Annotated in this window: 52 protein-coding genes and 1 pseudogene (1 of these 53 running past the window's edge); 37 read left to right on the top strand and 16 right to left on the bottom strand. The window is 56.3% G+C overall.

From position 1 onward, the window contains the following. From AC1Q6I_RS19480 to AC1Q6I_RS19450, 7 genes are all read right to left on the bottom strand, one after another. Positions 1-389 carry the 5' end (the start) of a hydroxymethylglutaryl-CoA synthase family protein gene (locus AC1Q6I_RS19480; protein WP_102624031.1) on the bottom strand. Its footprint begins 1,090 nt before the window's first position, so 389 of the gene's 1,479 nt are visible here — the first part of the coding sequence; it begins with the start codon at positions 387-389; its stop codon lies off the left edge, out of view. Positions 390-399: 10 nt separating this feature from the next. Then, positions 400-1,311, bottom strand: coding sequence for an alpha/beta hydrolase (locus AC1Q6I_RS19475; protein WP_102624032.1), 912 nt, complete (start codon positions 1,309-1,311; stop codon positions 400-402). Continuing rightward, positions 1,311-2,039 (bottom strand): SDR family NAD(P)-dependent oxidoreductase, encoded by a 729-nt coding sequence (locus tag AC1Q6I_RS19470; RefSeq protein WP_102624033.1) that lies wholly within the window; start codon positions 2,037-2,039, stop codon positions 1,311-1,313. Before AC1Q6I_RS19470 ends, AC1Q6I_RS19475 begins: the two co-directional genes overlap by 1 nt. Before the next feature lie 3 nt (positions 2,040-2,042). Next, positions 2,043-2,855 (bottom strand): enoyl-CoA hydratase/isomerase family protein, encoded by an 813-nt coding sequence (locus AC1Q6I_RS19465; RefSeq protein WP_102624034.1) that lies wholly within the window; start codon positions 2,853-2,855, stop codon positions 2,043-2,045. 11 nt (positions 2,856-2,866) lie between these two features. Beyond that, complete coding sequence (locus AC1Q6I_RS19460; protein ID WP_102624035.1) at positions 2,867-3,367, bottom strand: aromatic-ring-hydroxylating dioxygenase subunit beta; 501 nt, start codon at positions 3,365-3,367, stop codon at positions 2,867-2,869. Then, positions 3,364-4,623 carry an aromatic ring-hydroxylating oxygenase subunit alpha gene (locus AC1Q6I_RS19455; RefSeq protein ID WP_102624036.1) on the bottom strand — a complete coding sequence of 420 codons (1,260 nt, stop codon included), beginning with the start codon at positions 4,621-4,623 and terminating at the stop codon, positions 3,364-3,366. The genes AC1Q6I_RS19460 and AC1Q6I_RS19455 overlap by 4 nt, the downstream gene beginning before the upstream one ends. A 132-nt stretch (positions 4,624-4,755) precedes the next feature. Continuing rightward, positions 4,756-5,088, bottom strand: coding sequence for a DMT family transporter (locus AC1Q6I_RS19450; RefSeq protein ID WP_102624037.1), 333 nt, complete (start codon positions 5,086-5,088; stop codon positions 4,756-4,758). Between the two features lie 302 nt (positions 5,089-5,390). Between AC1Q6I_RS19450 and AC1Q6I_RS19445 the strand changes: the two genes are divergently transcribed. The 9 genes from AC1Q6I_RS19445 to AC1Q6I_RS19405 all read left to right on the top strand — a co-directional run bounded on the left by AC1Q6I_RS19445 (position 5,391) and on the right by AC1Q6I_RS19405 (position 16,480). Further along, entirely contained in the window at positions 5,391-6,083 is a 693-nt protein-coding gene (locus AC1Q6I_RS19445; protein ID WP_102624038.1) for a TetR/AcrR family transcriptional regulator, read from the top strand. Further along, positions 6,070-6,966 (top strand): fatty acid desaturase, encoded by an 897-nt coding sequence (locus AC1Q6I_RS19440; RefSeq protein ID WP_102624039.1) that lies wholly within the window; start codon positions 6,070-6,072, stop codon positions 6,964-6,966. Before AC1Q6I_RS19445 ends, AC1Q6I_RS19440 begins: the two co-directional genes overlap by 14 nt. A gap of 15 nt (positions 6,967-6,981) precedes the next feature. Beyond that, on the top strand, positions 6,982-7,146 hold the full coding sequence (locus AC1Q6I_RS19435) for a rubredoxin (RefSeq protein ID WP_102624040.1): 165 nt from the start codon (positions 6,982-6,984) through the stop codon (positions 7,144-7,146). 203 nt (positions 7,147-7,349) lie between these two features. Beyond that, on the top strand, positions 7,350-9,047 hold the full coding sequence (locus tag AC1Q6I_RS19430; protein WP_102624041.1) for a methyl-accepting chemotaxis protein: 1,698 nt from the start codon (positions 7,350-7,352) through the stop codon (positions 9,045-9,047). A 146-nt stretch (positions 9,048-9,193) separates the two neighbouring features. After that, the gene (locus AC1Q6I_RS19425; RefSeq protein ID WP_102624042.1) at positions 9,194-9,955 is read left to right on the top strand and encodes an SDR family NAD(P)-dependent oxidoreductase; all 762 of its coding nucleotides are present in this window, start codon (positions 9,194-9,196) and stop codon (positions 9,953-9,955) included. A 166-nt stretch (positions 9,956-10,121) separates the two neighbouring features. Next, positions 10,122-10,607 (top strand): MaoC family dehydratase, encoded by a 486-nt coding sequence (locus tag AC1Q6I_RS19420; protein ID WP_102624043.1) that lies wholly within the window; start codon positions 10,122-10,124, stop codon positions 10,605-10,607. Between the two features lie 686 nt (positions 10,608-11,293). Further along, on the top strand, positions 11,294-12,388 hold the full coding sequence (locus AC1Q6I_RS19415) for a YCF48-related protein (RefSeq protein ID WP_102624044.1): 1,095 nt from the start codon (positions 11,294-11,296) through the stop codon (positions 12,386-12,388). Between the two features lie 45 nt (positions 12,389-12,433). Beyond that, positions 12,434-14,944, top strand: a complete 2,511-nt coding sequence (locus tag AC1Q6I_RS19410) for an efflux RND transporter permease subunit (RefSeq protein WP_256581222.1) — start codon at positions 12,434-12,436, stop codon at positions 14,942-14,944. A 183-nt stretch (positions 14,945-15,127) separates the two neighbouring features. Then, positions 15,128-16,480: a DUF1329 domain-containing protein gene (locus AC1Q6I_RS19405; protein ID WP_102624045.1), complete on the top strand. Its 1,353-nt coding sequence runs from the start codon at positions 15,128-15,130 to the stop codon at positions 16,478-16,480. Positions 16,481-17,422: 942 nt separating this feature from the next. Here the strand turns inward: AC1Q6I_RS19405 and AC1Q6I_RS19400 are convergent. Continuing rightward, a complete protein-coding gene (locus AC1Q6I_RS19400) occupies positions 17,423-18,214 on the bottom strand; it encodes a tyrosine-protein phosphatase (RefSeq protein ID WP_158244429.1) in 792 nt (263 codons plus the stop codon). A 238-nt stretch (positions 18,215-18,452) separates the two neighbouring features. Here AC1Q6I_RS19400 and AC1Q6I_RS19395 point away from each other — a divergent pair, with 238 nt between their 5' ends. Further along, complete coding sequence (locus AC1Q6I_RS19395) at positions 18,453-19,490, top strand: AraC family transcriptional regulator (protein ID WP_102624047.1); 1,038 nt, start codon at positions 18,453-18,455, stop codon at positions 19,488-19,490. A gap of 244 nt (positions 19,491-19,734) precedes the next feature. Here the strand turns inward: AC1Q6I_RS19395 and AC1Q6I_RS19390 are convergent, their stop codons facing one another. Further along, positions 19,735-21,882 (bottom strand): 3-hydroxyacyl-CoA dehydrogenase NAD-binding domain-containing protein, encoded by a 2,148-nt coding sequence (locus tag AC1Q6I_RS19390; RefSeq protein WP_102624048.1) that lies wholly within the window; start codon positions 21,880-21,882, stop codon positions 19,735-19,737. 63 nt (positions 21,883-21,945) lie between these two features. Beyond that, entirely contained in the window at positions 21,946-23,154 is a 1,209-nt protein-coding gene (locus tag AC1Q6I_RS19385; protein ID WP_102624049.1) for an acetyl-CoA C-acetyltransferase, read from the bottom strand. 297 nt (positions 23,155-23,451) lie between these two features. Between AC1Q6I_RS19385 and AC1Q6I_RS19380 the strand changes: the two genes are divergently transcribed. Further along, entirely contained in the window at positions 23,452-26,124 is a 2,673-nt protein-coding gene (locus AC1Q6I_RS19380) for a winged helix-turn-helix domain-containing protein (RefSeq protein ID WP_102624050.1), read from the top strand. Positions 26,125-26,309: 185 nt separating this feature from the next. On the opposite strand, the gene AC1Q6I_RS19375 is transcribed toward AC1Q6I_RS19380, so the two are convergent. Both AC1Q6I_RS19375 and AC1Q6I_RS19370 read right to left on the bottom strand, forming a co-directional pair. Further along, positions 26,310-27,857 carry an acyl-CoA synthetase gene (locus AC1Q6I_RS19375; protein WP_173903812.1) on the bottom strand — a complete coding sequence of 516 codons (1,548 nt, stop codon included), beginning with the start codon at positions 27,855-27,857 and terminating at the stop codon, positions 26,310-26,312. Between the two features lie 71 nt (positions 27,858-27,928). Beyond that, positions 27,929-29,377, bottom strand: a complete 1,449-nt coding sequence (locus tag AC1Q6I_RS19370) for an aldehyde dehydrogenase family protein (RefSeq protein WP_102624051.1) — start codon at positions 29,375-29,377, stop codon at positions 27,929-27,931. A 136-nt stretch (positions 29,378-29,513) separates the two neighbouring features. Here AC1Q6I_RS19370 and AC1Q6I_RS19365 point away from each other — a divergent pair, with 136 nt between their 5' ends. Further along, positions 29,514-30,677, top strand: a complete 1,164-nt coding sequence (locus tag AC1Q6I_RS19365) for an acyl-CoA dehydrogenase family protein (RefSeq protein WP_256581221.1) — start codon at positions 29,514-29,516, stop codon at positions 30,675-30,677. 257 nt (positions 30,678-30,934) lie between these two features. Here AC1Q6I_RS19365 and AC1Q6I_RS19360 read toward each other — a convergent pair whose 3' ends face one another. Continuing rightward, positions 30,935-32,188: a cytochrome P450 gene (locus tag AC1Q6I_RS19360; protein WP_102624052.1), complete on the bottom strand. Its 1,254-nt coding sequence runs from the start codon at positions 32,186-32,188 to the stop codon at positions 30,935-30,937. A 325-nt stretch (positions 32,189-32,513) separates the two neighbouring features. Further along, positions 32,514-32,732: a hypothetical protein gene (locus tag AC1Q6I_RS19355; RefSeq protein ID WP_256581223.1), complete on the bottom strand. Its 219-nt coding sequence runs from the start codon at positions 32,730-32,732 to the stop codon at positions 32,514-32,516. A 1,184-nt stretch (positions 32,733-33,916) separates the two neighbouring features. On the opposite strand from AC1Q6I_RS19355, the gene AC1Q6I_RS19350 reads away from it, so the two are divergent. The 11 genes from AC1Q6I_RS19350 (at position 33,917) to AC1Q6I_RS19300 (ending at position 42,575) form a co-directional block, all read left to right on the top strand. After that, positions 33,917-34,480 (top strand): TetR/AcrR family transcriptional regulator, encoded by a 564-nt coding sequence (locus AC1Q6I_RS19350; RefSeq protein WP_102624053.1) that lies wholly within the window; start codon positions 33,917-33,919, stop codon positions 34,478-34,480. Between the two features lie 649 nt (positions 34,481-35,129). Further along, entirely contained in the window at positions 35,130-35,879 is a 750-nt protein-coding gene (locus AC1Q6I_RS19345; protein ID WP_102624080.1) for a hypothetical protein, read from the top strand. Between the two features lie 112 nt (positions 35,880-35,991). Then, complete coding sequence (locus tag AC1Q6I_RS19340) at positions 35,992-36,222, top strand: AlpA family transcriptional regulator (RefSeq protein ID WP_102624054.1); 231 nt, start codon at positions 35,992-35,994, stop codon at positions 36,220-36,222. A gap of 4 nt (positions 36,223-36,226) precedes the next feature. Beyond that, the gene (locus AC1Q6I_RS19335; protein ID WP_102624055.1) at positions 36,227-37,069 is read left to right on the top strand and encodes a ParA family protein; all 843 of its coding nucleotides are present in this window, start codon (positions 36,227-36,229) and stop codon (positions 37,067-37,069) included. An 82-nt stretch (positions 37,070-37,151) separates the two neighbouring features. Then, the gene (locus tag AC1Q6I_RS19330) at positions 37,152-37,361 is read left to right on the top strand and encodes a hypothetical protein (protein ID WP_102624056.1); all 210 of its coding nucleotides are present in this window, start codon (positions 37,152-37,154) and stop codon (positions 37,359-37,361) included. 14 nt (positions 37,362-37,375) lie between these two features. After that, positions 37,376-38,962: a ParB family protein gene (locus tag AC1Q6I_RS19325; protein WP_102624057.1), complete on the top strand. Its 1,587-nt coding sequence runs from the start codon at positions 37,376-37,378 to the stop codon at positions 38,960-38,962. Then, positions 38,959-39,507: a DUF2857 domain-containing protein gene (locus AC1Q6I_RS19320; protein WP_102624058.1), complete on the top strand. Its 549-nt coding sequence runs from the start codon at positions 38,959-38,961 to the stop codon at positions 39,505-39,507. Before AC1Q6I_RS19325 ends, AC1Q6I_RS19320 begins: the two co-directional genes overlap by 4 nt. Continuing rightward, positions 39,504-40,694, top strand: coding sequence for an STY4528 family pathogenicity island replication protein (locus tag AC1Q6I_RS19315; RefSeq protein ID WP_102624059.1), 1,191 nt, complete (start codon positions 39,504-39,506; stop codon positions 40,692-40,694). Before AC1Q6I_RS19320 ends, AC1Q6I_RS19315 begins: the two co-directional genes overlap by 4 nt. Before the next feature lie 146 nt (positions 40,695-40,840). Next, positions 40,841-41,596, top strand: coding sequence for a PFL_4669 family integrating conjugative element protein (locus AC1Q6I_RS19310; protein ID WP_102624060.1), 756 nt, complete (start codon positions 40,841-40,843; stop codon positions 41,594-41,596). Then, positions 41,593-42,111: a DUF3158 family protein gene (locus AC1Q6I_RS19305; RefSeq protein WP_102624061.1), complete on the top strand. Its 519-nt coding sequence runs from the start codon at positions 41,593-41,595 to the stop codon at positions 42,109-42,111. The genes AC1Q6I_RS19310 and AC1Q6I_RS19305 overlap by 4 nt, the downstream gene beginning before the upstream one ends. Next, positions 42,108-42,575 carry a single-stranded DNA-binding protein gene (locus AC1Q6I_RS19300; RefSeq protein WP_102624062.1) on the top strand — a complete coding sequence of 156 codons (468 nt, stop codon included), beginning with the start codon at positions 42,108-42,110 and terminating at the stop codon, positions 42,573-42,575. Before AC1Q6I_RS19305 ends, AC1Q6I_RS19300 begins: the two co-directional genes overlap by 4 nt. 420 nt (positions 42,576-42,995) lie before the next feature. Here the strand turns inward: AC1Q6I_RS19300 and AC1Q6I_RS19295 are convergent, their stop codons facing one another. Next, positions 42,996-43,160 carry a TonB-dependent receptor gene (locus AC1Q6I_RS19295; RefSeq protein WP_146015793.1) on the bottom strand — a complete coding sequence of 55 codons (165 nt, stop codon included), beginning with the start codon at positions 43,158-43,160 and terminating at the stop codon, positions 42,996-42,998. A 721-nt stretch (positions 43,161-43,881) separates the two neighbouring features. On the opposite strand from AC1Q6I_RS19295, the pseudogene AC1Q6I_RS19290 reads away from it, so the two are divergent. The 11 genes and pseudogenes from AC1Q6I_RS19290 to AC1Q6I_RS19240 all read left to right on the top strand — a co-directional run. Then, positions 43,882-44,074: pseudogene (locus AC1Q6I_RS19290) on the top strand (hypothetical protein); the annotation flags it as partial. A gap of 434 nt (positions 44,075-44,508) precedes the next feature. After that, positions 44,509-45,549, top strand: a complete 1,041-nt coding sequence (locus tag AC1Q6I_RS19285; protein ID WP_102624064.1) for a tetratricopeptide repeat protein — start codon at positions 44,509-44,511, stop codon at positions 45,547-45,549. After that, positions 45,539-47,818: a TonB-dependent receptor gene (locus tag AC1Q6I_RS19280; RefSeq protein WP_102624065.1), complete on the top strand. Its 2,280-nt coding sequence runs from the start codon at positions 45,539-45,541 to the stop codon at positions 47,816-47,818. Before AC1Q6I_RS19285 ends, AC1Q6I_RS19280 begins: the two co-directional genes overlap by 11 nt. Before the next feature lie 7 nt (positions 47,819-47,825). After that, positions 47,826-48,509 carry a Fe2+-dependent dioxygenase gene (locus tag AC1Q6I_RS19275; protein WP_102624066.1) on the top strand — a complete coding sequence of 228 codons (684 nt, stop codon included), beginning with the start codon at positions 47,826-47,828 and terminating at the stop codon, positions 48,507-48,509. A 70-nt stretch (positions 48,510-48,579) separates the two neighbouring features. After that, complete coding sequence (locus tag AC1Q6I_RS19270) at positions 48,580-48,891, top strand: hypothetical protein (protein ID WP_102624067.1); 312 nt, start codon at positions 48,580-48,582, stop codon at positions 48,889-48,891. After that, positions 48,888-50,501, top strand: coding sequence for a PepSY-associated TM helix domain-containing protein (locus AC1Q6I_RS19265; RefSeq protein ID WP_158244430.1), 1,614 nt, complete (start codon positions 48,888-48,890; stop codon positions 50,499-50,501). Before AC1Q6I_RS19270 ends, AC1Q6I_RS19265 begins: the two co-directional genes overlap by 4 nt. Then, positions 50,501-50,869, top strand: coding sequence for a DUF3325 domain-containing protein (locus AC1Q6I_RS19260; protein ID WP_102624069.1), 369 nt, complete (start codon positions 50,501-50,503; stop codon positions 50,867-50,869). The genes AC1Q6I_RS19265 and AC1Q6I_RS19260 overlap by 1 nt, the downstream gene beginning before the upstream one ends. A 298-nt stretch (positions 50,870-51,167) precedes the next feature. Next, positions 51,168-51,719, top strand: a complete 552-nt coding sequence (locus AC1Q6I_RS19255) for an RNA polymerase sigma factor (RefSeq protein ID WP_207238167.1) — start codon at positions 51,168-51,170, stop codon at positions 51,717-51,719. 16 nt (positions 51,720-51,735) lie between these two features. Further along, positions 51,736-52,155, top strand: coding sequence for a hypothetical protein (locus AC1Q6I_RS19250; RefSeq protein ID WP_207238166.1), 420 nt, complete (start codon positions 51,736-51,738; stop codon positions 52,153-52,155). A 146-nt stretch (positions 52,156-52,301) separates the two neighbouring features. Next, positions 52,302-53,498 carry an FAD-dependent monooxygenase gene (locus AC1Q6I_RS19245; RefSeq protein WP_102624071.1) on the top strand — a complete coding sequence of 399 codons (1,197 nt, stop codon included), beginning with the start codon at positions 52,302-52,304 and terminating at the stop codon, positions 53,496-53,498. Next, positions 53,495-54,238, top strand: coding sequence for a siderophore-interacting protein (locus tag AC1Q6I_RS19240; RefSeq protein WP_102624072.1), 744 nt, complete (start codon positions 53,495-53,497; stop codon positions 54,236-54,238). The genes AC1Q6I_RS19245 and AC1Q6I_RS19240 overlap by 4 nt, the downstream gene beginning before the upstream one ends. Before the next feature lie 43 nt (positions 54,239-54,281). Here the strand turns inward: AC1Q6I_RS19240 and AC1Q6I_RS19235 are convergent, their stop codons facing one another. Beyond that, complete coding sequence (locus AC1Q6I_RS19235) at positions 54,282-55,127, bottom strand: AraC family transcriptional regulator (RefSeq protein WP_102624073.1); 846 nt, start codon at positions 55,125-55,127, stop codon at positions 54,282-54,284. Positions 55,128-55,331: 204 nt separating this feature from the next. Here AC1Q6I_RS19235 and AC1Q6I_RS19230 point away from each other — a divergent pair, with 204 nt between their 5' ends. The 3 genes from AC1Q6I_RS19230 to AC1Q6I_RS19220 all read left to right on the top strand — a co-directional run bounded on the left by AC1Q6I_RS19230 (position 55,332) and on the right by AC1Q6I_RS19220 (position 57,615). Continuing rightward, entirely contained in the window at positions 55,332-55,742 is a 411-nt protein-coding gene (locus AC1Q6I_RS19230; protein ID WP_102624074.1) for a hypothetical protein, read from the top strand. Between the two features lie 332 nt (positions 55,743-56,074). After that, positions 56,075-56,704: a hypothetical protein gene (locus AC1Q6I_RS19225; protein ID WP_102642592.1), complete on the top strand. Its 630-nt coding sequence runs from the start codon at positions 56,075-56,077 to the stop codon at positions 56,702-56,704. A 161-nt stretch (positions 56,705-56,865) separates the two neighbouring features. Further along, on the top strand, positions 56,866-57,615 hold the full coding sequence (locus AC1Q6I_RS19220) for a 2,3-bisphosphoglycerate-dependent phosphoglycerate mutase (protein ID WP_218274069.1): 750 nt from the start codon (positions 56,866-56,868) through the stop codon (positions 57,613-57,615). Positions 57,616-57,671: the final 56 nt, after the last annotated feature.

Genomic DNA, 57,671 nt, shown 5'->3' with positions numbered 1-57,671 from the left:
CCCTTGTGTGCCCCGGCACTGGCCAAAGCCTGAGATAACCCGGCTAGAGCAGCGCACTGGGAGCCGGTGATATCGAGTGCCGAAACACTTTCGTCGAGATTTAACGCCTCTGCGACAACGCCCGCGTTTAAACGCTCGGCGAAGGGCAAAGTAGAAGAAACCAGAAAAACCTCGCGAACGATACCTTGAGTGTCCTGACCGCCCAGTGCGTCCCGCGCAGCCGCGACGGCCATGGTGATGCTGTCTTCGTCCCAGTTCGCCATTGAGCGATGCCCTTTAGCCTTACCCTTGAACTCCGGTGCGTACCAGGCATTGGCAGCGACAACAGCTTGCCGACTCAAACGTAAGCGCGGGATATAAGCGCCGAATCCGGTGATGCCAATACTCATGTCAGCTTCCTCATGTTGCACCCCATCTCCGATTAAGAAAGTCGCCTATGCGCGCGATGGCTTCACGCGCCTCCGGCAGCTCCTCAGCAAATTGCTGGAATACGTGAATCATCCCGTTCCAGACCTCAAGATCGACTTCGACACCCGCACTGCGTGCCTTTTCAGCGAACAGCGTCGAATCATCGAGACCCGTCTCCCGATCCCCTACCTGTAACAGCAGCGGCGGTAACCCCGCGAGATCTCCATACAACGCAGAAGCGAGCGGGTCGCGAAGGTTGCCATCGACGCCAAGATACTGACTGGCAAGTGCCTGGATCATCGGCCGTTGATGGATAGGGTCTGTGCTTGCGCGTGTTTCATAACTGGGTCCCTCGGCAGCGAGATCGGTCCAGGCAGAAAGCATTACCGCCGCAGCCGGAAGGCGCTGTCCTTTGTCTCGTATCGCAAGCAGCGTCGAGGCTGCCAGGCCCCCTCCCGCCGAATCGCCAGCGATAGCAAGGCGCTCGGGGGTATAGCCCAGGTCGAGTATCCGGTTATAGACCGTCAGCACATCTTCTACGGGCGCCGGAAATTGGTGTTCCGGCAACAGGCGGTAGCCAACGCCAAGTACCCGGCAGTCCGCAGCAACCGATAGACGCGCCATCAAATCGTGGTGCGATATGAGAGAGCCCATTTTGTAACCGCCACCATGGAGGTAGATCAGGACAAGATCGTTGCGGACATCGGGGGCCGTGATCCAGCGCACCGGCACCCCATCGACAACCTCATCCTCAATCTTGCATGGCACTCGATCCGACCAGAACAAGTTGTCCCAATCGCGGCGCATCTCCTCCACGGGGGTGTGCCGCCGCCACCGTCCATAGACCGACTGGATACGTGCAATAACGACCTCAAGGGCCTCATTATTGGCTCGATCGCTCATCAACAGCCCATCCCGCCGGATACGCCAAGCGTTTCGCCAGTGATGAATGCAGCCTCTTCGCTTGCCAAAAACGCAACAGCAGCGGCCACCTCATCTGGAGTTCCCAAGCGACCCAGCAGGGTGGCAGCCTTCATTGCCTCGAGTAACTTTTCACCGCCAGTCACTACCGCTTTACGCAGCAATGGTGTGTCAATCGGTCCTGGGGCGACGACGTTGGCAGTGATACCGAAGCGACCGTTTTCCCGAGCAATGGATTTCGTGAAGGCAATTACGCCACCTTTGGCTGCCGCATACACCGCACCGCCCTTTGACCCTTGGCGCCCGGCCTCCGATCCAATGTTAATGATGCGGCCATAACCCCGTTCTTGCATGAAAGGTAGTGCGGCATGGGTGGTAGCGAAAACAGCCTCAAGATTGACCGCAAGCAGATGACGCCACTGCAATTCAGTGCTATTGGTGAAAAATGAGTGCTGATCAACCCCTGCATTGTTCACAAGAATGTCGAAGGGCCCATTGTTCGTGACAACTTTCTGTACTTCCCGTAAATCCGTCACATCCAGGCGCACAGCACGGCCGCCGACCTCGTCCGCCAGGAGCTCGGCCATGATCATCTCCTGAGCGGCAATGATCACTCTTGCACCATCGGCAGCCAATCGACGTACGATTGCTGCACCAATCCCCTTGGAACCGCCAGTGACAAAAGCCGTCCGTCCTACGAGTGGTCGCATCGGTCAACTCCCAGTGAAGTGCGCTACGCGCTTTTCGATGACCGCAGCCAGACCTTCCTGAACATCGGCGGTTCGACAGAGTGCGGCGACAGTGCGACTCTCTTCCGGCATTGCGGCATCAACGCCAATACCTATGCCTGCCCATAGCAGCCGCTTGGTGGCAGCCAATGCACGCGGCGCCCCTTGCGCCATATGCTGGGCATAGGCCAGCGCTGCTGACTGCAATTCGGCGTCAGGTACGACCTGATTAATCAGCCCGAGCTCCAGCGCTTCTGCTGCACTGACTGTTGGGTTCATCAGCAGCATCTCCGCGGCCTTGCGTGGCCCGACGAGGCGCGGCAGCGTGACTGAAAGCCCGGCGTCCGGAGCCATGGCGACGCGCGTGGCGCCGGCAAGAAACTTCGCAGACTCTCCAGCGAGAACGATATCAGCCGCGCAAATCAGCCCCATCCCGCCACCGCCGGCGGCGAAGCCCTGAACTGCCGCAATTACCGGCGCGTCCAGGTGAATCATTGCGCTAATTGCCGCTTGCAAATAAACAGTGGCTTGGCGGATGTACTCGGGAAGTGCATCACCTTTGCCAGAGAAAGTGCGTACATCTCCCCCCGCACAAAAGTTAAGTCCTCTTCCGGTCAATAGCACGACTTTGACCTGCCGCTCGCCGTGACACATCATCAACGCGGTATGAAGATCCTTGAGCGTCGGAATATCGAGTCCGTTAGCCGCATCAGGCCGGTTCAACTGCACGTGCGCGACGCCATCCACCAAGTCGAGCAGCACGGCGCCCTCTTTTATCAATGCTTCTGCTTTGCTCATTTCGGCAGGTCTCAAATCAGGAAGGACAGCGTGTACAAGGCCTTGTCGTTATTGACGAGCACCACTTTCTTGCGCGCCATGCGCAGCCCATCGTCTTCCTGTCGCAGCACGTACTCATTGCGGGTACACCAGACGGTGTCGCCGCGCAGATTGGACTCAAAGACCATCGCGTTCGCCGCAACGCGGACTTCACGCTCCGTCTGACCGAGAATCTCGACGTTCGACAGAACCCGGCCCAGACGAGAACGCGGCGATTGGGTGTGGCGTTTGCCGGTATGGAACTGCTTGATGCGCAGGGCAATACGAGAGCGATTGTCGAAAATGATCGACATCTGGGTTTCCGGGTCGATGTCATCGCCATTAGCAGGAACCCAGTAAACGCCATCATCGGTCCACAGCGCCTCCCAGTCGTCGTAGGCGTGCGTGTCTTGCAGCCGGGCTTCTCGGCTTAGGAACTGGGTAATTTCGGCGAGCAGCGCGACATTGGCTACTGGATTAATATTGGTGCTCATACCGCCTCCATCAACTTACGGTAATGGCTCCATATGCCACGAGTAGTGACCTCGTCGGTGGCGTCGCCAATCAGAAAACCTTCAGCATCACGACGCTCACGATGCATACCGCGCCCCACATAGTTCCATTCCGGATCACGGGCTTGAACACCGCGCTGGGTGCGCTCATACATCTCGGAGTCGTCGGCGAGCAGGAAGCCGGCCGGCCCGACGGACCCCATGGTCTGCTGGCGCAGACGACGGTTCAAATCGGGTGCGCCCTTGAACTGCAGCGCGGTGACATGCTGTACGGTTTCGTCAACCGCGAGCGCCTGGATCACGAATATTTGAATCTCCGCAATGAACAGGTTGGGGAAAATCATGATATGTGGCGTGCCGTCGATCATGATCTCGTTGGCGCGCTGATCCCCGTAGGCGGCGCGCATCTTGGTCACATACTCGGGCAGACGCTCTTCAGTGGTACCGAACCAGCCCATCGGTTTGCCGATACGACGGAATTCCGGCCGCAGGTCAATCTCCGTATGCCCGTCGCCCAGATCGCGCGCCACCGCTGTCGAGTCGGCACTGTACAAAGCACCGATACCACTTGAAGCCACATCGAAAATCGACGCATGCACGAACTGCGGGTGGTAACCATCGGTTTCGTTTTCGACCAGAAACTTCCAGTTTGCTTTCGCCTTGTGCTGCAGAAAGCCGGCGGTAATCTCGACTTCGCCTTCTGGCGAGGTCATCACCAAGGCATCAAGCGCGGCACACGCACTGCCGAGATGCTCCTCCAGCGACGGACCTTCAGCGGCAAAGCTACCAAACACAAAGCCATTGTAAATGCCAAGACGAGGCACCTTACCCAAGCCTAACTGACTCCGATCAACCCCCTCGTAGCCAGATGCAAACGGAAAGCCACGTAGTGCGCCATTGTTCGAAAAGGTCCAGCCATGATATGGGCAGGTGAAGGAACTGCGATTGCCATGGGCCTCGAGACAAACCTGATTACCACGGTGCGCACAACGATTGAGCAGCAAGTGAATCTGCCCATCGCGATCACGGCTCATGATCACCGGCTGCGGGCCGATCGACTTCATGATGAAGTCGTTCGGGTTAGGCACCTCGCTAACATGACCGACATAGACCCAGGTGCGGTACCAGATTTTTTTAAGCTCTTCCTGAAATATCGCCTCGTCTGTATAAAGCGAGCCGTGTACTTGGTCGTGGCGAACCAGGTGACTCCAGTCGTATGTAGAGAATGGTGCCGTCATCGCAAACCTCGAGAGAGAATAGACTCAACGGTCACAACTCTATCGAGACATCCCAAGTACAAGATCGTCGTTTTGGACGAATTGCCCTCTCTCGCAAGGCATGAGCGTTCTCCCCCTACAGGGATCGCATTTTCAATGCCCGACGGTTTTCGAGAACAGTTGAATCACCACCACGCCGATGAGGATTAGCCCCATGCCCAGCATGGCCGGCACATCAAGTTTCTGCCCATAAAGGAACATCGCCGCAATGCTCACCATGACAATGCCCATTCCCGACCAGATCGCATAGGCGACACCCACCGGAATACTGCGCACTACTAAGGTCAGCATTCCGAACGCAATGCCGTAACCGACGACCATCAGTAACAGCGGCAACGGCGTGCTCAGGCCTTTGACGGCTTTCATCGAAACGGTCGCCATCACTTCGGCGCAAATGGCAATAGCTAGGAAGTAGTAGGCAGTCATTACGGGGACTTCCTTTTATCAGCTGCGCATTCCAGGGATTGAGCAGAAAGAGGCAAGCCACATGCCCGCCGACGCGATCAAGGATCACCCAGAGCAATTGCCGCCTAATCGTCGGATTCGACGGTTTTGAGCTTTCATCCACGTGGTAAAAAATGCCGAAATCACCAATGAATTCATTGAGATAGGACCATGACCCGATATGCGCTGATTGGATCTCTTTAAAAAAGTTAGTTTTCCACTGTTAACAAAACAAATTCTGGCTGATATCTTGGAGTCAAGTCCTACTTTTCTGGTGACCCTGCATGGCCCGTCCCGTTTACTCCGCTGATGAAACCGAGAACATCAAGCAAACCCTCATCCAGGGCGCGCTGAGCCTGTATCTCGAAGTAGGAATGGATAGCGTCACGCTGCGCCAGATCGCGAAGCGTGTAGGCCTCAGCCATACCGCCGGCTATCGCTATTTCGAGAATAAAGAAGCACTGGTCGCGGAAATGCGCAGGGTCTGCATTCTGGAGTTCAAAGCAGCGATACCGTCGATGGACGAACAGGACAGCGATCCGATTCAGCGCATACGCGCCGCGCTCATGGGTCTACTCGACTTTGGTTGCGCGCACCCGGCCAAGTACCGGCTGATTTTTTCCGACAGCCAGCCCGACCTCACCGACTACCCCTCGCTGCTCGCGCAACGCTGGGAGGTATTCGCCTCCTGCGTCGACCTGGTGCAAGCAGCGATAGATACAAAGAGGCTTGATGTCGATCCTCTGATGTTTTCCCACGGACTCTGGAGCCTGCTGCACGGAATGCTCTCCCTACACGTGGCAAACCAACTCGTCCACGGCCTTTCCCTGCGTGAAATGGCGGCACCCCTCATCGACATATTCCTTCGGGCCGGCTGCACCCCGCAGGAAACCAAGGAGCCAAAAATAACCATAGTCAGCGAAACAGGGCGTCCGACGCCCACCCGTACTAAGGAGATGAACCATGACCAACAATAACAATCCCCTGGCTCGATTCACTGTCCCTCTTGAAAAGCGTGCGGCGATAGCGGCACTCAACAAGGTACCGACGATATCCCCAACAGTGCTACTCCTGTTAATTGTCTCCACTGGTGGCGTGATCTTCACCGATGTGCTGGCTGTGCTCGGCCACCTGAGCCTCGGGTGGGCCTGCGCGGTCAACAGCCTGCTGATGTACTGGCAGTTCACCGTAGTGCACGATTCAGTGCACCGCTCCGCAGCCAGGAATCAGAAGCTCAACGACTGGATCGGCCATATCGGCGTGGCGACCTTCGCCCCCCACATCAACCTGGGCATCTTCCGCTGGGCACACATCCAGCACCATCGTTTCACCAACGGTCCCGCCGACCCGGACGCCTGGATGCACGGTAAATGGTGGACTCTACCGTTTCGCTGGGCGTTGCTGGATGTCGGCTATGCGCTGTTCATTCTACGCGGCACGGACAAGGCCGCCTGGCGCCACCTGCGCTCGGTACTTCCCAACGCAACAGTGACCCTGGCCTTAGTGGCAGCGTTGATCTACATGGGATATGGGTTGCACGTGTTGTTCCTGTGGTTCATTCCTTGCCGAGTGACATTCATGCTGGTGGGCTTTACGTTCTTTTGGTTGCCGCACGTCAAGGACGACGTCACCGCCGAAGAAGACCTGACCCTATCCACCTCGGTGCGCTTTGGTCATGAATGGTTGCTGACCCCAATCATGCAGTACCACAACTACCATCTGATCCATCACATCTTTCCGACCATGCCCTCCTATCAGCAAGTGAAGGCATGGAAGGTACTAGAGCCGGAGCTGATGCAGCGTAATCTGCAGATCCAGCATGGCTTCGCAATCCAACCTGTGGTCCATCTTGGACAGTGAGCAAGGGAGTAACCAATGAAGCGGTGGCAATGCAGTTTCTGTTCACACATCTACGACGAAAGCTTTGGTGATTCGGATAACGGGATTCCACCAGGCACCCGTTTCGAAGACCTGCCTGACGACTGGGCATGTCCCGATTGCGGAGCTGGCAAGGCCGACTACTTCGAATTAGAAGACTGATCGTCAGCAATGCCTGCGCCCCCCCCTGCGCGCAGGCAGCTACCCCCCTCTCTCAAGCAGACCCTTTCGGGTTGATCACCAGCTGATAATTCGTCGATTGGGACGAGTCCCCCCACTCATTCAACTGCATAGACTCCATTATCCGGCGACGGCGCAAGCCTCGCGCCTACACCACTGGCATTTTCTTGCGGAAGGACCTTCCGATGCGCAACTTCACCGTTCGTATGAAGCTGTACTTCCTGATGTTCTGCTTCATCTCCAGCCTGGCCTTTGTCGGATCCTCGGGCTGGCTCGGCATCCACCATGCCGCTGACGCCATGGAAGACATCAGTGCCTCTTTGATATCAGTCGACGCACTCGCCTCCCTGCGTAATGCGCGATTGACCTCCGTTGCCACAATGCAGGAAGGGACGGGCTGGCGCCCCGAAGCTTTCGATGACCTTGCGGATAAAGATGAAGCCCTGGCGGAAGCCCACGACCTTTTCAGCCACGTCCTCACTCAGCACCGCTTAGCGCTAAAGCAGGCCGAACAGGCCTTTCACACGTATGACGCCCAGCCAAAGACGGCGGAAGAACATGCACTCTGGGAAGAGTTCAGCGCCCTGTGGCTGGACTTCCAGAAGGTCGACCAAGAGCAGACCATGACATGTGAAAGGCTCGTCGAGGCCATTAGCTGGGATGAGATTCGTTTCCGCTCACGGGAACTCATCACCTATACCCCGCATTGGGCCGCTGCGATTCATGCCATGGGCGAACCTCTGGAGAAACTGTTGAAAATCGGTGTCGCTGCCGCGGAAACTGCCCAGCACGACAGCGAGAATGCCATTGCCAGAGCGAGAACGATCATGCTCGCCACGTTCTCCGCCACCATTGGCATACTTTGCATAATGTCGGTGCTAATCGTCCGTAGCGTGGTCATCCCCCTGCAGCTACTACGCACAACGATGGAGTGGGTAGGTACGACAAACGATTTCTCACTCCGTGCGCAAGTCCATGGGCGGGATGAGGTCGCCGAAGCCGCCTCCGCGTTCAATCTATTGCTCGAACGCATTCAGAGCGCCTTGCTCGAAGTTATGGAGAGTGCCGGCAAAATCGACGTCGCAGCCTCTCAGGCCGGCACCATGGCGCAGCGTGTGGCGACCAGCGCTACCCAGCAGAACGATGCTGCAGCGACAATCGCCACCGACATCGAGTACATGAGCGCAGCCATCGGCCAGATCAGTTCGAGCGCACAGGACGTTCGCGCCCGCGCCCAGAACGCCGCTGCCGCCGCAGTATCCGGCGCAGACGCAATCAGCAGGGCTTGCGAGGAAAGTGACCAGGTCGTCCGCCAAGTAAGCAAGGCTAGCGACAGCATTAGCACACTGGGGGCCGAGTCCGAGCGGATAACAACGATCATGACCGTCATTACAGAAGTAGCCGAACAGACCAACCTGCTCGCTCTCAATGCGGCCATCGAAGCGGCACGGGCGGGCGAGCAGGGACGCGGCTTTGCAGTAGTGGCGGATGAAGTACGGCGACTGGCCGAACGCACTCGCAGTTCGGCCGAAGAAAGCCGGGGCATGGTGGCAGCGATGCAGGCTTGCGCTCGACAGTCCGTTAGCGATATGGCGGGAGTCGCCGAACGCACCCGGGAAAGCCGTGCGCTGTCAGAAAACGCCGCAGCGAGCATGGCCGAGATCCTGAACAGCGCCAGTCGAGTATCCGACGCAATCGGCGAGGTATCAGCGGCGTTGGCTGAGCAGGATCGCATGGCCCAGGCGATCAACCGTCAGGTCGAAACCGTTGCCAGAATGAGCATGGAGAACTGCGATACCGGCACTCGTACCGCTGAGGTATCCCAGGAACTGGACAGCGCCGCCGGCACTCTGCGCTTGGCAGTCGACCGCTTCAAGGTATAAATAAGCTGAACGGTGCGCATCTTGCAGCTGACAGGGACGCACCAACTCGTCCAAAGCGACGACGAGGCGCCTTCTGCGACGACAGACAATACAGAAAGTGACAGACCCGGCCCTCTGGTCGGGATCATCGACGAGCGGAGCACCCCATGACTCAAAAGGTACTGTTCATCACTGGCGCGGGTAGCGGCCTAGGCCTACTGAGCGCTAAACGCGCACTGGAAAACGGTTGGGCGGTTGCCGCCATGGACATCAATGTCAATGGTCTGGACCAGTTGGGAAACTCACCACGCTTGCTCAAGCTGGTCGTGGACATTACCGATCCTATCGCGGTGGAGGCGGCTGTCGAGCGCTGCGAAACGGAGCTGGGCCCCATCACCCGTCTGACCAACGCGGCTGCGATCATGCCGCTAGGTTTGTTGATGGAACAACCTCGGGACATTATCCAGAAGATCATGTCCATCAACTTCGGCGGCATGGTCAATCTATCGAAAGCCGCGCTACCGAGGATGATCGCTCGTGGCAACGGCGAGTTTGTCAGCTACGCCTCCATGGCAGGCCACTGGCCGATCCTCTACATGGGAGCCTACAACGCCGCCAAGCATGCCGTTACGGCCTACACCGAAGTGCTGTTCCACGAAACCCGTGGCAGCGGTGTGCGCATTGTCTGCGTCTGCCCCCCGATTGTCGCAACGCCTTTACTGGACCAGGCCAAATCGACCGTATGGCCGAAGATTTTCGATATCTTTCCCCCCATCACTCCGGAATGCGTGCTCGACAAGATCGAGAGCGTCCTCAAGGGCAAAAAACTCTGGGTCTTCCCCGGCCCCATGACCGCCATGTCCTGGCGTCTGCGACGCTGGCTGCCCAATACCTTGTGGTGGACAGTGCACCGAGTGGAAAACATCTGAGGCTTCCCATCAGCATGGTGGTTTTTTCGGCATACAGCCTCTCCTACTGCAATGGCCGTGATCCAGAGCCAGCCAAAGTGACAGAACCGTCGCATCCGACGATTCTGGCCCGCACTGACAATCCGACAATCGCACCTCCCCCAATGAATACCAAGGAGTAAAGGACATGTCCGAAGCAACCACGTCAGAATTTCCGGCGCATGAATTCAAGACTCACTGCCGAACCATTACTGAGACCGACATCGTCAATTTCGTCAACCTTACCGCCTTCCACGAGCCTTACTTCATCGACATGGAGTTCCTCAAGAAGAACATGTCAGGCGCACACCGCAATCGTTTCGCTCCGGGGCCGATGATCATCTCCTACTCCATGGGGCTGGTATCGCCGATCCTGATGAAGGTAGTGGATGAGGTTCTCGAGGGACACGAGGTTGGCCCGTTCGCCGGCATGACCGGATTGCAGGCCAGGATCCACGCCGCAGTGTTCCCTGGCGATACGCTGCATGTGGAAGGGCAAGCCAAGATCAAAGCGAAGAGCAGTAGCGGATTCACCATCGTGGATCTTTATCACGCCACCAAGAATCAGCGAGATGAGACGGTGGTTGAATTCACTGAAACCGTATTGTTCCATAAATCCCCCATGGCTCAATGACGCTCTGCCACGCAAGCACCCATCAATAACCCGCATGTCTTCCATTTGTGGGTGGTTGCGCTTCGGCAAAAGACTCGCAGATAAATCACTGGAAGGCCCTCCGATCGTTTTTCGCTCAAGAATTCTCGCAGATAAATGCACGCTAACAAGAACATACCAAGGTAGTTTTTTTGCTACTACCATGCTCCTTTTCCTCTCGCGATACCTGCTCCCCATGCTTCGTTTGCCAATGGGCATCGGACGCGATTACCCGTGACAAATACACCGATATCCCGCTGATTGTGGATTCGTCCATTCCGACGAGATGACCAGGCAATCGGGAGTGTAACGTGAAGTCATCTACTAAAGCCGAGCGCCACGACTCTATCCCCAATGCGGGTCGACGCCGGATTTCAAGTACTGAACGATAAGCAAATCAAGAATAAGAAGGAGCCCAGGGCATGACAGTAGCGAAGCGTTACAAGACGTCATCCAGGCCGGCCACATCGCTGACCCTGTCCCGCATCAGTAAGTCTGCATGGCGTCTTGATTCGACCCAGCAGATCCATATTCCAGCCTGACTATACGACCGTTTTCATCGATGTTGAGCGTACGGACCTCTCTGCGCGAGCCAACATCGACAGTCGTCGCGCCGCGGATGCCATCCACCGCGCCGACTTGGTCACCAAAAAAACAACGAGGCCGCCATGCGTAAAGATGTTCTGATCAGCTTTCCCGGTGCACCCTCCCGCCGCGGCTTTCTAAAAAATCTCGCAGCCTGTGGGCTGCTGGCCATAGTGGCGCCTGTCGTACAGGCTTTCGACTCTCCTTTGGAAGAAGCCGCGAGGCATAGCGATCGTCTTACCATCAATCCCATGCTCGCGGTGGCCAAGGCAGGCTCTCGGCTGATTGCCGTCGGTCCGCGCGGGGGCATTATCGTCTCCGATGATCAGGGAAAAAACTGGATCCAGGCGCAGGTTCCGGTGAGCGTCGATTTGGTCGCCATCAGCTTTCCATCTGAGCGTGAGGGCTGGGTTGTCGGCCATGGCGGTGTCGTACTGCACACGTCGGACGGCGGCATGACCTGGGAAAAGCAGCTTGACGGACTCAAGGCCTCCAAGTTGGCCATCGACTACTACAGTAGCACCCTGGCGGATATCCCCGACGCGCAGGATTTCCTGGTCAAGGAACGCAACCTCACAGCAGACAATGAAACCCAGCCGTTTCTTGGTGTGTTCTTCAGCGACGAGCATCGCGGGTACATCGTCGGCACTTTCAACCGCATCTTTGCGACTGAGGACGGCGGCAAACACTGGATCCCGCAGATGCACCTGACCGACAATTCGCAGGAATGGCATTTCTACAGCATCTCAGGCGCAAATAATCAGATCTACATCACCGGCGAACAGGGACTGGTAAGGCGCCATGAGCCGCAAACCAACCGATTCGTATCCGTCAACGCCCCTTACAAAGGCACAATCTTCGGTGTGGCCGCCACGGATAACGAGCAAGTGTTCGTTTATGGCATGCGCGGAAGCCTTTTCCACAGCGCCGATCAGGGGCACAGCTGGGAGCGCATCCCCCTCCCTTTCGAGAGCAACCTGATGCAGTTCCTGTCCGTTGGTGGCAGCCATCTGCTGATCATTGGCCAAAGCGGGCAAATCGCTCAGAGCAATGACGGCGGCCGGACATTCAGAGCCCTGCAGCCCAACAAACCAATGCCCTACTACGGAGCGGTACTCCTGGACGAGTCCCGCCTGGCGTTGGCTGGGGCACAGGGCGTTCGCATCGAAGCCATCTGATGCCGTTGAACGCGGAACCGGAACAAAATAATAATGAGACCTGCGATGAACATCGACAACACGCATATCAAGAACCTGATGAAGGTCATCTCGGACCCGGCATTGTTCAACAGCCTCTCCGGGAACATTTTCGAGCGACTGATATTCAACAATCGGCTACTGATCATCGTGTTATGCCTGCTGATCACTCTGTTTTCTGGGTTCCAGTTGCGCAACCTGACAGTGACCACTAGCTTCGACAAGATGCTGCCTCACGGCCACCCCTTCATCCAGAATTTTCTGGAAAACCGCAGCAATCTTCGTGGCCTAGGCGACTCTGTTCGGTTCGTAGTCGAGAACCGTAATGGCGATATCTTCCAGCCCGAGTACCTCAAGCAGCTTGCACAAATCAACGACGAGATTTTCCTGATTCCGGGCGTTGATCGCGCCTGGATGAAATCCATCTGGACGCCGGTAGTGCGCTGGACTGAGGTCACAGAAGAAGGCTTCATTGGCGGCCCAGTCATGCCCGTCGACTACGACGGCTCTCCCGCCGCGATCGAAAAATTGCGCCAGAACATCGCTCGGGCCGGCGTGGTCGGCAATCTGATTTCCAATGACTACCGCTCCAGCATGATCGAAATCCCTCTCATGCTAGAAGACAGCGATGGCAAGGCGTTGAGTTACGAAGATTTTTCCTCGGCGCTGGAGCGAGTCAGGTTGCAGTATGAGAGTAAGGACCTGGGCATTTACATCACCGGGTTTGCCAAGCTTTCCGGCGACATGATTGATGGCCTGTTCAGGGTCATGATGTTCTTCCTCGTCGCGACCATCGTCGCGGCCCTGATCATCTATTTCTACACCAGGTGCCTACGCAGTACCGGCCTCGTGCTCGTTTGCTCCATGGTGGCGGTTATCTGGCAACAAGGTCTGATCACTGTATTCGGCGGCGTGCTGGATGCCTTTACCATTCTCATCCCGTTTCTGATCTTCGCCATAGGTGTCTCTCATGGCTGTCAGAAAATGAACGGTATCTCACAGGATATTGCCCGGGGGACTCACCCCTGGGTGGCTGCGCGTTATACCTTCCGGCGTCTATTCATGGCCGGCCTGATCGCACTGATCGCCGATGGTGTGGGCTTCGCCGTACTGGTGCTGGTTGACATTCCGATCATTCGCGAACTCGCCCTGTCGGCAAGCCTTGGTTTTGCCATGTTGGTCATAACCAATCTGATCCTGCTGCCGGTGTTGTTGTCATTCACCGGAATTAGCCAGGAAGCGGCGAAGCGCCACCTCGCTGACCAGCAGGATACGATCAGACAATTAGGCATAGACCGCGTGTGGAAAACCCTGGACAGGTTTACCGAAAGGCGCTGGGCCATCGTGGCCATTCTGGTGGCTATGGCACTGTCAGCATTTGCACTAACCGAAAGAACCAAGTTGCAGGTCGGAGACCTCGAAGCCGGCGCTCCGGAGCTTCGCCCTGACTCCAGATACAATATGGACAATGCCTTCATCACTTCCCACTTCGGCGTTTCAAGCGATGTGTTCGCAGTGATGATCAAGACGCCCATCGATCAATGTGGCTCTTATGAAACGCTGGTCGAAGCAGATCGGCTGGCTTGGGAACTGTCCCATGTACCTGGCGTACAGAGAACCACTTCGCTAGCCGATACCGTGCGGGCCTACACCTCCGGCAGCTTTGAAGGAAGCCCGAAGTGGTTGACCATCAGCGATAACAAAGGAGTGGTGTGGCCCCAAGTCAATAATGCGTTGACCTGGAACTCTGAGCTTCTCAACAGTGAATGCTCCCTTATTCCGGTTCTTGCCTACCTCTCCGACCATAGGGCAGCCACCCTGGACCGTGTGGTCGCCGCAGCCCAGAATTTTGCCGACAATCACAGTACTCCAGAACGGCAGTTTCTGCTCGCGGCGGGGAGCGCAGGCATTACGGCAGCTACCAATATCGAGGTCAAGAGTGTTCAACTGGAGATGCTGCTGGCCGTATATGCCGCGGTTGCCCTGCTTTGCCTGCTGACCTTCCGTAGCTGGCGCGCAATGATAGTCGCGATTCTCCCGCTGATCCTCACCTCGCTTCTCGCCGAGGTTCTCATGGTGCAACTGAACATCGGGTTAAAGGTTGCAACGCTACCAGTGGTGGCATTGGGCGTGGGGGTCGGTGTGGATTACGCCCTGTACCTGTTGAGCGTCCAGTTAGAAGGACAACGCTCCGGCCTATCGTTACAAGAGGCCTACCGACGAGCCATTCAATTCACCGGCAAGATGGTTGCCTTGGTGGGGGTGACGCTCGCGGTTGGCGTGGTGACTTGGATGTGGTCGCCCATCAAGTTTCAAGCCGACATGGGCATACTTTTGGCGTTCATGTTCATATGGAACATGCTGGCAGCCTTAATATTAATTCCCGCGCTGTCGTACTTTCTGCTTAACGACAAATTATTCAAAAAAATCGATCATACCACCAATAAAAACACAACAAAAGTAGCGCGCAAAAACACGAAGACTTCTGAGACAGGGTCAATTCAGAAGTCCATAGAAAGCACCTGTATCAATCAATGATTATAAAACCTTTTTTGACATAGTGAGGTTCTGATGAAAATACCGTAACACTCCCACAACTCCAGGCAGGGAATATTTGAGAGACCAACCTAAGTCGCTAACAATTCATCTGCACCCTTGCCTCCGAGCGTGCCGCTTCCAGACTTATAATGTGTTTAGGATAAAAATAAATTGCGAGGACACATGAAAAAAATCATATTTGTTAATGCGCTGCTTATTGGCATGTTGGCGGCTACGCAATACGTGGCGGCTGATGAAAAGCTCGGCGGACCCGTCTTAACTAAATTTGGCGCCATACAAGGCGCTAACGCTGCGGGCACCATTCCCCAATACTCTGACGCGCCCATCCCTGTTCCAAGTTGCTATAACCCAGCTGAGCCAAATTATTATTGTGACCCTTGGAACGACAGCCCCTCCCATTCCATCACTGCACAAAACATGGATCAATACGCAAACTATCTGACCGAGGGCCAAAAGGCATTATTGCGCAAATATCCGAATTTCCGCATGGATATTTATCCGACTCGGCGAACCGCTCGACTCCCTGAATATCTATTGGAAAACACCATCAAGAATCAGGAGTCCTGCCATACGATCGACAATGGGCTTGGTGTCGACGGCTGCTATGGTGGCGTGCCCTTCCCGATCCCGAAAACGGGCAATGAAGCGATGTGGAATCACTTACTGAAATTTTCCGCTCTTAACAAATCCATCAAAGCCAAATCCATTCTTGTTGATAGCGATGGTCGACGAATCATCGTGGGCGAGCAAGATTTATATGTCACACAACCATTCTTCGATCCAAACATTAAAAAACCCATGAGTGGTAATGACCCTTATTACCAAGGCCGCCTGGAAGTGAGTGGACCAGCACGGAGAAATGGTGAGAAGATCATGATTAATCAAACCGTAAATGGTGATCAGCGAGCATATCAATATCTTACGGGGCAACGTAGAGTCAAGTTAGCACCTGATTTGGCGTACGACACACCCAGCCCCTCGACAGGCGGCATATCGACAATGGACCAAGAGAAACTTTTCTTCGGAAAGTTGGATCGCTATGATTTCAAGCTTATAGGAAAAGAAGAGAAATTCCTGAATTACAACAACTTCAAGGCAACCGACTATAAGAGCTGCCCGGAAGATAAGTATTTCACCAAGAACTTCCCCAACCCTGAATGTACCCGCTGGGAATTGCATAGGGTCTGGCATATCGAAGCAACTTTGAAGCCAGGTTTTCGTCACATTTTGCCCAAACGCGATTTCTACTTCGATGAAGATATGACGTTCGCGGGAACCGTAGACAACTATGACTCGTCGGGAGTGATTTTCCGAGTGGATAATGCCATTAGCTACCCCTTCTATGTCTCAGGCTATGGTGGTGCGGCCGAGTCAAATACATCAATTGATGTTCGCCGTGGCTCGTGGTCGCTGGGTTTCTTTAGCGGCTTTCCCGGTGGTGGACAGCAACCAACTGGAGAGTTTCCTTCGTCATTTTATACCCCTGAAAGTCTCGCAGGTCAGGGTATAAGATAAATATCTCCAGAAAAATACGGACTGTGATTGAATCTAGCATTACGGTCCGTACTATGAAATGCAGGTAAGGCTGGCGTTCAACGGATATCCCGACAGGATATTTGTCAGCACTAAAATTCGGCATCGTCATCGACTGCAAGAAGACCAGCAACAAGCTAACGCAAAGAAAAATCGACAAATAACTTTCGAATGGGTGGACTGAAAACGAGATGCCCACACTTCCATCCCCTAGAGCGAAGTTCGCGCTGGCTGCAATCCAAGAAATTCTACATTAACTAATATACTCTGGTTAATCCCATAGCAAGTACTCCTATACCCTACGCGGCTTTGTACCTGGCTCAGCAGCCTGCTCGAGCCTGGCATCAACCGCTTCGTCTTTTTGTCCCCTCCCGAACCGGGAGTTCGGGCACGTGTGCTACTTGCAGGGTCGCGTGCAAAAGATGAAGAATGCAGTAAGAACCTGATGTGATAAACCCTTCTCCTTGCCCCCGAAATACAGATCCCGCTGCAGGGTCATGGGTTGATTTGCTGAAGCCGCACTGCCTGCCAACTTTCTTCACATTGCACCGAACTGGGTAAGCGACGCCAACAATCCATACCGAATTCAATACCGGCCATAACTCTCCCGACTGCGGGTATGGGCCGTTCTAATTTGAACCGGAAGATCACGTTACTGAGGCTGCGGGCTGTTGGGGCATGGACCTGACCAATCTTACGGTCCGATGGTGTACGATAAACACCCCGCACTTGTTGCTTAGATATCTCCAGCCGCTCTCACAAGTTGCTAAAAATGACTGCACACGCCAAGAGCTTTCCATGAAAAAGCACGTCCGGTTCATTACCGGTGCGGGCAACGACCAGGGTCTGTTAAGTGCTAAGCGTACACTGACGAGCGTGATGGGTGGTGTCGCCAAAAACATCAATGCAAATCAATAGCCTTGGCTATTCTAATAACAAGTGCTGCAATGCCAGACGCTGCTTTGCACCGAGCCCTGCTACCTGTTCGAGATACGCATCAACCGTTTTATATTGTTGCTCGATCACGTCGAAGGCCGCCGCGAGATACTCTTCCTTTACCATCATTAGTGGTTGAATCACCGCGGTGGGTGGCTCCTCTCCAAAGATGGCGAAAAGTGCTTGTCTGATCGCCGCTTCGCCCCGCTGGCCATTCCAGCGTCTGGCCGTCAGCAGATAGTCTTCGATAATATCATCCAGGGGAACTTCCAACGCAGTGAGCAGCAAGGCTGCCACAAACCCCGTACGATCCTTTCCTGCAGCACAGTGAAAGACCAGCGGCAAGTTGGAACCCGCTAATATTTGCTCGAAGAATTGCGGCAGGCGGCCTGCAAACGCGGTTGGAAATTGCCTATAAGTTGTCAGCATGGCTTGGTTCGCCCCCTCGGTCGAAGGAGAGGCCAGGAGCAACTCGCTCATTACCGCATACTCCGCGCGCAGATCTGCGGCTATGTCCAGGTGCAAGGTATTGACCGGGCTATTTTCAGGCCAACGAGTGGGTACCTGTTCTCGTTCACGCTCACTGCGAAGATCGCAGATAAGACGAATACCGAGTTTTCTAACCACTTCCAGATCATCCCTAGTCAACTCCGCCAATCCTTCCGAACGAAAAACCAGATTATAGCGAAGTCTTCTGCCATTCCTTGTTCTGTAACCGCCCAGATCCCGGAAGTTTGGTGCTCCCGCCAGCAACGGACGGTCATTCATAAATGAAGGCATCGCGATTTCCATTTGTCAATATTGCAAATGTCTCAGTTTTAAAAATATGTTACTTTTCTATAACATTAACTCAACATACACATGCCCTACACACAAAATATCGTCGGAATCGACGAACCACGCTGTCAGCATTCAATCGTCGTCCCCCAGACTGGAAATTACTTTTCGTGCCCCCTTGCCTTTCCAGTCATTTTTTGCCAAGTTTAAGAGACCTCATGGCATATAGGCTCTGCAGAATATGTCTCATCGGACTTACGACAGTGAAACGATACCGATCTCCAGTCAATACTCCCGTCTGCTGGCGAGGGAAATTGGCATCGGAGAAAAGCAGCTTCCCTTGCTACTTCGCGGCACGGGCATTCAGGCTGTCAACTTCATTAACGACGATATACTTCTTACGCCGAAGCAACAAATAACAATAGGCCTAAATGCCTATGCAATATCAGGCGACGAAGGGCTTGGACTGAGAGTGGGCAAACTATTAACCCCTGAAATTTATGGGCCGCTAGGCTTTTTAGTCAGCGCATGTCCAGATCTTGGCACGGCCTTGGAACACTTTATAAGCTTTTTACCTTCTCATATTTCTCTTGCAAGCTTGAGCACCAGCACAGACGATAACTGGATTATTTTCAAGTTAGGGCTTCGCTATACTGACCATGAGATTATTCGTCGGGCGGCCGTTGAATCCATTTCCTTGTCGCTGCTGTCATTGATAGAGGCGATTATTGGAAAAGAACTCGATGAGGGTAGACTTTGCTGCAGCTATCCGCCACCGAGCTATCACAAGTCGTTTGCCCGCTACTATCGTCTACCTGTAGAATTTAATGCTGCCGATGACCGACTCTATATACCAAAGTCCCTGGCGGCGTACCCGAATCTAATTTCCAGCAAGGCCAATTACTTATACGCACTCAAGATTTGCCAAAGCATGTCTGGAAAAATTTCAACGCGGGGAATGACCACCAAGGAGCGAGTTGCTCAGCTACTGTTGTCTGCGCCACCGGGCACTTTTACTGAAGACAGCGTTGCAGAATCCCTCCTTATTTCCAAGCGGACATTAATTAGACGCCTGACAGAGGAAAACACCACATATAAAACAATTCGTGACCGTTTGCTTTCGAACATTGCAGCCAGCCAACTTTTGGAAACCACTGACAGTATCGACTCAATCGCCACGCTTCTCGACTATCATGACAGCTCCAACTTCAGGAGGGCATTCAAAAAGTGGTTCATGATGACGCCAGAGCAGTTTCGAAAACAAAAAAGGAAACCCTGAAATAGAGGCGAAACCGGTTTCTGGGAAGTTTGCGCGACAGCGTAAGTCGTGACGCCGAGTGGCGAATGATGGGCGCCGCCCTTCTTCCGCTCGCGGTAGAAGGGACCCTGAGGGAGGAGCAAGATGCTCCCCCTCCTTCAGGGGGCGGTGCGAGATGGATGATGAACGTGGATAAAAACATTGCATTCCTGCACGGCCATTCTTCCTGCACGGCCCGGAATAACCTTGTTCAGCTGGGTGCAGCTTAGCGCAGGGTTTCTCCCGCGTTCGCCTTTTCCAGCAGCAGCGCTGGAGGCGCAAAACAGTCTCCATAGGCCTGCGCCAGCTCCTCGGCACGCTTAATGAAGCGTTCCAGCCCGTAGCCGTTGACAAACTGCAAGAAACCACCGGTCCATAGCGGAGCGCCGATGCCCAGGATTGAACCGACATTACCGTCGGCTACCGAACGCAGAACGCCTTCTTGCAGACACTTCACCGCCTCAATGACCTGCCGGAACAACAGGCGGTCCTTGATATCCTCGACCGATACAGACACCTCGGCCTTGTAGAACAAGTCATAAAGTCCAGGCCAGATGGTTTTTTCGCCATCCTGAGGATAATCGTAAAAACCTCCGCCATAGTGGCGACCGGAACGGCTGTGGTCCTTGATGAGAATATTGCCGACCTCGTCGCTGTGGCTGTTATCAAAGACGGTGGAAAACACCCCCATCTCCTTCTGTGTTTCATTGACCTTGCGCATCAACTCCAGACTGACCTCGTCCAGCACGGTCAGCGGGCCAACTGGCATGCCGATCTGCTTACCGAGATTATCGATCAGCAGCGGATCGACACCTTCAAGCAGCAGTTTGCAACCTTCGTCGAAGTAGCTACCGAAGGTACGCGAGGTAAAGAAGCCCAGCGAGTCATTCACCACGATCGCGGTCTTGCCGATCTGGCGAGCGAAATCGAACGCCTTGGCCAGGGTTACATCACTGGTCTGCTCGCCACAGATGATCTCCACCAGCGGCATTTTTTCCACGGGCGAGAAGAAATGGATGCCGATGAAGTTGGCCGGACGCTTCGATGCCTGTGCCAGCAAGGTGATTGGCAAGGTCGAGGTATTAGTACCGAGCACAGCCTGCTCCTGCAGGTGCGCCTCGGCCAGTTGTGTAACCTTGCCTTTCAGCTCAACACTTTCGAACACGGCTTCGACGATGAAGTCCATGCCTTGTAAATCAGCATAATCCGCGGTGGGTTTGATCAGACCGAGAATCCCTGCCTTTTTTTCTTCGCTCAAACGACCTTGGCTAACCAACTTGGCGAGCTGCTTCTCGACATTCGTCTTGCCCTTCTCAGCCGATTCCAGGCTGACATCCAGCAGTACCACTTCGATACCGGCTTTGGCCGCGACATGGGCAATACCGTTACCCATCATTCCAGCACCGAGGATACCGAGCTTGCCAACTTTGCTCTTGTTGACCCCCTCAGGCCGGTTGGAGCCACCGTTGACCTCGTTCATCTGGAAGAACATGGTGTTAATGATGTTCTTTGCCTGCACGCTGGCGGCCAGGTAGGTAAGTCCGCGGGTCTCCACCAGCAGCGCGGCATCGAAATCCAGCAGCGTAGCCTCGGCAGCGACGGCTAGGATGCGTTCCGGGGCCGGCAACAGGCCACGGGTGTTCCTGGCCGTCATTGCCAAAGCACCAGCGACCATCTGCGCGACCTGCGGTTGCTGCACCGTGCCACTTGGAATCTTGTGCCCCTTGCGATCCCACGGCTGAGCACCGCGCACTTCATCCTTCGCCTGCGCCTTGATCCAGGCTTTGGCGGCTGGCACCAACGCATCGACTTGTTCTATCAGTTCGTCCACCAGACCAAGACCTAGCGCCTCGGTCGGCTTCAGGCGCTTGCCTTCCAGCAGCAGCGGCAAGGCTTTTTCCAGCCCGAGAATATGAACCAGGCGCACGATGCCGCCTGCACCCGGCAGCAGGCCGAGCGACACTTCAGGCAGCCCCACGATTGCGGAGGAATTGTTGAGTAGAACGCGATGATTACACGCCAAAGCGATTTCGAAGCCGCCACCTAGGGCTGCACCGTTGATGGCCGCCACCACCGGTACCGGCAAACGCTCCAGGCGGCGCAGATCGTTCTTGGTCTGCTCAATCTTCCCCTGGAAATCGGCCTCATCGCCCGGTTTGAAATCGGTCAGTTCGTTTAGATCGCCGCCAGCAAAAAAAGTACTTTTCGTCGACGCGATGACCACGCCGGTCAGACCCGCTTCCTGCTCCAGGCGCTGCACAGTAGCCGTCATGATGTCGCGATACAGCTGGTTCATCGCATTAACTGGTCCCGGCATGTCCATGGTCACGGTGACGATGCCATCGACGTCCTTCTCGTACTTGAATGCGCTCATAGGTTATTTCTCAAAATTAAAAATGATCCGCCACGGCATAGGCCAGCTGCGGCGCGTAATGACTCAGAGGCGTTCGATGATGGTGGCGATGCCCATGCCGCCACCTACGCACAAAGCGATTAGGCCGCGCTTGAGATTACGCCGCTCCAGTTCGTCGAGCACGGTGCCGACTAGCATCGCCCCGGTGGCACCAATCGGGTGGCCGAGGGCGATGGAACCGCCATTGACGTTGGTGATCTCCGGCGAGATATCAAGATCGCGCATGAAGCGCAGTACCACCGAGGCGAAGGCCTCATTGATTTCAAACAAATCAATGTCCTTTACACTAAGGCCCGCCTTGGCCAACGCCTTTTTCGCCGCTGGCCCAGGGCCGGCCAGCATTAGCGTGGGCTCGGTGGAGAGCACTGCTGTGGAGACAATCCGCCCGCGCGGCTTGAGGCCCAACTCTTGACCAATCCGCTCACTACCAAGCAGCGTGGCGCTGGCACCATCAACGATACCCGACGAGTTGCCGGCGGTGTGGATGTGCTCGATGCGTGCCACCTGCGGGTACTTGCGCAGGGCAATGTCGTTGTAGCCGAGCTTGCCCATGGCGGCGAACGATGGCTTGAGCTGGCCCAGGGCTTCCATGGTGGTAGCGGGCTTGATGAATTCGTCGCGCGCGAGGATGACCAAGCCATTGATGTCACGTACTGGCACCACCGAACGGTCGAAATAGCCGCTATCGCGTGCGTGTGCCGCGCGCTGCTGAGAGAGCAACGCGAAACGGTCGACATCCTCGCGAGAGTTACCATCAAGCATCGCCAGCAGATCCGCGCCAATGCCCTGTGGCACCGATTGCAGTTTGAAGGCGATTTCCGGATCCTGAATCCAGGCGCCGCCTGCGCTGCCCATCGGTAAGCGTGACATGGACTCGACGCCGCCAGCCACGATCAGATCCTCCCAGCCACTGGCGATGCGGCTTGCCGCCTGGTTCACCGCCTCCAACCCGGAAGCGCAGAAGCGATCGATCTGCACACCCGGAACACTCTCGTCCCAACCGGCGTACTGCACAGTGCACTTGGCGACATCACCACCCTGCTCGCCGACTGGCTGGCCGCAACCGAGCACCACATCGTCGACCCGTGCGGTATCCAGATCATGCCGAAGCTGCAGTTCGGTGAGCAGCCCGGCAGCCAGGTGAACCGGCTTGACGGTGAACAATGAACCGTCCTTTTTGCCTTTACCACGCGGCGTGCGGACGGCGTCGTAAATAAATACTGCCTGTGACATCGGAAGTTCCTCGTTGGCGATTTCGATTGCATGACCGAAGCCTAGGGAACACTCCCTTCAACCACATCGTCGGAATCGACGATCACCGAAACGGAGTTCATTAGCACCATCCCGCCAGCGTCCACCCCACAAACGCGTAGGCAAGCCCACACCGCATTCATTATGCGTACTTCCAGTGGAGTAAATGCCCAACTGCAAAATGAAAGCCCTTGCACAGAAAACCGCTAACCCCTAAGTTTAGATAATGTTAATAAGAACACGCGGGCCGCCGCATGGCTGCCTAGCAAAGGACTCGTGATGCATCCGACTCAGCGCTCCTCGCCATACATCTCACGAACCAAGGTGACTGCCCCCGCTACCTCGCATTTTGAAGTACCTCGTCAAGCCATCCTTGAACGCGCCGGCAAAGCCGACACCAGTCGCGTCATTCTGGTCCATGCTCCGGCAGGCTTTGGCAAGACCACGCTCATGACACAATTGCTGGTCCGCTATCGCCATCAGGGTGTGACCACCGTATGGCTGACCCTCGATGACGGCGACAATGACGTCTCACGTTTCCTCGGAGGGTTGTCGACAGCGCTCTCTAAGCTGCAGAGCAGCACTACGCTGATTGATCTGTCGCAAATGCGGAACGCCGACCTGGTTTCTTGGATATTGGAGCAGATCGCCGAAAACAGAGCTCCGGTGGCGATCTTCTTCGACGACTTCGAAGCTATCCGCAACCCCGTTGTTCTTGGCCTTATTGCCCGAGGAATCGAGTCAATCCCGAGCAAGGCCTACCTGGTGATCGGCAGCCGCACGCTGCCTGATATCGGGCTTGGCCGGCTGCGCGTTCGCGGGAACTTGACCGAAATCGATGCCGGAGTGTTGCGCTTCAGCGCCGACGAAACCCGGGATTTCCTCACTCAACGCCGAGGCGTGAGCCTGAGCGACCTTCAGGTAGAACAACTGCATGCAAGCACGGAAGGTTGGGTCACCGCCCTCTGGCTCGCCTCCCTGGCCCTTGAAAACCATGGTGATACCGACAAGTTCCTGGCCTCCTTCTCCGGCTCCAATACGGCAATCGCCGCCTACCTGGCTGAGGATGTGCTCGCCGCACTGCCTGAGCCTCTACGACATTTCCTCCTACGCAGCAGCGTACTGGATGAACTCAGTCCGTCACTGTGCAACGCCGTCTGCGCTCGTAGCGACAGCCTCGAAATACTGCACGAACTGGAACGCCATCAGTTGTTCCTCGTCCCCATCGATGAACAACGTGACCTGTATCGCTATCACAGCCTGTTCCTCGACTTTCTTCGCCACCAACTGCAGCGTCGGTACAGCGAGGAGCTGACGACCCTGCATCTGGCTGCCTGCAATGCTTACCTTGAGGAAGGTCGAGAGATTCCGGCCATCCGTCATGCCCTGCTGTCCGGTGATACGAAAGTCGCCCTGCGCCTGCTATATGAGAATGTCGATACGCTGTTAAGCCAGGGGCGCCTGCGCCTGCTTGCCGAATGCATTGGCCAGCTCCCCAAGGTGGAGTTGGTGTTGCACCCTCAACTGAGGCTGATCCATGCTTGGTGCACGGCCTTCACTTGGGGCCCCAAGAAAGCCCTGATGCTGGTATCGGACATCGACAGCGCTATCCTGACGTCCGAATCCGCCGCTTACCTTCTCGCCCTGCGGCCGATGCTGCTGGTCATGATGGACCGCATAGAACAGGCGCACGAGGTAGGCACGCAGGCGCTCACGCAGGTTTCCATCGACCATCCTTTCGCTTGGGCCATGCTCAACCAAGCACTGACACAAACCAGCATTATTCTGGGGCGGCACCAGGAGGCCCACCATTTCGTTGATGAGGCGCGCAGGGCGCAGAGCGACTCGGAAGGCGCCTTCGGCTTCGTACTCGCAGAGTCGGCAGAAGCCCTGCTCGACATGATGGCCGGCCGCCTCAAGCAAGCGACAGCCCGCCTGAGGTTGGCCACCACGATGCTCAAGGCGTCACGCCAGCGCGACCGCAATGGCAACGCCCTGGCCGCGATCCAACTGGCCGAAACCTTGTATGAAAATAACGAGTGCGATGAAGCGCAACGACTGCTGCTGATCTACACACCGCTGGTTCAGGATCTTGGTCTCTCCGACGCCCTGATCACCGCCCATACGCTGTTGTCCCGTATCGCCGACGATAAGGGTGATCGTGATCGCGCGCTCCAGCTTCTCTCCGAGCTCGAAACGGTCGGACACCGGCTTGGTCAGCCGCGAGTCTCGGCCAGCGCGCGCCTAGAGCGGTCCATGCTGACCCTCGCCCACGGTGATCATGCTGGCGCGCTCGAACAGTTGGCATTGGCCGAACAGTCCCTCCCTTGGTCTGAAGCCGTGAGTTTTTGGTTCATTGCCAACGACACGCTGACCCCGACCATCGCCCGACTGCGCTGGATGATTCGCACGGGCTCGGCCAACAAGGCCATCGCGCCACTGCGCAGTGAACTGGCAGAGGCCGAACGCCTGCTGCGTGGCCGCCGGGCGCTGAAGCTACGGATTCTACTGGCCGAAGCCTTGCACTGCGATGGCCAGTCAAAAATGGCGCTGCGCACCCTCGAACGTGCGCTCACGTTTGCGCAATCAGAAGGTTTCGTCCGCACATTCTTGGAAGAAGGCGCGACTGTACAGGCCATGCTCCGGGAGCTGCACAGTGAACAGGACAGTGACCCCGAGCAGGAAACGAACATCGGCCGCTGGCTGCGTAGCAGCACCTCAGCCCAGACACCGGCAGCCGCCGGCACTTTGGTAGATCCGCTGACGCAAAAGGAATTGAGGGTTCTCGGCCTGCTGGAGCAGGGACTGTCCAACGCGGCGATGGCAGAGAAACTGTTCGTATCCGACTCGACAGTTCGCACCCATCTGCGCAACATCAACCTCAAGCTGCACGCCAACAGCCGCACTCAGGCAATTGCAATCGCGCGCAATATGGGGCTGCTGCACTCCTGATGCCTAGCCGGGTGCCGGCAGGCTGGTAGACTGGTGGCCTCACAAGCTCCGCGCGGCGACGCAGACAGTGTAGCCGCGCCACCACTCCCGGACCGGGTGTCGGCATTCTCCCCCCGCCCAGAGCATATCGGCTATATCCCGGCACTGAACGGTACGAAAGTACCGGGACAACCACTACCCGACGATCACGACATACGTGCGCGGTACTCATCGCGCAGCAAGCGTTTGAGCAACTTTCCATTGGGCTCGCGGGGCAGACTGTCAGCAAAATCGATCACTCGCGGGCACTTGATTGGCGACAGCTGATTCCGGCAGAATGCGATCAGTTCGTCGGCCAGAGAAGGATTGGGCTCCACCCCTGGTTCCAGCTGCACCACGGCCCGTACTTCCTCGCCGAGGTCACTGTGCGGCGTGCCGATAACCGCCACGTCGAACACCTTGGGATGGGTGACCAGCACGTTCTCGGTTTCCTGCGGATAGACGTTGACCCCTCCAGAAATAATCATGTTGTTCTTGCGATCGGTCAGATACAGGAAGCCGTCCGCATCGATATGGCCGATATCACCGACTGTCACCCAGCCCTGCTCATTGTAGGCTTCCCGAGTCTTGTCTTCATCCTTGTGGTAACTGAACCGTGGCCCATTGGCGAAGTACACCAGACCATCCTCGCTGGCCGGCAACTCCCTGCCGTCCTCGCTGACAATATGCAGCTCGCCGAGGATCGCTCGCCCCACGGTGCCCGGTCGTTCCAACCAGGTCTTGCTGTCGACCATGGTCGAGCCGATGGTTTCGGTGCAGGAATAGAACTCGGCGAGGATCGGCCCCCACCAGCGGATCATCTCGTGCTTGGTCGGCACCGGGCACGGCGCTCCGGCATGCACCGCTACCTTCTGGCTCGACAGGTCGTAGCATTCGCGCACCTCCTGCGGCAACGCCAGCAGACGGTGGAACATGGTCGGCACCCACTGACTGTGGGTGACCCCATAAAGCTCGATGGCCTTCAGGGCATACTCCGCATCGAACTTCGATGCCATGATCAGGGTGCCGCCAAGGATGGTCATGCCCTGCCCCCACTTCATGGGCGCGGCATGGTAGTAAGGCGACGGGGAGAAATATACGGAGTCCTCGCCCACGCCGAAGCCGCGCTGCATGAGACCGGCGATCACCGCCGTGCTGCCCAGCGGCAAGCCGCTCAACGTCGGCTTGACACCCTTTGGTCGTCCCGTGGTACCCGAGGAATAGAGCATTTCGCTACCTTCCACTGCACCGCGAATAGGGGTGTCGTCGAATGCGGAGACAGCATCATCGAGCAGTTTCAACCCTGCCACCGGATCCAGGCTGTAGATCTTCGGTGGCTTCGGCAGAGCACGCACGGCATCGATGATCCGATCTGCCGTTTTGGCGCTGACCACCAACACCTGGGCTTCGCAATCAGCGACTATATAAGCTGCCTCGGCGTCGGTCAGGCGTGTGCTAATAAAAGTATAATAAAGGCCCGCGTAATGGGCCCCCCACTGTACGGCTGGGCATTCCAGACGATTTTCAAGGCAGTAAGCAACGTGATCTCCAGGCTTCAGGCCGAGCCATTGATAGAGACGACCGAGCTGGTTGGCATAGGTATCCAGAGCTTTGTAGGTCAGCGTGGCGCCAGTTTCGGCCATGATCACCGCAGGCTTTTCAGGAGAACGCCCAGCATGCACACCGGGATATAGCAGGGGTTGTTTGTCGCTCATTTCAGCGGCCTCATGATAGTTAGCATTAAGCTCATTCGTGCTAGTGCACGCAGTTCTGGTTGTTGTTTTGGTCAAAAATGCTTCAGCATCCAGCCAAGAATCTTCCGCACTCGAGGTTTGTAGGGTGGGAAGAACATGCGGGCCAGCAATATCTGGGTCTTGACGATCGCGCGTTCGTGGGAGAAGGCCCGGATGCCCCACTCCCCATGGTAGCTGCCGATACCAGAGTTGTTGACGCCACCGAACGGCAGGTTGTGATGCAGGAAATGAGCGGCGATGTGATTGACGCAGGTACCCCCCGAGCTGGTACGAGCGATGAGCGAATCGGCAGCCGCCTGGTCTCGCGTCCAGATGTAGAGCGCCAGCGGCTTGGGTGCCGCGTTGATGCGCTCGACCACTTCGTCCAGCCCATCGAATGAGATGATCGGTAGCAACGGACCAAAAATTTCCTCGTGCATGATGCGAGCATCATCTGGAATGTTGCCGATCAGCGTCGGCGACACGAAATGCGCCTCAACGTCCACCTCGCCGCCGTAGAGTACGCACGCACCGCGCGCTTTCGCATCATCTATAAGGCCTGCGATTCGCTGAGTGTGGCGTACGTTGATGACGCGCGACAGTTCAGCGTTCTTCGCCGCATTGCCCTCTCCATACCAGGCATCCAGGTTGCCGCATAAGCTCTGGACGAAGCGATCCTTGACCGAACGATGAACATATATATGGTCAGGCGCGATGCAGGTCTGCCCACTGTTGATGAACTTGCCCCAGGCGATGGTCTTTGCCGCAAGCTCGATATCCGCCGTCTGATCCACTATGACCGGCGACTTCCCACCCAACTCCAGGGTAACGCTGGTGAGATGTTTCGCCGCCGCTCCCATGACGATTTTGCCGATGGACGGGGAACCTGTGAAGAAGCAGTGGTCGAACGGCAGATCCAGCAGGGCCTCGGCCACGCTGGCATCTCCCTCGAACACGGCGACCTCCGACTCATCGAAAACCTCGCGGATGATCCGGACCAGTACTGCCGAGAGATTGGGCGCTATTTCCGAGGTCTTGATAATTGCCGTATTGCCACAGGCGATGGCGGGAATCAGTGGCCCTAGGGACAAGGTCACCGGGTAATTCCAAGGAGCGATTATCAAACAGCGACCGCGCGGCTCATAACGAATCCAGGCTTGGGTGCCAAGCATCATCATGCTGGAGCCTACCCGGCGAGGTTTGAGCCACTTCTTCAATCGCCGACAGTAATCGGCGATATCCATGATCACCGGCATCATTTCAGTGAAATCGACCTCTACAGCCGGCCGTTTGAAATCCCTAGCCGCCGCTTCAACGATAGCTTCATGGTGCGCCAGCAACACGGCACGCAGCCGTTTCAACTTGGCAATTCGCCCGTCGACCGTTGACGTGCGCAAACGCAAGGCGGTCTTGCCCTGCTCCTCGAACACCCTGCGGATATCCGCTGCAAGCTGCGGCGTAAGAGACTCCGGTGGGCATATCGATGCTGGTACAACAGACATGGCTCATCTCTCTACAAGTCTTAGGCAGCTTGCATCATCGGGCAATCATGCTCGCTGGAAATCGTCGTAAACGACGACACTGAACGCCTCCGCCATCTCTAGCATTCACCCATCAGTCAGTAACGACGGAACAACCATGGGTATGTCTATGATCGAGAATTACCAACCGCGCTGGATGAATGAAGAGCTGGTGGCACTTCAAGACCTCGCCCGACGCTTCGTTGCGCAAGAGATAACGCCCAACCAGGAGCACTGGTATGAGCAAGGCGCGACTGATCGTGAGGCGTGGCTCAAGGCCGGGAAAGCCGGCATACTGCTTCCGGACATATCCAGCGAATATGGCGGTTCCGACGGCACCTTCGCTCATGAAGCGGTACTGTCCCAGGAGCTTTGCCTGTCGGGTGACACCAGTTGGCGCTGCGGGCAGCAGATCCATCTGATCGCCGCGCACTACATCGAACGCTACGGCACTGAAGCGCAGAAGCTGCACTACCTGCCGAAACTGGCCAGTGGCGAATATATCGCCGGCATGGGAATGACCGAACCCAGTGGCGGTACCGACCTACAGAATATGCGCACCCGCGCAGTGAAGGCGGGCGATCACTACATTATCAACGGTGCCAAGACCTTCATCACCAATGGCTCAACCGCCGACATCCTGGTACTGGCAGCGAAAACCGACCCCAAGGAAAAGGCCAAAGGCGTCTCGCTGTTCATCTTCGAAACGAGCAACCCCGGCTTTCGCGTAGGCAAACGCCTGAAGAAAATCGGTCTGCACGGTTCCGACACCTGTGAACTGTTCTTCGACAATTGCGAGGTGCCGGAAAGCGCCCTGTTAGGCGGAGTGGAAGGACGAGGCTTCTACCAGATGATGCAGGACCTCACCTATGAGCGCACCCTGACCGGTGTCAACTGCGCCGCCGTCATGGAGCATGCATTCCGCGTCACCCGCGACTACGCTCACGACCGCACCATGTTCGACAAGCGCCTGATCGATCTGCAGCATGCCCGCTTCGAGCTGGCCGAGGTCAAGACTGTGGCCACCATCGCCCGGGTATTTTCCGACTTCGCCGTCGAACGCTACCTGGACGGCACCATCACCAGCGACATCGCCTCGATGAGCAAATGGTGGATCAGCGAGCGACAATGCGAAATCGTCAGCCGCTGCCTGCAACTGTTCGGCGGACACGGCTATATGCTGGAGTACCCGATAGCCCGCATGTATGTCGATGCCCGCATCGAACCGATCTACGCCGGCTCCAACGAAATTCTCAAGGAAATCATCGGTCGCGGACTATAACTGGCGGACCGATCGCCTGAGAGCGTCACCCGAACACCCTGCGAGAGCTAGGCTTTCGCAGGGTGTTTTTTTGAGGGCTATCTTGATGAGCGCGTCAGCATCGGTCGGTTTCAATCTCGGCAAACACAGTTTTCACCTGCACGGCGTGGATAATAGCGCGTCAAAAGGTGCACGCACATAAAAACCAGAAACCAGGGAAAGCCCTAGTTTCTGGTTTTGTTTGAGCCCGCGACGACCAGGCTCAATAAATAGACGCCCTAGGCCTGCGCTTTCTTGAAGGTAATGTCCAGCTTGTTCAAATGGACATTAATATCCAATATCACCGGAACATAATCCTTTAGCGTAATCTCGGAATCGAGCTTGATATCGTCCATTTTCTCGACAATGGCTTTCAACAAGCATTTCAACTCCACCCTTGCCAACTGATTACCGATACAGACATGAGGGCCGGAACCAAAAGACAAATGACGGAAAGCATTTGCCCTATCAGGAACAAACTCTTCTGACTTATCACCAAACAAGGTTTCATCCATATTGCCGGATGACATGACTACAAAAGTCAACGAGCCAGCAGGTATAGTCACTCCCGACACGTCTGCATCTGCAGTGGTGACACGGGGAAGCATCCTGACCGGTGCATTCATGCGCAAGGCTTCTTCAATGAATGTTTGGTAAGCCTTGTCCTTTTCTTCCGCTTCGACATTGCGCAGGTAGTCAATGAACGTCGGGTTTTCAGCCAATGTCTTGAACAGCGAGACAATAACCAAACTTCCGGTTTCATGCCCGGCGACAAGAAAGCCCGCAGAGATGGCCAGTATCTCCTCATCGGAAAGCTCACCGCCATTACTATTAACGATGTCATTCAGCACGTCATCATAATCTTGTTCTTTACCACGTCGGCTTGCTATGTGTTGAATAATAAAGTTCTGCATCTCGGCCAGATCATTTCCGATTTGCACAGCCTCTTCTTCCGAGCTGATTCGATTACCGGCACAGGAAGTGTATGCCTGCGTCCAACGTTTAATGTCGGCGCTGCGTTCGCGAGGCACGTCTAAAAGATGGGCGATAATAGAAACAGGCAAAGGCACTGCCAGTTCTTTCATCACTTCCATTTTTCCCGCATCCAGGACATTATCGAAAATCTCTTCAATGACATCTTCGATGTATTCCTGAAACTTCATGACCCTGGGCTTGGAAAATGCCAAATTAAGGGCTTTCCTGACACGTGTATGCTCAGGCGGATCAGTCATCGGCAAGATGGGTGCAAAGGGACCGTGGGCTTTTTCCACCAGGATTTCATTCACGGTTTTTTCGAATTTATAAGCATGAAAGAGAGCCAGCGCGCTTGAAAAAAGATTCGGCTGATTGAGGACAGAATGCACGTCTTTGTACATCGTAATAACATATGCATTGAGAGTGGTGTCAAAATAAACCGGGCGCTCGTGGCGTAGCTGCTTAAAGAACGACGTCGGATTGGCTAAAGTTTCAAGATTGGTAAAAGAGCTCATCATGATAATCTTCCTTATTCTATTCTAAGAAACGGACTGCTTGCAGCTTGTGCAGTACGCCTAAGATAAGTGTTGAGAAGATCGTCTGTTAGGTCATTTTGTGCCATGAAGGGGTCATTTTGCGCCAACCGTTCTACGCGGCTCAAAGGCTTCTCAAATGGCAGCCAACATTGCTACAGCATGATGGCACATATCGTACGGACAGCGACTAGGGCATGGCGCATGGCAAGGGTGTAGTGCTCGCAACGTGGCGAATAAATGGCGGGCCTGCGTCACGTGTTGCTCGAGTACGCTACCTTGTTCGGGGGGGTTGTAGCTAAAAGCTTTCTTACCCAGACTCCGAGGTATCGTTTCGCGTTTCGATTCGGATCATCATGCGTGAGAACCTTTCACCAATAGGCAGCGCAGATACTTGTAGCCGCGCTTGCTGATGCAGAGCAACTCGCCTTACCCCAGTTGAATACTGTCGACGTACCCACCCGAGTGAGGTGGCAAAGTCGAGTGAGCCTTTGTAAGTTGAAGCCTCGCCGACGTCGGCCACCAGCATGCTAGCCGTGAGAGGGCGGATGCCGGGGATTCTCAACGAGCGCATGCCAGCTGCGTCCTAAGTCAATTGCTGTTTGATCTCGACATCGGTCGCTTTGATGTCTCGAGTCAGACGTTGAATATCGAGCAGCATTCGCTCAACCGCAATGCGCAGTCGAAGCGGCAGTTCGTGGTTTTTCGTTAAGGAGGGTATCTACTCTAGAGTGGCATATCCAACGGGGAAAATGACGCCGAACTCCAGCAGAAAACCGTTAACCTGATTGGCAATTCCCATGCAATTATTCACCCAAGACTTACGTGCTCGGTAGCAGGATCTGCTGCTCAAGTGTTTCTATCGGAACCGAGCGGGTTTAGGTCGCGACGCTGCTTCGCAGATGGCCTCTCCATTGAAAAAGTCATTCTTGTTGCCGGTGACGTAGGCCTTCACATGCTGCGCCGCGATTAATTGCACTCGGTGGCCTAAGCCCTCAATCTGCCTAGCCAGCCGGTGCGAACCGCTACAGGACTCCATGGGAGTTTTGCAATTTGGCGAGTGCTTGCGCAAGAGCTGACTTCCTCTGGCGTCCTGGCTATGCGAGTGGAAGGTGTTCTTGCCGATGTCGATACCCAAAAGCGTCACAGTGTTTACAAGTGATCTCCCCTTCGGCAAAGAGAAAAGCCCGGTAAGTCTAGACTCACCAGGTCTCTCGAACCGGGCTGATCATCTCATTAAGGAAATCAGTATTATTTGGGGATGAAATTGCACATCAGTGTCGATGCGGGGTCCGGCCTGGCGCACTGCCTTGTGGACACGGCGGCAGCGAATCAGCTTTGCTCAATCTGGTGCATGCTAGCCTTCACTTTGCCCTGAGCGAAGTTTCGGTCGCGGTCATCGCAAACCTCGGTGGGAAAAAGAGACTTGATGGCTTGCCGATTTAGCGACGGACTCATTACCGAGATCGTCGCTTTCGACGAATTTTAAAAGCATCAACCCATTTAATCTTAGGTTAGAAGGTAGACCTTCGTCAGTAGCTAGGTCCCCTCAGTCATCACCTCATACAAGTGGGCCTGAGAAGGCCAACCGCTCGCAAACTCAACAAGCGCTCAATCGCCTGTCGCATCATGAAGTGGCCACCTCTATAACGAACTTTTTCATAAATTTAAAACTTCCGTCATTTAACGTCCCAGCCAGCAAGAAGAAGCACCATGTCTAAAATTGAAGAATTGAAGCGCAATGCCATAAATTTGATTGCCAAGCACGGCTTCGACTCCGTTTCTCTCCGTCACCTGGCCAGAGCAACTAACATTCAAGCGGGTTCAGTTTACGGGCACTACAAGAACAAAAACGAGATACTACTAGAGTTATTGATAGAGTACATGGAAGACTTGATTACAGCATGGAGCGAAAAAAAGAAAAAATTACGCGACCCCAAAAAACTACTAACCGCATTCATCGAAGTCTATGTCAACCACCATTACGCTCACAAGAAGGAGAGCCTTATTCTTAGCCTGGATATACGCAGCATGGATAAACAAAACAGAGCACAAATTGATCTACTTACGAGCAGCTATGAAAATGAATTGATCAGCATCCTAAAAAAAGGCGCTCTCGCCGGCACATTTAAAATCGACGACTTCAACATGACTAGCACTGCGTTAAAATCGCTACTCATTGGTATCTGCGGAACCTATTGCCTTCACGAGGCACACAGTCAAAAACAAGTTTTTGAAAGCCTTCTATCGATCGCATCGAACATGTTAAAAATATAAAATACTAATACACGCTCATGCAAACAACTATAATTTTTCGATACATCTTCTCTACATTCAAAAACATGCCCGTTAAAACCAAACCAAGATAATACTCGTCAGCATCACCTCAGTGAGCAGCAATAATCGGCCAAAATAGCATATCGAGCGGACGATGGACTGACGCATACGCCCATGGAGAAATCTACCACCTCAATAGCTGTTCTGAGCACCAAAAAACCTTGAAATAATAATAGGACTAATAGGTAATTACGTCGCTTCACTCAGAGCCTACCGGCAACTAAAAATGCAAAAAACATCGTCGTATTGGACGATTTTTTGTCTACCTCTATCAAAACTGCTTAGATCGCCATTATCCATACATTTACAACCTGAACTTGCTGTAAAAAACTGACGAGCGGGCACCAGACACTTCAAATTCTGGCGTAGCATTAGTCATCCTCACGGTAAAAACCCTCACACTACCAACCCTACGAAGCACTAACGTCTCGCAGAATATACTACGAAGTCCGTACACCCGTACAACGACCCATAAAAGTTTAGCCTAAACAAATCTTTGCACATGTAGCAGCATGGATGCTCCAAAATACAAAGTGACTTAATTTTTCAGGAGACCATGCATAGTAGAAACAAGGGAGGTTTCCTTCGCATGTACGCAACTCAAAGCTGCAATCCGTATGCCAAGGTTTTTTATCGCCCAGTCGACGCGGCAATACGTTGGTGCAATCTAATGGCTTACGAAACGCAGATTCTTGAGGTGGCCTGGCGCTCTCTCACCCTGCTCGGGACTGCCTTTCCACAATGGCCATGCCTGCATGCCAACACCGAGAAAATTTTCGATGCCATCCAACATGGAGAACTACCCTACGGCTGCCTAGGTATACCGGTCGCCATTGGGACTCACGTCGATTGCCTTCAGGTAACCATCCGCCATACTGACTTCAAACTTTGGATGTCACGCTTCCACCCTGAACAAAGACCAGCTTTTCTTTTCGAACAATCATTGGAGCAGCATGGCGCTATTAGCATCGGTACCTATCTGGCCTTACAAGCCGACCGCGACGCCTTACAGCTACAGGTAAAGAGTGTAGAAACAGCCTATCAACAATTGCTGAATGAACTTGAAGCTGTCGGGCTGGAAAAGGAAAACATCCATCATCTGCTCAAGACAAATAGTAAGGTCAGCGACCGGAGTGAAGCCGCGTACCTCCACATCATCGGTGCAATGGTCAGTTTGTTTCTAGATCACTCCCCCTCAGGTAAACCTCATTCTGTTTTCCGATCCCAAGCCGCCATTGTCGACGCACTGACTGCTCACCATAAAAAACTGTCTGGCCTTTCCAAGCGCACCTTGGATGAGAAATTCGCTGCCGCCAAACGCAGCCTCTCGAGCCGCTGAGTCGTATTGCACTGCAATCGCCTCGATTGCAGTGCAATGACGTTCCCCCATTTCTGCTATTCAATTCAGGTCATTTCCCACCACGCGCCAATCGGCGCCAGGAGTGACCAGCATGTCCAGCCAACCCTCCCCCATCGTTGAAGCACCTCTACCACCGGTCGAACGTCACATCATGCGGCGTGACGAGGTGGAGCGTAAAACCGGCTTCAAGCGTGCGCACATCTACAACTTGATGAAGGAAGGCAAATTCCCTCAAGCCAAACGCATTGGATTGCGTGCCGTAGGCTGGGACTCAGTGGAGATCGAACGGTGGGTCGTTGAGCGCTTGGCGCAGCAGGGCTGATGCCATGCGCGTGGTTTCGGTGGTTTCCACCAAAGGTGGGGTAGGCAAGACCACAGTTACCGCCAACCTCGGCGGTCTTATCGCGAATGCTGGCCTGCGTGTCCTGCTACTGGATCTGGATAGCCAACCCACCCTCTCCAGCTATTACACGTTGAGCCATGAGGCTGTCGCTGGCGTGTACGAGCTTATTGCGCTCAGCCTGACAGACCCTGCGCAGATAATTTCCACAACTACGGTTGTCGGTCTCGACCTGATCCTCTCCAACGATGATCAAGGTCGACTGAGTACCTTGCTGCTGCACGCCCCTGACGGGCGATTACGGCTGCGCAATTTGCTCGACAATTTCCGCCCCAGTTATGACCTGCTTTTGATCGACACTCAAGGCGCACGTAGCGTGCTGCTGGAGATGGCCATCCTGGCCTCCGATCTCGCCCTCTCGCCCATCACGCCGGAAATGCTCGCCGCCCGCGAGCTGCACCGCGGCACTTTGAGGCTGCTCAGTGAGCTCGAACCATTCCGTCACTTGGGCATTACACCGCCCCCTTTGCGACTGCTACTTAATCAGGTGAATGCCATTCGGGTGGACACCCGGATGATCATCCGAGGGCTGCGCGAGACTTTCGCTGGGGCTACCAATATCTCGGTTCTAGACACTGTAGTTCCAGACCGAGTGGCGTACCTCAATGCCGCCTCCCTCGGCCTACCCGTCCACCGAATCGAAACGCGCCGGTCACGTGAACGACGCTCGCCATCAGCGCTTGAAACCATGCAAGCGCTGGCCATCGAACTGTTTCCGGAGTGGCGCGAAGCGATCTCTACGGTGAGCAGGTGCACGGAGGTTCAATGAGACGAATCGCCAAGCCGGCACTTCTCACCCAGTCATTTTTTATCGACCTTGATGCCAACCGTGTTTGGCAAGGAGTCTTTTGATGTTGGATCAGCTTCCCATCCTCGTCCAGCCTTCGATTCGACCAAATCACCCACCTTGCGAGGAGTACTGCACCGTGGTCTTTCGTCTGCAGGGTGGGCGCTCGGCCATGGGGTGGTTCCTCGCAGAACTCTCCCAACATTTCGAAGGCTCGGGGACTGCCGAGATCGTCAAGTTCGAGATCGGTGATCATTTGCGTAACCGGCGTTAACTGAGGTTGTTCCGATGAAGAAGCTCAGTCAGCAAGAGATCACCGACAAGCTGCACCAGGACCATTTCCCTCGAGGGCCAGAACTGGAGCGGCTGTCCGATCCACTTACTGACACGCCAATGTTGGTCACGCTGGAGCAGTTGCGGCCCTACGAACATAACCCGCGCTTCATCCGTAATCCGCTATACGACGATATCAAGGCTTCGATCCGTGAACGCGGGCTGGATCAACCGCCACCGATTACCCGCCGCCCGGGTGAAACCTATTTCATCATCCGCAACGGCGGTAATACGCGTTTGGCAATTCTCGGCGAGCTGTGGCAGGAAACCCGCGACGAGCGCTTCTTTCGCATTCATTGCCTGTTCCGACCTTGGAGCAATGAAATCAACGCCCTACTAGGCCATCTGGCCGAAAGCGATCTGCACGGCCAACTCACATTCATCGAAAGGGCTCTGGCGGTGGCCAAACTCAAAACCATGCTCGAACCAGAGGGAGCTGTGCTCTCACAACGTGAGCTGGCACGACGTCTTGCCGCTGGAGGCTATCCGATTTCGCAATCGCACATCAGCCGAATGCTCGACACCCTTGAACACCTACTGCCCGCGATTCCACAAACCCTGTATGCCGGATTGGGTAAGCCCCAGATCGAACGCCTGATCGGTCTACGTAGCCAGGCTGAACGAACCTGGAACCGTTATCCAACCGCCCCCGTTGCGTTCGCTGATTTTTGGCTCGAGACCCTGGGCTACTTTGATACCGATCTCGAGTCCTTCGATCTTGAGCACATCCAGGATGAACTGCTCGAACGCATGAGCCGGCTACTTGGACAGTCCTACCGTATGTTGGCCCTGGAGCTGAGCGATACCCAACGGGTCATCTCGACGCCTGGCGTTGTCGTCACCACTCCCTCGGAGAACAGCCATCTGCCGAGCGTTGATGAAGCTGCGGCCGGATCGCCCTCCTCCGCATCCAGTCCCCAATCAACCGAGCCGAGAACCCAGACCGACACAGCGCGAGGGGAACTGCTCACACCGCCCGAAATGAATGTCGCATCAGCGGTCAGTCCTCCATCACGCGTTCAACAGATTCGTGAACAGATCGATCGCGAGACCGCCACCGACGCAGCATCTTCGGTCGACACCTATGCGATCGACGACATCTGGACCATCGCACCAGCACTGGATAGCCCCGAACAACTGCGATCCGCCATTGCCACACTGGCGCGGGAAATGGCCTCTTATGCCGGAGACCCCGAGAGCATCATCGGTCAGCCGCTTGGCTTGGGCTTCGCCCTCAACATCGAACGAGTTGATCTTGCCACGCCTCGCGCAACCAGCGTTCACCTACTGCTCCTAGCCCTGTTGCGCGCTCAAGACGACGTCAACTGGGAGGATCGCAAACAATTGCCCTCAGCCCTGTTCGGCCAGCTGTTGTTGGGGGTCTATCAACTCCCGCTGCCAGATCGTCCCGCTGTGGATGTGGGACTGGAACGGCTGCCCGACGGTCTGCTCATCAAGCTGTATCGGCTAATTCGTTTGGCCCGGCGTCTGATCGACTTAACGCTTAACCAGGAAGACAACTCACCGAAGGAGCGGCTATGAATCTGTCCTTCAATGTGCTCAACCAGGCCATGCTGACCCAGGTGCTGCATGAACTACGCCAGGGTAACCTGCAGCGCTGCAAGGCACTCGGCCTGGGTGAAGACGACATCTACTTGTTGCAATCCTTACCGCCCACCACCCTGTCGCGACTGGCCCATGCCACCGTACCCTGGGTCGATATCAAGATCGACTCGCCGGTGCTGCATCGGTTGATTGAGCAAGCCGAACGTGACGAGCAGAACGAGCGCTTGATCAATCGAGCGCTCAAGCTCGGCGCCAGCAGCACCATCATGTACCAGTGCTTTGGCTTGGCGCATTCGGAAACCGCCCTGCGTCGACGTCTGCTCAAGATAGAAACGCGTAAGGGCCGCCCTCAGCATTTGAGCGAAGCGCAGGAACATGCGCTCTGGCAGCGATGGTGCCAGCTGCGCGCTCAAGACAGTACCGGGGCTCAGCTCGACGCCATGATGATGCTGGCCGAAGAACAGCAGATCAGCTTGACCATTGTTTGGCAGCAGATTGACCAGTACAGCAACAACACATGAACACTGCCCCGTCCAGTCGCTGGCAGCGTGTCCTGCAGCAATGCACCCAGCAGTTGAGTGAACGCTGGCCTGCACGCCCCACCACTGAACATCCCTCCAACCAGGCTCTACAGGCGGGCTTTCTGTTCAGTGGCCAATCACACGAAGTCGTGCCGCGTCGGCTGCTGTTGGATAGTCGGTTGACGCCGTTGGAACGCAATGCCTGGCAGGTGTTTCGACTCATGCTGCAAGGCCAGGGCGTGGTCACTCCGCGCTATGAGGATTTGCAGCCTTACCTGTCAAGCGTGCCCTACGGCGCGTCAGCCTCCCGTGAAACCATCGCTCGGGTGTTGACGATGCTCAGGCTCACTCGCTGGCTCAGCTTGGTGAGTCGCGGACGCGATCAGCTCAGCGGACGCCTTCAAGGTTCTCTGTACGTTCTGCACGATGAGCCGTTAACCCCCGCCGAAGCCATGGAACTGGATCAGGATTACCTGGCGCTGGTCGGACATGCCCTCGGTCATGCGACCAAGGCGGTGCGTATTGTCGCGCAGCACATTGTGGAAGAAATCCGCCAGGACACGAATATCGATCGGAATCGGTTACCGACGCGGCTAGACAGTTGGGGGGATCATTGGACGCAGCAAGGATTGGATCAGGCAACCGATGCCACTCTGCACGATTCCGAACTGAAGGACGATGCCCTTGTTCGGAATCGTGCAGGCCCTCGTTCGGATTCCGAACCGTGCTTGAACACCAATGTTTCCGGCACCGTTCGGAATCCGAACGCCGCCTGTACTGTATTAAAAGAAAGTATTTGTACAGTACCGCGCGCGACCCCAGCGGTGGATAACCTGCACTGGCCCACTCCGCTGCACCTGAGCCCAAGCGAGCGTCAGGCCATCGCCGTGGCGCTGAACAAGCTCAAACCCGCGGATCGTCAGGCGGTGCTCAACGAAGTGGGAGCACGCTGTACGGCCGGCGGTATCCGCAAGCCAGCAGCCTATCTGATGGGACTGATCCAACGTGCGCTGAACGGCGAATTTCGTCCTTGGGCAGGTCAGGCCGAACCGTCACCCATTGCAGAACCGCCCCCACCCGCCCCCTCGCGACCATCTCGACAACAGGGCGAACCCGCTTCTGCCCTTGCTCAAGCGTGCCTGAATGAGCTGCGCCAACTGAGCGGCAAACGCGGTGGACGTCAGTAGATTTGATGCCACTGGCATCAAATCTACTGACGTCTACAAAATTAACCCTATTAAACCAAACCGAACAGACCGCATTCAGCTTTTTGGCTGTCCTTGACCCTCATCTGTCGCAACGTTCCCGTCCAAGCCGATGCGAGGACATCACCGTGGCCGATCACTATCAACTCAATCTGGGTTCATTGCGCAGCAGCATCACCCTGACCCTGCACACCCACCATGCCGCCCGTATCTGGCAAGGTCGAGCCGCACGCGAAGGCGTCCACTCGATCATGGGCATGGCCGGCTACATCAGTGTCACCAACCTGATCAAACAAACCGCGGCCCAGGACGATCCCTATGCCGATTGGGCCATCGTGCAACTTGAAGAAAAACTGATGCAGGCCAAGGTTGGGATGCTGGAACTGACCCAGCAGCTGGACCGGATCAGACAGGACCTGCCGACACAGATCGACATGGGCGATAACCTCAACATACACCCCGTCACCTTGCCGTTGTACATCGGCAGCCAGCTAGGTTTTCTAGCGGTCTACCTACTGACCGACTACGACACCCTGGTACGCCAGACTCTATTGGCCCATCACACTGCCCTGATCGGCCGCATCGACATGGAAGCCTGGATCGACGACGGCGCCCATCTGCTGCGCAGCCTATTCGGCCAGGCCCAGCGCTATCGGCATGCCGGCGTCACACGTGATGACATGGCGGCGAACAATGCTCGTGCCATTGCGGCCATCGAGAAGATGGGTTTGCCCCCGATGGACATCCTGGAGGGTCATCGCCGCTCCCAGTTCGCGCCACCGATCATTCGCCGTGGTGCTGTGCCAGTGGATGACGCTGAAGCGTTGGCAGAGGAAGCGGGAGCCCCATTTGCGACAGTGGATGAGCCGGAGGACGAAGCGTGAATCCCCTGACCTCGGCTCACCCAATGCCCTTCGACGCGTTAACACCGGATGCCTATCGGCAGCTCGAACACGCAGCCTCCCTAAAAGGCCTTTTAAAACCTTTTAAGGGTAAGGGGGAATTGGACCACCTGGCGCAGGTGGCGAGGGAAATCGAGGCGCAGCTATGTCACCTGATGGAGGCTCTGGTGCAGCAGGCCGGACAGCCCCCTTACTCACTGCTGGATATTCGATTGGTGCTGCAGAACACCAGCGCCGGCAGCACCTTTTTGCGTTGGCGCACCCGTGATTTTTCCCGTATGGGGGTTGCGGTCTGGGAACGCCAGGTCTGCAACCAAGCCCTGCCGCAGGTCGTGCGCGAGGGATTGCACCAATTCGAATGCGAGCGCATTGCACTGAACCTGCAGATGAGCGTGGTGCATTCGCTCTACCGCCAGGCTACGACCTGCGCGATCAAAATGGCCAGAGCCGAACGGCTGCTGCACCAGTTCACACCCGCAGTGGAGATATCACAATGAGTACTTTTTTCGTCGGCGAAGGCAATATCGGCAGTGCGCCAGAGTTCCAGGAATTTCCGTCAGGCAATGACGAGCCACGGCGTTTGCTACGCCTGAATGTGTACTTCGACAATCCCGTGCCACGCGAGGGCAATTATGAAGATCGCGGTGGCTATTGGGCGCCTGTTGAGCTCTGGCACCGCGAGGCTGAACACTGGAGCACGCTGTACCAGAAAGGCATGCGCGTGCTGGTCGAAGGCCGCACTGTACGCGATGAGTGGGAAGACAGCGAAGACAATGCACGGGTGACCTTTAAGATCGAGGCCCGTCGAGTCGGCATCCTGCCTCACCGCATGCACAGCGTGGTCATGCGGGAACGATCCAGTGAGCCGACGACAGCTGGGAAATACATCGAGCAAAGTACAGGACAGACCAGCCGCCAGAGTGCTTCAGCCGCCTCGAAATTCAGGAAACGCAAAGAGTAGTTGGCCGACAACTTATGGGAACCGGCATGTAATTTGCGCCTCTGCGCGATACCCCAGGACAGTACTGATTCGTCTCTCGTGAATATGACAGGCAGCCCTCGAAATAAGTCTCAGGCCTCGTTCAGACTCACGTCGTACCATTGCTTTGTCATCGAATCACGCAATGGATACGCACTGTGGGGCTATTTGCCTTTAGGTTGAATGGAATATCCCATTGTATGGGTCTTCCTAATGGACGAAGAATGCAAACCGAAGCACTGAACAAATCCCGGAACCTCTCCATGCCCAAGACCCCAAGCCAAGCAGTGATCAAGGTCTCACGCGTGAGCATCGTTTCTTTTCCCATAAGCTGGGTGAGTTGCTCTCGGTTAGACAGGGGGCGAAAGCGGTGATTATGTGCGGGCGCAGGGTGCATGCGGGCTAATTCGCTGGCCGGCGGCGAAGACTTAACAGTATTTGTAGTTCAAGGTCGCCACCATATTTGCGCGGCATCCCGAAGGCCACCGTGTCGAAGTCCGCTTTCTGCAGCGTGTACTTCTTGTCCAGCAGATTGCTGACGTTGAGACCCAGATCAATATGTTTCATTGGCATAGCGGGTCTTCAGCGAAACCAAGGCATAGGAGCCCTGCCCTCCGCCTAGCGTGCTGGTGACTGGCGACTTGTAGATACTGCTCTGCGATCTGAAGCCTCCGCCCACTGTCAGCCTGCTCCTCTCCCCCGGCGGACGGTCGGTGGTGGTCCGCGGCAAGTGCGAGTTCAGTCGCACGTCGTCACCATCTTCAGCGGTGAAGAGGGCAATGCCCGCATAGAGGTTCCAGCCGGGGTCAGTTCACCCTGCACGTCGAGCGACTTGGTGCAATCGGCCTTGGTAGGCTCGTGTTACACCGGTCGTGTAAACGCCTTGAACGCTCTGCGCCACATTGTCCAGCTTGGTCTCTCGAACCGGGCGATCGAAGCGTTCAACTAACCGTCCAGATAATCACCTTTTACGCCTATCTCCTTGCTCTTGCCTTTCGTGGGCGTGAGCAGGTTGCCGTTGCTGTCCCGGTGGGTTGAAGATCCCAGTGTAGCTAATATAGGCCTACCAATAAAACATCTAAAGACGTTCTAGAGAATCTACTTCCTCTAGTATTCCAGTTGGTATTCCAGGCCTGCCAGTGGCATTTTTTGGAATACCAAATGGACGCTTCGGACTCCCCAAGTGCGCACAAACCACCCGCCTCAATGGCCTCCAAATAAAAGCTAGCAAACCCAAAGACAAGAACTATGTTCTGACTGACGGTGACAGCCCGCTACTGAGAATGAGATCGAACCGGTTGTCTCTGGTCCAGGCCACGAAAAAGTCTGGCACCGCGAACCCGGCATGGAACTGGCAGATCCAGGAAAGTCCGATCCACTTCAAATCGGATGCTGTCGCCTATACGGACGCTACCCACTCCCTCTCCAAGCAGAATGTGTTCTACCGCTCAGATACCAAGGCATCGTTGTCGGTGGTCTCCCCCTACAAATCGCAACTGGAACTGTCGCTGGAGAAGACTGGCCGCGATACGCATTGCCGAACGCCGATCCACAGGATGAGGAAAGCCCGATGTACTGGGCAATTCCTCCAGCCCATCCGGCCGAAACCACCTGCGAGTGGCCAACGCTGTCAATGGTCCATAAAGCGTGCCCCATCAGACTTGATGCAATGAAGTCCTGCCGCTGTTTGCAAAAACGCTGAATCCCACGCAATGGCCGAATCTAACAATAGGTTGGCTAAATTGCGTAATCCAATACACGCAGGATTCGCTTAATATTATTAATAAGAATTATTTGCACTTGCATAGGTACCGATGACGATGGATCTGGCATGGAATAATGAAAGCGTTAAGTCGGCTTTTTTCAGTTCACAAACGCTCCCAACGGATATTGGACTGTGGGGGTTCGGCATCCAATGAGCTCCGAACATCTCCTGTTCCAGCTGCCCCTGATCATGCAAATTCAGGCCTGCCGGGTCACTGCAGACCAACTGCGTGACACGCTGAGTCGAAATCCACGCGATGCTGCACGTTGGTGTTCCGCGGCAGCCAAAGCCGGGTTTCCAGCGGCGCAGGTGGTTTTGGGACAATTATTACTCGACGGACGTGGCGTGAAGCGCGATGCACATATCGCCTTTACGTGGTTTGAGAGGGCCGCCGACGCAGGCGATATCGAAGCGTGCAACATGATGGGTCGTTGCTACGAGCAAGGGTGGGGGGTTCCAACTAACCCACAACGGGCCATCGAAGCCTTCGAGATAGCCGCCCAGGCAGGCCACGCCTGGGGCCAGGTCAATCTTGCTCAGATGCTGATGCGCGCAGGCGATCCTGCGGACCGGCCACGCTGCTTTGTGCTGTTCAAGGCGGCCGCCGAAAGCGGGACGACCAAACCGCACCTCAAGGCAATGAATTCCCTCGCCCGCTTCCTGGAAGAAGGCTGGGCGGGACTACCGGACCCGGCTGGCGCGGCGTTCTGGTACCTGCGGGCCGCAAACCTCGGCGATCACTGGGCGCAATACAACCTCGCCACGATCCTGTTTCGCCAGGGCGACCAAGAGACGGCCGACCAGTGGCTGCGCAGCGCCATCGTCGTCAGTGACAATGGGTTTCGTCGCCGGATCGCGCCGCTGCTGCTGGCGCGGCCAGAGATGGAATTACGCCAGTGTGGCCTCGATGCTCTGGCGCGTTGCGCTGAAGGCAAAGCGCCCAACGATCTCTATGCCTATGGGCTGGCCCTCAATGAGGGCGTTGCGGGTGCCCGCGACCCCGCCAAGGCCACCGCGCTCTTCAAGGCAGCAGCAGCCCAAGGGCACGCACAAGCCGCCGAGCTCATTCGCCCGAAAAGCAAGTTCGGGACAATACGCCGCCTTGCAGACCAGGCCCTTACCGTTGTGCGCCACTCTCCAGATTTCACCGGTTCTACACCACTATCCAATGGGGAACACCATGAGAATTGAAACCTTAAGACCGGTGCTGTCCGGTTTTGGCGCAGTTGCCAGCCTTGCTAGCGGCGTGTTCTTTGCCGCAACCGACCAGGCACATGCCGAGGAAACGGCACCTGCATCAAAACCGGACGATGCGACGATCCAGCTACCGGCCACCACGATCGAAGGGACGCACGAGCCATCAACCAATGCACTGAAAGCCGAAACCGGCCTGGATCGCCTCCCGGATACGCTGCAAAGTACGCCGCAAACAATCACTGTCATTCCCCAGTTGGTGATTGAACAGCAGCACGCAACGACGATCGACCAGGTGCTCAAATATGTACCGGGGGTGACTGTCGCCACCGGCGAAGGCAATGGCGGCATCAACGGCGACCAGTTCCGCATCCGCGGCTTCGATGCCTCGGGCGACATCTATGTCGATGGCCTGCGAGATTTCGGCGCCTACGTTCGCGACAGCTTCGCCACTGAGAATGTCATGGTGCTCAAGGGGCCATCGTCGCAGAGTTTCGGTAACGGCACCACGGGCGGCGCGATCGAACTGGACAGCAAGAAGGCCCATCTGGGCGATGCCAATTCGCTCAATCTGACCGCGGGCCAAGGCCCTTACAAACGCGGTGTGCTTGACGTCAATCACCAGATCAACGACACGACGGCGGTTCGGGCCGTAATCATGGGCCAAGCTCAGGACGTAGTGGATCGCGATCATGTGTATTCGGACCGCAGCGGTTTCCTCGGCTCGATTGGCTTCGGTCTTGGCACCAGCCAGCAGCTCACCGTCAACTATTTCCATCAGAGCAGCAAATCCCGGCCCGACTTCGGCGTGCCGACGGGCAGCATTGGTACGTCTGATAGCGAGCCTCTTACCGAACATGGGCTGTCGCGCTCCAACTTTTACGGCCGAGAAAGCGATCGCGATCGGATGGACGCCGACGTCGCCACCGTGCGCTACAAAGGCGAATTCAACGACTGGCTGACCCTTACCAACGATACGCGTTATGGTCACTACACGCGTGATCTCAAGTTCACGCCGTCCTTCTGCATGGACCTACCTGCTGCTGTCGCTGGCTTTTATGGCGTCCCGGCGAGCACCTGCGCCAGCGATGTGTCGGCAGGCAACCTCAACACTAACTACACCCTCTGGCCGGTCGGCGGCTTTAGGCTGAAGAGCTACGGCGCCGAGAACATCACCACGGCGGTCATGAACTTCGATACGGGACGCTTCCGCCACGAACTGGTCGTGGGCTTCGATGCGTATTACCAGCACCAGCAAGCGAACTTCTACTTCCCGAGCGGGTCGGGCTCGAGCGGGACATTGCTGGACCCGACTTACGATAACCCGGCGGGTTTCACCCTCAACTTAGACTCCAACGGTATCACTGCCCATAGCCGGGATTTCGCCCCCTTTGTCAGTGAACGCCTCTGGCTGACGCCCGAATTGTCCATTCTGGGCGGCGTACGCCGGGACTTTTACGAGGTCGACGGGGACAATGCGGGCGCGTCGCTCGCAACCACCACGGAGTTCACCAGTCCCAAGGGCTCCGTGATCTGGGAGCCGACATCGCATCAGACTTATTACGTCAGCTATGCGAAATCCTTTACCCCGCCCGGCTCCAACATCACGACCCTTGGCTCATCTGTGTCGCTTGCGGGAGGCTCCCGTATATCCGACATGGATCCTGAAACCGCCAAGAGCTACGAGGTCGGCGGCAAGTGGAGCTTTTTGGACGACCGGCTCGGCACGACCGCTGCGCTCTTCCGGGTCAGCAAGGACAACTCGACCTACACCGATCCGACTTCTGGCATCCAATCCGCGTCGGGCGACAAAGTTCGGGTGCAAGGCGTCGAACTGGGCCTGACCGGGAAGATCACGCCGGCCTGGGACGTGCAGGCGTCCTACAGCTACATGCACAGCAAGATCCTCAACACTAGCACCGCGTCATCCATCGGCAACCTGGTTCCGTATGTTTCCAAGAACAGTGCCGCGCTGTGGACGACCTACGACTTGGCACCGCTAGTCCGGGATCTTCCCGGCCATCTCCTGGTCGGCGGCGGCGTCAACTACCGCTCCGAGTACTACATGGACAACGCCATGGCGTCGCGCATCCCCGGCACGACCACGACCGACGCGATGCTGTCCTATGACATCGACCAGTATAACGTCGCGCTCAATGTGACGAACCTAACCAACGAGCTGGCTTATAGCGCCGCCTTCGCTAACCGCTATGCCACACCGATCGCGGGACGCACGGTCTCGCTCTCCGCGGGCGTGAAATTCTGAGGTCTCTATGCTCATCGTGATTCCTGACGTCCTGACAGCCGACGAGTTGGACGAGGTCCGCCGCCTGATCCAGGCGGCGGACCTCGTCGACGGACGTGTGACAGCGGGCGAGCTGGCGGCGCAGGCCAAGCACAACCTCCAGCTACCCCAAGATGCCCCGGCAGCGCGGGAGGCTGGCGAGATTATCCTGAAGGCGCTTGGCCGCAATGCCTTGTTCCACAGTGCGGCCTTGCCATTCCGCGTGCTGCCTCCCATGTTCAACCGCTACGACGTTGGCATGAAATTCGACGCTCATGTCGATGGCGCTGTGCGCGCTGTGCCGGGCTCGGGCATCCGTATGCGCGCCGATGTGTCTTCGACTCTTTTCCTGAGCGACACGCAGGACTATGACGGCGGTGAACTGGTGATTGAGCACAACTACGGGACAAGCGCCATCAAGCTGCCAGCGGGTTCACTGGTCGTCTATCCGGCGGGCAGCCTGCACCGGGTCAACGAGATCACTCGCGGCTCACGTTGGGGAGCGTTCTTCTGGACCCAGTCCATGCTCAAGGACGATGGCCTGCGCACGCTGCTCTACGACCTCGACATGGCAATCATCGAGGTGCGCCAACAGCTTGGCCACGACACACACGGCACGCTCGCGCTGACCAGCGTTTATCACAACCTGCTCCGCCGGGGGGCGGAATTATGAATCGGTATGCCACCTCCCTCCAGTGCACATCCATGCGCTCATCCGAAAACACTCGTCAAGGACACGATCGATGGCGCTACTGAATTCGCCAGCGCAGCCTCCTCTGCGCAAGCGCGATGTTGTCTCGCGCGTCTGCGCCGCGCTCTTCGGCGGCTACGCCGCCGCCGCCGCGCTCAGCGCACTGCTGGCCCTTCTGCTGCCTCTGTCCAGAGCCAGCGCGACAACGACCGCCCTCCTGTTGACTGCGCTGCTGTTTCTGGGCGCGATCCTGTGGGCGTTCGCCGCGAAGTCGCCGTCCCGCGCATGGGCGGTGCTGGGCGCCATTGCCCTGGCGGCCGCCGCGCTGAGCTGGGGATTAATCATCTGGGGTGGCCGCGGATGAAAAGTTCCTTCAGGCTGTCAATGCAATGGCTGCACACGTGGGCGGGCATGTGCGCTGGCTGGATCATCTTCCTCGTGTTCTTCAATGGGACGGCAGCCTACTTCAAGCAGGAAATCACTACCTGGATGAAGCCGGAAATCGCGGCGGCCATCGACCCCGTGAAATCGGTGGAAGGTGCCGTGGCGTTTCTGAGCATGAAGGTGCCCGATGCTGGCGCTTGGACCATCCGCGTACCGAACGAGCGAACCCCGGTTTCAGAGGTCCGTTGGCGACCACGATCGAAGCCCGGGGCTGCCCCCATCGAGGACGACGATGATGATGATCGTGTGCCGCCGAACCAGCGTGCAACCATCGGCGCCAACGGCCATCCTCTGGTGGCACGGGAAACCGAAGGTGGGGATTACTTCTTTCAATTCCACTTTGCCCTCCATTACCTGCCGGTCCTTGGACTGATCCTGGTGGTGCTGGCCAGCCTCGCCTTGATGGTCGCGCTGACCACCGGGCTCATCACCCACCGCCGCATCTTTGCCGAGTTCTTCAGCTTCCGGCCACGCAGCGGTGTGCGCTCGTGGCGGGACGCGCACACCACGTTCGCCGTACTCGCGCTGCCCTTTCATCTGATGATTACCTATACCGGCGTCGGCATCCTGACTTTTTTTCTGTTGCCATGGGCGGTGTTTGCAAACTATTCAAGCCCGAAAACCTTCTTCTCGGAACTTGTTTCGCAACCGCACGCCGAAGCGCCAAGTGGGCGTTCAGCCCCGCTGGTTCCGCTTGATTTCGTATTGGGGCAAGCGGAAACGATCTGGAAGGGTGGCCATGCGGAAACGATCGTCGTCAGCAATCCGGGTGACGAAGCCGCGACGATCAAGGTGGATCGGCAGGTGCATGACGTGATTCCGCGCGATGCCGGCAAAAGCCTGACTTTCAACGGTGTCACCGGCGCATTGATGCATACCTCGCCGCGCCTGAGCGCCGCAGCCAGCGCCGGCTTCGCCGTATTCGGCCTGCATGAAGCGCACTTTGCGCGGCCGGCATTGCGCTGGCTGCTGTTTCTGTGCGGCGCGACTGGAACGGCCATGGTGGTGACGGGCCTGATCCTGTGGACCGCAAAGCGCAGGCGCAACCTCCTGAGTCCCGACTACGGTCGCCGTGGGTTTCATATCGTCGAAACGCTGAATGTGGCGGTGATCGCCGGTTACCCCGCAGCGACAGCGGCTTATTTTTGCGCGAACCGCCTGCTGCCCCTGTCGATCTCCTCGCGGGCGAACGTCGAGGTTCTCTGCGCATTCGGTTGCTGGGGAGCGTTGCTGGCTTGGTCGGCTTTGCGCCCGAAACGAAGCGCCTGGATCGAAGTTCTGAGCGTCACGGCGCTTCTCTTTCTGGCGCTTCCCCTCGTGAATGCCGCGACCGGCTCACGCGGGACGTTCGCCAGCCTGTTACAGGGCGACGCGCTTTACATCGCGTTCGACGCCGTTGCGCTGGCCCTCGGGCTGATCTTCGCCACAGCCGCCCTCTGTCTCGGCCGGCACCACACTGTACATGCGCCGCCGGCACTGATGGATCGGCCGGGCGCTTCCGGCCTGACCACGTTGGGAGTTACTGAGTGATGGGGCTGTCATTCGCACTGGCGCTGCTTGGCTTTGCCGCGCTCGCACTGGCGATGCGCGGTCACCACCGCGAACTTTTCGGGGTGGACTGTTCTCGGCGCCGAAGCGGGTTTCTTCGCGTGGTCGGAGCATTGTTCTTGGCTGTGTCCTATGGCCGCCTCGGGATCACGTGGGGCGTGATCGAAGGTACGATCGAATGGCTGTGCCTGGCATCGATGGCGGCGATCGTCATTGTTTTCATCCTCAGCATCGCAGGTTCCCTATCTCCACGCATGATCCGCAGCATCATCCAAGACCCACGGGCGAGGGTAAGCGCTCCCGCCGTGAGTCGACTCCAGACAGCAAGACACCACGATGAGGATCGTTGATATATCCATCACGACCATCGCCAAGATCGACGGTCCCAAATTTTCCAAAAAAATCCGGCCTTTTAGTCTGGCACTTCATTGCCCATCTGGAAGCTCTGGCGCTGATCCAGCGTGCGCAGCCTCTGCCGGAGTTACCACCTTCCGTGGTCAGCGAGCCGCTGGAACTGGTGGTTCCGATCGAGTTCTTCAGTAACGACGATTGTGAGAGTTATGAGACGGCCTCCCACAATATTCCAGCTCGTGATCCGTCTATACAAGCATGGATACGACGCTTAACCCCCATGCCCTAGGCGCCCTGATGGCCGAGCAGAGCGAAGGCATTGCTGAAATCATCGCGCGCGAGCGGACACGCCTCTATGGCTTCATTCGGCGACGCGTGCCAAACACGGGAGATGCAGAAGACATCCTTCAGGACGTCTTCTGCGAGTTCGCGCGGGCCTGCAGTTTGCCTGAGCCGATCGAGCAAGTCGGTGCCTGGCTGGTCCGCGTAGCGCGCAACCGCATCATCGATCGAGCGCGTAAGAAGCGTGAGGAGCCGCTGCCCGGCGGGTCGGCTGTTTGGGAAGACGCGCAAGACGGTTATTACCTTGATCAGGCGCTGCCCTCCATCGATAGCGGACCGGAAGCAGCCTACACAAGGGCCATGTTGCTGGAAGCCATCTCGACCGCATTGGACGAATTGGCTGCCAACGAACGCGACGTATTCATTGCCCATGAGTTGGAAGGGCAGAGTTTCAAGGAGCTGTCTGCTCGCAGTGGCATCAATGTCAACACCCTCCTGGGATGGAAACGACGCGCCATTCTGCATTTGCGATCCCGGCTGCAACCTCTGTATGACGAACTTATTTGAAGGTGGAATTAAGACCATGAAGACATTCTTTGGTGATCGGCCCCGCAACGTAGCGAAGTTTCTTGTGGCGGCCGCAATGTGGATCGCTCTCTTTGCCGCTGTGACGTTGCTGGTGATGCAGTTGTGGAACTGGCTGATGCCTGCTCTGTTCGTGGGGGTGCGGTCAATCGATTACGGGCAGGCCTTGGGGCTTTTGTTGCTCAGCAAGATCCTCTTTGGTGGCGGTCATGGCCGATGGAAGGCCCGCCATCGCTGGGACAGCATGACCGTGGAAGAGCGGGAACAACTCAAGCGGCATTTCAAGAGTCGCTGGGGCGACCGTTGGCGTAGATCATTCGACACTGAAAGCGCCGAAGGTGCGGCACCTCGAACCTCGCATACAGCGTCAGCCGAGTTCCGCCCCCGCGATACGGGTAGCCTGGGGGATAAGACGTGACTCCATGTTCCGCACGGCTCACGCCCAGCATTGAGCAGAGCGCTGCGCCGACGAATAAGCACAAGCACCGCTATACCACAGGATAACAGACGCCGGCTTCTAGGCTCCACTGACCCATCGCTCAACATATGACAAATGGATATCCAATGACGAACAAAGACATCAGCCTCCTCGTTTCCGGCGCCAGCGTCGCCGGGCTCAGCACCGCCTATTGGCTCGTCCGCTACGGCTTCAAGGTCACGGTAGTCGAGCGTGCGTCCCATCTGCGTCCAGGCGGCCAGGCGCTAGATGTGCGCGGCCCGGCGCTGGAAGTCGCCAGGCACATGGGAATCCTGACCGACATTCGAGATCGCAGCACCAAGCTGACCGGGGTGTCATTCGTGGACGCCGAGGGCAAGGAAATCTACCGGAGCACGGAACGCACCGTGACGGGTGGACGATTCGACAGCCCGGACGTCGAAATTCTGCGCGATGACCTTTGCAAAGTTCTGTACGAAGCCGTAGGCGACCAAGTGGAGTTCCTGTTTGACGACAGAGTCACGTCGATAACCCAGGACGAGACTGGCTTAGATGTCGCATTCGCCAACGCTGCGCCGCGCCGCTTTGATCTGCTGATCGGAGCCGATGGCCTGCACTCGGGCGTGCGTCGGCTGGTCTTCGGCCCCGAGCAGCAGTTCTTGCACTTTGTAGGTTTCCATATCGCAGTCTTCGCTGTGCCGAATTTTCTCGGCCTCGACCACTGGCAGGTTTTCCATGAGCACGGGAACCTCATGAGCGGCATGTTGGCCATGGACAAGGATGCCAAGGCCAGAACCTATCTTGGTTTCAGTACGGCCGAACAGCTGGACTATGACTACCGTGACATCGCCGCGCAGAAGCGTTTGGTGACCGAACGATTTGCCGGAGCGGGTTGGGAGATCCCGCAGCTACTGGCGTACATGCAGGACGCACCCGACTTCTACTTCGACGCGACCAACCAGGTTCGCATGGACGGCTGGTCACGCGGGCGAGTGGTGCTGGTCGGCGATGCTGGGTACAGCGTTTCACCGGCGACGGGCCAAGGGACAACCGTGGCGATGGTCGGGGCTTACGTACTGGCCGGCGAACTGGCCGCGGCCAACAGCGACTTGTTGGCAGGCATAAGCCGCTACGAGCACGAGTTGCGTGATTACATCATCCGTAACCAGGACCTTGCGCGCGACATGGCAGATACCGCCTTGCAGGAAATATCGCTTGGTCAGTCCACGGAAGCGGACAGCAGCACGCACCCGGATGGCATCCCGGATTTCGGCGAAATGATCCAGCTCATCACCCTCAAGAATTACCCGGAACTTATCCAATGAACGACGCCACCACGCCAGCAACGATAAAACGAGCCAGTCTGCTCGAATCGGCGGTGCTCAAGCTATTCACGCGCAATGCGCAGGTGCTGGACATCGAAGATATTGGCAGCGCTTTTCGCATCATCACCCTCGGCGGCGATGCACTGCGCAACGTAGCCTGGACGCCGGGCGACAAGATTCAGATCCAGTTGGGCGGATGGGTTCAGCGCACCTACACGCCGATGGACTGGGATGCCGAGAACGGACGCACGCGCATCCTGATCTACCTTCATGCCGGCGGCCCGGGCGTGCAATGGGTGCGCACGCTGCGCAAAGGCGATACCTGTATCGTCTTCGGCCCACGCAAATCCATCGACCTTACCGAACTCGCTTTTTCCGCCGTCCTGTTCGGCGATGAAACCTCCTTCGGTCTGGCCGCCGTGCTGCTCGGCACCGTGCAGCCAGCGAACACGCAACTATTCCTTGAAGTGTCCTCGCTCACCGAATCGCAACCGGCCATTGCCCGCTTCGGACTCGAAAACGCACAGTTGGGCGTGCGCACTGGAAACGACGCGCAGTTGACCGAACTGGAAGAGAAGATGCTGACCGTGTTGCAAGCGCAACCAGCGGCGAACATCGTGCTGTCGGGCAATGCAAGCTCGATCCAGCACATGCGCAAACTGCTCAAGCGACTGGGAATCGCCTCGAATCGCTTCCAGGCAAAAGCGTATTGGGCTCCCGGCAAGACAGGGTTGGACTGACTTGCATCTAAGCCCTTCACAATTGCCGCAGAACTCGATCAGGTCAGACCTGATCAGGAAGCATGATGCCCGGCACCGCAGCGGGCTCTCTTTCGGTCACTCGCTCTGAGAGGTATCGCGCTGGTGGCTTGCCTACCGCCTTGCGGAACATGGTGACGAAGCCACTGGCATTCTCGTAACCCAGTTCTAGCGCCACCGCCTGCACGCTTTCACCTTTGGTCATACGCTGCAGCGAAAGAATAACATGCAGTTGCCGACGCCAGCGCCCAAAGCTCATCCCGATTTCTTGCAGCAACAGTCGGCTCATACTCCGCTCGCTCATGCCAATGCGGATAGCCCAATCGCCCATCGCGGTCTTATCGGTAGGATCTGCCAACAGCATTTCTGCAAGCCGGCGCAGTCGCGGATCGCGCGGCATCGGCAAATGCAGGTCTTCCACAGGAGCAATGGACAGCTCGTCCAGCAAAGTAGCGATCAACCGATCCTCCCGACCACCGGACACGTATAGCTCGGGGAAGCCCGCCGCCCGCAACAGCAACTCACGCAGCAACGGCGATACGGAGATCGTGCAGCAGCTCTTCGGCAGATCCGGCGCGGCATCGGGTTCAACGAATAGACAATAGCACTCCGTTTCGCCCGAACCCCGTGCCGAATGTGGCAGGTCCCCCGGTATCCATACCGCGCACTGCGGCGGCACGATCCAGACGCCGTCTTCTATCTCGCAGTTAAGAATGCCCCGTACGGAGTAGAGCAGTTGCGCTTTGCGATGATGATGCTTGGCCTGTTCCCAGTCCTTGCCCACCATCGAAGCGCTCAGGGCGGCAACTGGCCGGGGGATGCTGTCGACATCAAAAGCCACGACAGGGTCTCTGGATACAGTTTTTGACATGAGTGAGTTGAGCCTCCAATTAAAGCCAAGTCACCATGGCTGCTTTGAAAAATATTATGGCCAACTTGTGCAATGACGTCCAGTAGATTGCTGAGTATCGTGAGATTGATTCTGCTGGTTTCCCTGTTCGACCAAGACCGTGCCTCACCTCCGACCGGGCGAGACTACCAGCGATTTTTCACCAATTTCCGAAGGAGTATTAACGTGCTTATAGATGCCACCCAGTTCCCACTCGTGTGGATGCAAATCTCTACGCCCAGCAAGAATCCAGAAGACTCGCCGTTTGCCGAGTTCGAAGCATTGCTTGCTCGAAAAGAGGTATTCGTTCTCCTCAACGATGAAAGCCTTGATAGTGGCGAACACGAGCATTCACCCGAAGAGATGAAGCAGACATCCCTTTGGATGAAGCGCCATAAGAGTGACCTACGGGCATTCGTCAAGGCCTCGATCCACATCGAACCGAACACTGCAAAACGACTGGCATCCAAAGCCTTTGCAGTCATGTATGAGAAATTCTGGGGCTACCCCATGCTCATGACCGTCACCAAGGAAGAGGCTTTAGCCTTGGCGCAGAAACTGTTGGCAGGTGAATCCGTGAAGGCCCGGTTACTCTAGTTTCGTAGCCTTGAACTTAGGGCTGCCAATGGGGCGAGAGTAATAAGTAATTTTGGCGGCTATCTCCATGATCGAGCCTGACTTCCAGAAGTTTGTAAGGTTTTATCGCGCTCAAAACAGTAGTGGTTTATTGGCTCCCTGCATATCGCGCGCGAGATATTCACCTTCGCCAGATTCGATGCCAGATGCCAGATGCGAGGGATGTGACATGGAATTGCGTCCCCTACGCTGTTTCGCCGTGCTTGCTGACGAACACTTCACCCGTGCAACTGACCGTCTACACACTTGATTTACAGTCGAAAGTTTTCCCAATACACCCTGAGTGAAAAAACGTGAAAAGCGATCTAAAGGTTTTGGCGTACGCCTTTTTGCGCTTCATGGTCCTTATTGCCTTGGTCCTGTTCGGGATAGGCATGATCTTCATCGATATCTTTATCGCCAAAACCAGGATTGTGGAAGCATCGTTCACTGAAATCAGCCAGGAGCTGATTCTGGTGCTCATCGTATGCCTATTCTGGATGAGCTCGCGTCAGCCCGGTCAACGCGGGATCGGCATCCTGGTCGGTGGTTTCTTCGCCTGCATGTTGATTCGCGAACTCGACGGGCTGTTCGACCCGATCAGCTATGGTTTCTGGCTGTGGCCTGCGCTGATCATGGCCGGTACATGCCTATTTCTGGCGTTCGGCAAAAAACACGCACGGCGCGAAACGCTCTCGGGCCTGGCCGAATTTTCAGCCCGGCCAAGCTTTGGCCTGATCATAGGCGGCCTCGCGGTCTTGGTTTTCTCCCGCCTGTTCGGCATGGGCCTTTTGTGGCACGGCATTTTGAACGATGGTTACATCCGCCTGGCGAAAACCACCGTCGAAGAAGGTATCGAGTTGCTGGCCTACTGCATCAGCCTGGGCGGTACGCTCGACTATTACCGGGAATACCGCTTTATTGCCACTGGCTCTAAAACGTAAGCCTGCAAACCCATCCGACTTAGCAAACCAATAAATAGCGCGGTGGTGTTCATACAACTCCCGGACCGATAGCTATCAGGTTTGCCAGCAACAGCAGCGGATATCGCCAACGGACCCTGACCACGACCTCAGTTTGGCTTGATACAGCGAAGGAGTCCTGAATGACTACCCCCCCAAAGGCCTCACCCGGCGCCCACTCCTCGCTTCCTCCACCACCTTCGCCGTGGGCGAGCCTAGGCAACTTGCACAAGCTAAGAAGAAACGAGGGGCTCACCCTGTACAGATTGGTATTGGTCCGCCACGGTGAGTCACTGTGGAACCAGCGCAATCTCTTTACCGGTTGGGCGGATGTAGACCTGAGCGCCCAGGGTATCACCCAGGCAACAACCGCCGGCCGCCGACTACGCGCTGCAGGCTTCACTTTCGATGTGGCTCATACGTCGGTACTCAAGCGAGCGGTACGCACGCTTTGGGGCATCCAAGACGCGATGGATCTGATGTGGCTTCCGGTATCCACTACCTGGAGACTTAACGAACGTCATTATGGGACGCTCACTTCAATGAACAAGGACGCCGCCGTTGCCCGCTTCGGTGAGGAACAAGTGCATATCTGGCGACGCAGCTTTGACATTGCACCTCCACCCTCACCGGAGGGGCTACCTGAATCGAGGGCTGACCGCCGATATGTCAACCTCACCCCCAATGACTATCCCCGAAGCGAAAGTTTGGAAGATACCCAGGTTCGCCTCCTCCCCTATTGGCATGAGACCCTGGGGCCGCAAATCCTGGCAGGAAAACACGTGTTAGTCGTCGCGCATGGCAACTCCCTGCGCGCCCTGATCAAATACCTGGATGATATTTCGGATCAGGACATCTCGAACCTGAATGTCCCTAAGGATGGTCTGAAGTAGCCATGTATTTCCCCGGCATACCACCTAGCGCAACTTTTAAACTCGCCAAATGATCA

This window comes from Pseudomonas sp. MPR-R2A5 (genome assembly GCF_058793055.1).
Note: the sequence above shows the minus strand (reverse complement) of the source record. Positions and strands in the feature narration are given on the sequence as shown.

Excerpts from the sequence above, each read along its gene's own strand:
- AC1Q6I_RS19420 (WP_102624043.1), top strand. The coding sequence starts at position 10,122 with ATGTCCGAAGCAACCACGTCAGAATTTCCGGCGCATGAATTCAAGACT.
- AC1Q6I_RS19385 (WP_102624049.1), bottom strand. The coding sequence starts at position 23,154 with ATGTCACAGGCAGTATTTATTTACGACGCCGTCCGCACGCCGCGTGGT.
- AC1Q6I_RS19445 (WP_102624038.1), top strand. The coding sequence starts at position 5,391 with ATGGCCCGTCCCGTTTACTCCGCTGATGAAACCGAGAACATCAAGCAA.
- AC1Q6I_RS19370 (WP_102624051.1), bottom strand. The coding sequence starts at position 29,377 with ATGTCTGTTGTACCAGCATCGATATGCCCACCGGAGTCTCTTACGCCG.
- AC1Q6I_RS19285 (WP_102624064.1), top strand. The coding sequence starts at position 44,509 with ATGAGCTCCGAACATCTCCTGTTCCAGCTGCCCCTGATCATGCAAATT.
- AC1Q6I_RS19315 (WP_102624059.1), top strand. The coding sequence starts at position 39,504 with ATGAACACTGCCCCGTCCAGTCGCTGGCAGCGTGTCCTGCAGCAATGC.
- AC1Q6I_RS19410 (WP_256581222.1), top strand. The coding sequence starts at position 12,434 with ATGAACATCGACAACACGCATATCAAGAACCTGATGAAGGTCATCTCG.
- AC1Q6I_RS19365 (WP_256581221.1), top strand. The coding sequence starts at position 29,514 with ATGGGTATGTCTATGATCGAGAATTACCAACCGCGCTGGATGAATGAA.
- AC1Q6I_RS19235 (WP_102624073.1), bottom strand. The coding sequence starts at position 55,127 with ATGTCAAAAACTGTATCCAGAGACCCTGTCGTGGCTTTTGATGTCGAC.
- AC1Q6I_RS19380 (WP_102624050.1), top strand. The coding sequence starts at position 23,452 with ATGCATCCGACTCAGCGCTCCTCGCCATACATCTCACGAACCAAGGTG.
- AC1Q6I_RS19335 (WP_102624055.1), top strand. The coding sequence starts at position 36,227 with ATGCGCGTGGTTTCGGTGGTTTCCACCAAAGGTGGGGTAGGCAAGACC.
- AC1Q6I_RS19465 (WP_102624034.1), bottom strand. The coding sequence starts at position 2,855 with ATGAGCAAAGCAGAAGCATTGATAAAAGAGGGCGCCGTGCTGCTCGAC.
- AC1Q6I_RS19430 (WP_102624041.1), top strand. The coding sequence starts at position 7,350 with ATGCGCAACTTCACCGTTCGTATGAAGCTGTACTTCCTGATGTTCTGC.
- AC1Q6I_RS19255 (WP_207238167.1), top strand. The coding sequence starts at position 51,168 with ATGGCCGAGCAGAGCGAAGGCATTGCTGAAATCATCGCGCGCGAGCGG.
- AC1Q6I_RS19460 (WP_102624035.1), bottom strand. The coding sequence starts at position 3,367 with ATGAGCACCAATATTAATCCAGTAGCCAATGTCGCGCTGCTCGCCGAA.
- AC1Q6I_RS19280 (WP_102624065.1), top strand. The coding sequence starts at position 45,539 with ATGAGAATTGAAACCTTAAGACCGGTGCTGTCCGGTTTTGGCGCAGTT.
- AC1Q6I_RS19220 (WP_218274069.1), top strand. The coding sequence starts at position 56,866 with ATGACTACCCCCCCAAAGGCCTCACCCGGCGCCCACTCCTCGCTTCCT.
- AC1Q6I_RS19425 (WP_102624042.1), top strand. The coding sequence starts at position 9,194 with ATGACTCAAAAGGTACTGTTCATCACTGGCGCGGGTAGCGGCCTAGGC.
- AC1Q6I_RS19260 (WP_102624069.1), top strand. The coding sequence starts at position 50,501 with ATGGGGCTGTCATTCGCACTGGCGCTGCTTGGCTTTGCCGCGCTCGCA.
- AC1Q6I_RS19450 (WP_102624037.1), bottom strand. The coding sequence starts at position 5,088 with ATGACTGCCTACTACTTCCTAGCTATTGCCATTTGCGCCGAAGTGATG.
- AC1Q6I_RS19470 (WP_102624033.1), bottom strand. The coding sequence starts at position 2,039 with ATGCGACCACTCGTAGGACGGACGGCTTTTGTCACTGGCGGTTCCAAG.
- AC1Q6I_RS19265 (WP_158244430.1), top strand. The coding sequence starts at position 48,888 with ATGAAAAGTTCCTTCAGGCTGTCAATGCAATGGCTGCACACGTGGGCG.
- AC1Q6I_RS19440 (WP_102624039.1), top strand. The coding sequence starts at position 6,070 with ATGACCAACAATAACAATCCCCTGGCTCGATTCACTGTCCCTCTTGAA.
- AC1Q6I_RS19375 (WP_173903812.1), bottom strand. The coding sequence starts at position 27,857 with ATGAGCGACAAACAACCCCTGCTATATCCCGGTGTGCATGCTGGGCGT.
- AC1Q6I_RS19275 (WP_102624066.1), top strand. The coding sequence starts at position 47,826 with ATGCTCATCGTGATTCCTGACGTCCTGACAGCCGACGAGTTGGACGAG.
- AC1Q6I_RS19400 (WP_158244429.1), bottom strand. The coding sequence starts at position 18,214 with ATGCCTTCATTTATGAATGACCGTCCGTTGCTGGCGGGAGCACCAAAC.
- AC1Q6I_RS19300 (WP_102624062.1), top strand. The coding sequence starts at position 42,108 with ATGAGTACTTTTTTCGTCGGCGAAGGCAATATCGGCAGTGCGCCAGAG.
- AC1Q6I_RS19345 (WP_102624080.1), top strand. The coding sequence starts at position 35,130 with ATGTACGCAACTCAAAGCTGCAATCCGTATGCCAAGGTTTTTTATCGC.
- AC1Q6I_RS19245 (WP_102624071.1), top strand. The coding sequence starts at position 52,302 with ATGACGAACAAAGACATCAGCCTCCTCGTTTCCGGCGCCAGCGTCGCC.
- AC1Q6I_RS19270 (WP_102624067.1), top strand. The coding sequence starts at position 48,580 with ATGGCGCTACTGAATTCGCCAGCGCAGCCTCCTCTGCGCAAGCGCGAT.
- AC1Q6I_RS19240 (WP_102624072.1), top strand. The coding sequence starts at position 53,495 with ATGAACGACGCCACCACGCCAGCAACGATAAAACGAGCCAGTCTGCTC.
- AC1Q6I_RS19295 (WP_146015793.1), bottom strand. The coding sequence starts at position 43,160 with ATGAAACATATTGATCTGGGTCTCAACGTCAGCAATCTGCTGGACAAG.
- AC1Q6I_RS19250 (WP_207238166.1), top strand. The coding sequence starts at position 51,736 with ATGAAGACATTCTTTGGTGATCGGCCCCGCAACGTAGCGAAGTTTCTT.
- AC1Q6I_RS19355 (WP_256581223.1), bottom strand. The coding sequence starts at position 32,732 with ATGCTGGTGGCCGACGTCGGCGAGGCTTCAACTTACAAAGGCTCACTC.
- AC1Q6I_RS19350 (WP_102624053.1), top strand. The coding sequence starts at position 33,917 with ATGTCTAAAATTGAAGAATTGAAGCGCAATGCCATAAATTTGATTGCC.
- AC1Q6I_RS19435 (WP_102624040.1), top strand. The coding sequence starts at position 6,982 with ATGAAGCGGTGGCAATGCAGTTTCTGTTCACACATCTACGACGAAAGC.
- AC1Q6I_RS19455 (WP_102624036.1), bottom strand. The coding sequence starts at position 4,623 with ATGACGGCACCATTCTCTACATACGACTGGAGTCACCTGGTTCGCCAC.
- AC1Q6I_RS19405 (WP_102624045.1), top strand. The coding sequence starts at position 15,128 with ATGAAAAAAATCATATTTGTTAATGCGCTGCTTATTGGCATGTTGGCG.
- AC1Q6I_RS19325 (WP_102624057.1), top strand. The coding sequence starts at position 37,376 with ATGAAGAAGCTCAGTCAGCAAGAGATCACCGACAAGCTGCACCAGGAC.
- AC1Q6I_RS19340 (WP_102624054.1), top strand. The coding sequence starts at position 35,992 with ATGTCCAGCCAACCCTCCCCCATCGTTGAAGCACCTCTACCACCGGTC.
- AC1Q6I_RS19415 (WP_102624044.1), top strand. The coding sequence starts at position 11,294 with ATGCGTAAAGATGTTCTGATCAGCTTTCCCGGTGCACCCTCCCGCCGC.
- AC1Q6I_RS19320 (WP_102624058.1), top strand. The coding sequence starts at position 38,959 with ATGAATCTGTCCTTCAATGTGCTCAACCAGGCCATGCTGACCCAGGTG.
- AC1Q6I_RS19395 (WP_102624047.1), top strand. The coding sequence starts at position 18,453 with ATGTCTCATCGGACTTACGACAGTGAAACGATACCGATCTCCAGTCAA.
- AC1Q6I_RS19475 (WP_102624032.1), bottom strand. The coding sequence starts at position 1,311 with ATGAGCGATCGAGCCAATAATGAGGCCCTTGAGGTCGTTATTGCACGT.
- AC1Q6I_RS19330 (WP_102624056.1), top strand. The coding sequence starts at position 37,152 with ATGTTGGATCAGCTTCCCATCCTCGTCCAGCCTTCGATTCGACCAAAT.
- AC1Q6I_RS19390 (WP_102624048.1), bottom strand. The coding sequence starts at position 21,882 with ATGAGCGCATTCAAGTACGAGAAGGACGTCGATGGCATCGTCACCGTG.
- AC1Q6I_RS19360 (WP_102624052.1), bottom strand. The coding sequence starts at position 32,188 with ATGATGAGCTCTTTTACCAATCTTGAAACTTTAGCCAATCCGACGTCG.